Source organism: Oceanospirillum sediminis, assembly GCF_014164585.1.
GTDB classification, from domain to species: domain Bacteria; phylum Pseudomonadota; class Gammaproteobacteria; order Pseudomonadales; family Halomonadaceae; genus Oceanospirillum; species Oceanospirillum sediminis.
This window is the reverse complement of the sequence record NZ_JACJFM010000035.1, coordinates 1-50314: the sequence shown is the minus strand read 5'-3', so window position 1 is coordinate 50314 and position 50314 is coordinate 1. Positions and strand designations below refer to the sequence as shown.

Annotated in this window: 43 protein-coding genes; 16 read left to right on the top strand and 27 right to left on the bottom strand. The window is 49.3% G+C overall.

Annotated elements, in window-relative coordinates; all coding sequences use genetic code 11:
- Together H4O21_RS19550 and H4O21_RS19545 are read left to right on the top strand one after the other, a co-directional pair.
- A partial coding sequence (locus tag H4O21_RS19550) for a hypothetical protein (RefSeq protein WP_220495754.1) occupies positions 1-638 on the top strand: 638 nt, incomplete at its 5' end.
- Between the two features lie 216 nt (positions 639-854).
- On the top strand, positions 855-1145 hold the full coding sequence (locus H4O21_RS19545; RefSeq protein WP_182810576.1) for a hypothetical protein: 291 nt from the start codon (positions 855-857) through the stop codon (positions 1143-1145).
- 28 nt (positions 1146-1173) lie between these two features.
- Here the strand turns inward: H4O21_RS19545 and rimI are convergent, their stop codons facing one another.
- The 4 genes from rimI to H4O21_RS19525 all read right to left on the bottom strand — a co-directional run bounded on the left by rimI (position 1174) and on the right by H4O21_RS19525 (position 4544).
- Complete coding sequence (gene rimI, locus H4O21_RS19540) at positions 1174-1617, bottom strand: ribosomal protein S18-alanine N-acetyltransferase (protein ID WP_182810575.1); 444 nt, start codon at positions 1615-1617, stop codon at positions 1174-1176.
- Entirely contained in the window at positions 1617-2345 is a 729-nt protein-coding gene (locus H4O21_RS19535) for a hypothetical protein (protein ID WP_182810574.1), read from the bottom strand. Before H4O21_RS19535 ends, rimI begins: the two co-directional genes overlap by 1 nt.
- A 126-nt stretch (positions 2346-2471) precedes the next feature.
- Positions 2472-4019 carry a 2-isopropylmalate synthase gene (locus tag H4O21_RS19530; protein ID WP_182810573.1) on the bottom strand — a complete coding sequence of 516 codons (1548 nt, stop codon included), beginning with the start codon at positions 4017-4019 and terminating at the stop codon, positions 2472-2474.
- 324 nt (positions 4020-4343) lie between these two features.
- Positions 4344-4544 carry a hypothetical protein gene (locus tag H4O21_RS19525; protein WP_182810572.1) on the bottom strand — a complete coding sequence of 67 codons (201 nt, stop codon included), beginning with the start codon at positions 4542-4544 and terminating at the stop codon, positions 4344-4346.
- Between the two features lie 227 nt (positions 4545-4771).
- On the opposite strand from H4O21_RS19525, the gene dsbG reads away from it, so the two are divergent.
- Positions 4772-5689 (top strand): thiol:disulfide interchange protein DsbG, encoded by a 918-nt coding sequence (gene dsbG, locus H4O21_RS19520; RefSeq protein WP_182810571.1) that lies wholly within the window; start codon positions 4772-4774, stop codon positions 5687-5689.
- A gap of 24 nt (positions 5690-5713) precedes the next feature.
- A complete protein-coding gene (locus H4O21_RS19515) occupies positions 5714-6526 on the top strand; it encodes a redoxin family protein (RefSeq protein ID WP_182810570.1) in 813 nt (270 codons plus the stop codon).
- A 104-nt stretch (positions 6527-6630) separates the two neighbouring features.
- Here H4O21_RS19515 and H4O21_RS19510 read toward each other — a convergent pair whose 3' ends face one another.
- Positions 6631-7395 (bottom strand): hypothetical protein, encoded by a 765-nt coding sequence (locus tag H4O21_RS19510; protein ID WP_182810569.1) that lies wholly within the window; start codon positions 7393-7395, stop codon positions 6631-6633.
- A 231-nt stretch (positions 7396-7626) separates the two neighbouring features.
- Between H4O21_RS19510 and rapA the strand changes: the two genes are divergently transcribed.
- Positions 7627-10485, top strand: a complete 2859-nt coding sequence (rapA, locus tag H4O21_RS19505; RefSeq protein WP_182810568.1) for an RNA polymerase-associated protein RapA — start codon at positions 7627-7629, stop codon at positions 10483-10485.
- 79 nt (positions 10486-10564) lie between these two features.
- On the opposite strand, the gene H4O21_RS19500 is transcribed toward rapA, so the two are convergent.
- Together H4O21_RS19500 and H4O21_RS19495 are read right to left on the bottom strand one after the other, a co-directional pair.
- Positions 10565-11947 carry an HD-GYP domain-containing protein gene (locus H4O21_RS19500; RefSeq protein WP_182810567.1) on the bottom strand — a complete coding sequence of 461 codons (1383 nt, stop codon included), beginning with the start codon at positions 11945-11947 and terminating at the stop codon, positions 10565-10567.
- Positions 11948-12080: 133 nt separating this feature from the next.
- Positions 12081-12971, bottom strand: coding sequence for a TIGR01777 family oxidoreductase (locus H4O21_RS19495; RefSeq protein ID WP_182810566.1), 891 nt, complete (start codon positions 12969-12971; stop codon positions 12081-12083).
- A 191-nt stretch (positions 12972-13162) separates the two neighbouring features.
- On the opposite strand from H4O21_RS19495, the gene H4O21_RS19490 reads away from it, so the two are divergent.
- From H4O21_RS19490 to fabB, 6 genes are all read left to right on the top strand, one after another.
- On the top strand, positions 13163-13549 hold the full coding sequence (locus H4O21_RS19490) for a sirohydrochlorin chelatase (RefSeq protein ID WP_182810565.1): 387 nt from the start codon (positions 13163-13165) through the stop codon (positions 13547-13549).
- A gap of 107 nt (positions 13550-13656) precedes the next feature.
- Positions 13657-14640, top strand: a complete 984-nt coding sequence (locus tag H4O21_RS19485) for a YbgA family protein (RefSeq protein ID WP_182810564.1) — start codon at positions 13657-13659, stop codon at positions 14638-14640.
- A 30-nt stretch (positions 14641-14670) separates the two neighbouring features.
- Complete coding sequence (locus H4O21_RS26140) at positions 14671-15591, top strand: MerR family transcriptional regulator (RefSeq protein WP_305082236.1); 921 nt, start codon at positions 14671-14673, stop codon at positions 15589-15591.
- Positions 15592-15601: 10 nt separating this feature from the next.
- A complete protein-coding gene (locus H4O21_RS19475) occupies positions 15602-17065 on the top strand; it encodes a cryptochrome/photolyase family protein (RefSeq protein WP_182810563.1) in 1464 nt (487 codons plus the stop codon).
- A 207-nt stretch (positions 17066-17272) separates the two neighbouring features.
- Complete coding sequence (fabA, locus tag H4O21_RS19470; protein WP_182810562.1) at positions 17273-17788, top strand: 3-hydroxyacyl-[acyl-carrier-protein] dehydratase FabA; 516 nt, start codon at positions 17273-17275, stop codon at positions 17786-17788.
- Positions 17789-17804: 16 nt separating this feature from the next.
- Positions 17805-19022 (top strand): beta-ketoacyl-ACP synthase I, encoded by a 1218-nt coding sequence (fabB, locus tag H4O21_RS19465; protein ID WP_182810561.1) that lies wholly within the window; start codon positions 17805-17807, stop codon positions 19020-19022.
- A 152-nt stretch (positions 19023-19174) separates the two neighbouring features.
- On the opposite strand, the gene H4O21_RS19460 is transcribed toward fabB, so the two are convergent.
- From H4O21_RS19460 to H4O21_RS19410, 11 genes are all read right to left on the bottom strand, one after another.
- Positions 19175-20710, bottom strand: a complete 1536-nt coding sequence (locus H4O21_RS19460; RefSeq protein WP_182810560.1) for a DUF3369 domain-containing protein — start codon at positions 20708-20710, stop codon at positions 19175-19177.
- Positions 20711-20903: 193 nt separating this feature from the next.
- Positions 20904-21779 (bottom strand): AEC family transporter, encoded by an 876-nt coding sequence (locus H4O21_RS19455; RefSeq protein WP_368737575.1) that lies wholly within the window; start codon positions 21777-21779, stop codon positions 20904-20906.
- Between the two features lie 197 nt (positions 21780-21976).
- A complete protein-coding gene (locus tag H4O21_RS19450) occupies positions 21977-22471 on the bottom strand; it encodes a universal stress protein (protein WP_182810559.1) in 495 nt (164 codons plus the stop codon).
- Between the two features lie 48 nt (positions 22472-22519).
- Positions 22520-24406, bottom strand: a complete 1887-nt coding sequence (locus H4O21_RS19445; RefSeq protein ID WP_182810558.1) for a methyl-accepting chemotaxis protein — start codon at positions 24404-24406, stop codon at positions 22520-22522.
- A gap of 146 nt (positions 24407-24552) precedes the next feature.
- On the bottom strand, positions 24553-27387 hold the full coding sequence (locus H4O21_RS19440; protein ID WP_182810557.1) for an FAD-binding and (Fe-S)-binding domain-containing protein: 2835 nt from the start codon (positions 27385-27387) through the stop codon (positions 24553-24555).
- A 190-nt stretch (positions 27388-27577) separates the two neighbouring features.
- Complete coding sequence (locus H4O21_RS19435) at positions 27578-28234, bottom strand: LutC/YkgG family protein (RefSeq protein WP_182810556.1); 657 nt, start codon at positions 28232-28234, stop codon at positions 27578-27580.
- The gene (locus tag H4O21_RS19430; protein ID WP_182810555.1) at positions 28234-29688 is read right to left on the bottom strand and encodes a LutB/LldF family L-lactate oxidation iron-sulfur protein; all 1455 of its coding nucleotides are present in this window, start codon (positions 29686-29688) and stop codon (positions 28234-28236) included. Before H4O21_RS19430 ends, H4O21_RS19435 begins: the two co-directional genes overlap by 1 nt.
- A complete protein-coding gene (locus tag H4O21_RS19425; protein WP_182810554.1) occupies positions 29678-30439 on the bottom strand; it encodes a (Fe-S)-binding protein in 762 nt (253 codons plus the stop codon). Before H4O21_RS19425 ends, H4O21_RS19430 begins: the two co-directional genes overlap by 11 nt.
- Before the next feature lie 276 nt (positions 30440-30715).
- Positions 30716-32101: a TRAP transporter large permease gene (locus H4O21_RS19420; RefSeq protein WP_182810553.1), complete on the bottom strand. Its 1386-nt coding sequence runs from the start codon at positions 32099-32101 to the stop codon at positions 30716-30718.
- An 11-nt stretch (positions 32102-32112) separates the two neighbouring features.
- On the bottom strand, positions 32113-32643 hold the full coding sequence (locus tag H4O21_RS19415) for a TRAP transporter small permease subunit (RefSeq protein WP_368737574.1): 531 nt from the start codon (positions 32641-32643) through the stop codon (positions 32113-32115).
- A gap of 202 nt (positions 32644-32845) precedes the next feature.
- Entirely contained in the window at positions 32846-33916 is a 1071-nt protein-coding gene (locus tag H4O21_RS19410; protein WP_220495753.1) for a TRAP transporter substrate-binding protein, read from the bottom strand.
- Positions 33917-34398: 482 nt separating this feature from the next.
- Here H4O21_RS19410 and H4O21_RS19405 point away from each other — a divergent pair, with 482 nt between their 5' ends.
- The 3 genes from H4O21_RS19405 to H4O21_RS19395 all read left to right on the top strand — a co-directional run bounded on the left by H4O21_RS19405 (position 34399) and on the right by H4O21_RS19395 (position 38951).
- Positions 34399-35121: a GntR family transcriptional regulator gene (locus tag H4O21_RS19405; RefSeq protein ID WP_182810552.1), complete on the top strand. Its 723-nt coding sequence runs from the start codon at positions 34399-34401 to the stop codon at positions 35119-35121.
- 128 nt (positions 35122-35249) lie between these two features.
- Entirely contained in the window at positions 35250-37565 is a 2316-nt protein-coding gene (locus tag H4O21_RS19400; RefSeq protein WP_182810551.1) for an ATP-binding protein, read from the top strand.
- 30 nt (positions 37566-37595) lie between these two features.
- The gene (locus H4O21_RS19395; protein WP_182810550.1) at positions 37596-38951 is read left to right on the top strand and encodes a sigma-54-dependent transcriptional regulator; all 1356 of its coding nucleotides are present in this window, start codon (positions 37596-37598) and stop codon (positions 38949-38951) included.
- Positions 38952-38954: 3 nt separating this feature from the next.
- Here the strand turns inward: H4O21_RS19395 and H4O21_RS19390 are convergent, their stop codons facing one another.
- Positions 38955-39254 carry a DUF2442 domain-containing protein gene (locus H4O21_RS19390; RefSeq protein WP_182810549.1) on the bottom strand — a complete coding sequence of 100 codons (300 nt, stop codon included), beginning with the start codon at positions 39252-39254 and terminating at the stop codon, positions 38955-38957.
- Positions 39255-39503: 249 nt separating this feature from the next.
- Here H4O21_RS19390 and H4O21_RS19385 point away from each other — a divergent pair, with 249 nt between their 5' ends.
- The gene (locus H4O21_RS19385; RefSeq protein WP_182810548.1) at positions 39504-40502 is read left to right on the top strand and encodes an NAD(P)/FAD-dependent oxidoreductase; all 999 of its coding nucleotides are present in this window, start codon (positions 39504-39506) and stop codon (positions 40500-40502) included.
- A gap of 146 nt (positions 40503-40648) precedes the next feature.
- Here H4O21_RS19385 and H4O21_RS19380 read toward each other — a convergent pair whose 3' ends face one another.
- Both H4O21_RS19380 and H4O21_RS19375 read right to left on the bottom strand, forming a co-directional pair.
- Positions 40649-41338 carry a metal-dependent hydrolase gene (locus H4O21_RS19380; protein WP_182810547.1) on the bottom strand — a complete coding sequence of 230 codons (690 nt, stop codon included), beginning with the start codon at positions 41336-41338 and terminating at the stop codon, positions 40649-40651.
- A gap of 236 nt (positions 41339-41574) precedes the next feature.
- Positions 41575-42942, bottom strand: coding sequence for a hypothetical protein (locus tag H4O21_RS19375; RefSeq protein ID WP_182810546.1), 1368 nt, complete (start codon positions 42940-42942; stop codon positions 41575-41577).
- A 265-nt stretch (positions 42943-43207) separates the two neighbouring features.
- Between H4O21_RS19375 and H4O21_RS19370 the strand changes: the two genes are divergently transcribed.
- Complete coding sequence (locus tag H4O21_RS19370; protein ID WP_182810545.1) at positions 43208-43834, top strand: trimeric intracellular cation channel family protein; 627 nt, start codon at positions 43208-43210, stop codon at positions 43832-43834.
- A gap of 60 nt (positions 43835-43894) precedes the next feature.
- Here the strand turns inward: H4O21_RS19370 and H4O21_RS19365 are convergent, their stop codons facing one another.
- From H4O21_RS19365 to H4O21_RS19340, 6 genes are all read right to left on the bottom strand, one after another.
- Complete coding sequence (locus H4O21_RS19365) at positions 43895-44419, bottom strand: acyl-CoA thioesterase (RefSeq protein WP_368737573.1); 525 nt, start codon at positions 44417-44419, stop codon at positions 43895-43897.
- Positions 44420-44451: 32 nt separating this feature from the next.
- Positions 44452-45648, bottom strand: coding sequence for a class I SAM-dependent rRNA methyltransferase (locus tag H4O21_RS19360; protein ID WP_182810544.1), 1197 nt, complete (start codon positions 45646-45648; stop codon positions 44452-44454).
- A 296-nt stretch (positions 45649-45944) separates the two neighbouring features.
- Entirely contained in the window at positions 45945-46466 is a 522-nt protein-coding gene (locus H4O21_RS19355) for a YcxB family protein (protein WP_182810543.1), read from the bottom strand.
- Between the two features lie 344 nt (positions 46467-46810).
- Positions 46811-47950, bottom strand: coding sequence for an adenylate/guanylate cyclase domain-containing protein (locus tag H4O21_RS19350; RefSeq protein ID WP_182810542.1), 1140 nt, complete (start codon positions 47948-47950; stop codon positions 46811-46813).
- A gap of 293 nt (positions 47951-48243) precedes the next feature.
- On the bottom strand, positions 48244-48867 hold the full coding sequence (locus H4O21_RS26210; protein ID WP_182810541.1) for a cell division protein ZapB: 624 nt from the start codon (positions 48865-48867) through the stop codon (positions 48244-48246).
- A 213-nt stretch (positions 48868-49080) separates the two neighbouring features.
- Positions 49081-50214, bottom strand: coding sequence for a methyl-accepting chemotaxis protein (locus H4O21_RS19340; protein WP_182810540.1), 1134 nt, complete (start codon positions 50212-50214; stop codon positions 49081-49083).
- Positions 50215-50314 lie beyond the last annotated feature (100 nt).

The following is a 50314-nucleotide window of genomic DNA, read 5'->3' as shown; positions in this document are numbered from 1 at the left end:
ATACCGACGATTCGGATGACACCGACGATTCGGATGACACCGACGATTCGGATGACACCGACGATTCGGATGACACCGACGATTCGGATGATACCGACGATTCGGATGATACCGACGATTCGGATGACACCGACGATTCAGATGACACCGACGATTCGGATGATACCGACGATTCAGATGACACCGACGATTCGGATGATACCGATGATTCAGATGACACCGACGATTCGGATGATACCGACGATTCAGATGACACCGACGATTCGGATGATACCGATGATTCGGATGATACCGATGATTCGGACGATACCGAACATACTCCAAGCGATGAAACAACAGATACTCTGGATAATCTGGGTATCAGCGTAGATGATGCTAAAGACTTTATTCTGGATAACCTGGATGACCCTGCCAGCATTTATGGCCTGACTCAGGAATACAATCTGGACTTTGAAACTCTGGCTGATATTTTTGGCACCATCACTGCAGATGACGTCAGTGACTTCTTTGAAAGCCATGGCTTAATCGACGAAGACAACACAGGCGATAGCCCGGATGACACGGACAATGGCGATTCAGAAGTTGAAGTAACAGGAGTCAATGACTCACCTTCTGATGACGGAGGGATGATCGCTTAACAGCCTTCTCTTAGTACAGAAACACTCCAGAACTCTGTATCACCTATGATATCAACAACAGGTGATGCAGAGTTCTTTTCCTATTCAGATAGCCTTCACTCCAATTATCCAGAACCCACCCTGAAGGTTTACTGTAATAGACAGTAATACCTGTACCCTGAAACCGGGTCTATGCTGACAAGCAGAAACAGATACTCGGAAAGGGGACAAAAAGCCATGAATACAGCAAGAGTAATACCTGGCTATGAAGATCAACCCGATCCTTTACGCCATGATGCCGTTCGCGTAATTGCTTTCCATGATCAGATATTTCAGGTTGAACAGATTCTGTTTCAGGTCCGGGAGTTCAGAGTATTTGAACTGAAAGACAAAGCCTGCTTATCCAGTCGCAGTATGAAATACCTAGCCGTGACAAAAGATAATCAGTTATACAGCATTGATATACTGAACGGGCCAAAAAACCTGTTGGCAGAACACCTCGGCAAAGCCAGAGTGATGTGGTTCTGATCTCCTCCTATTCCAGCATTACAACTCCTCAGAGGATACAGGACATCATTACCGCATCTTCGCGACCTTCGCCTGGAATGGCATAATAATTCGGACGAACGCCGTCTGTTTTAAAACCACTTTTTTCATAAAGATGACGGGCTGCAACATTACTTTCCCGGACTTCCAGCAGAATAACGGACAGTTGCTGTTCTCTGGCCTGCTGTATAATCGCATCCAGCAGATAGCGGCCAATACCCTGCCCCTGAAGCACCGGGTTGACCGCAATATTATGCAGATGCCATTCATCCGCGATCTTTTGCAACATGGCATATCCACACAGGCGTTGCTCTATATATACACCCAGCAACGTATCTTCCCGTTGCAAGCTCAGCTCGAACATCAGGCGGGTCCAGGGCGTCAAATGGGCCTGACGCTCAATAGTCATCACATCATCCAGTTCAAGGATGCCTGTTTCACGGATCATTTTCATCAGGATGGACTCTGTTGGCTCTGCCAGTGCAGCAGATAACGCAGTAAATGGACTTTTTTTCCAGGTTGAGTCAGTAATGCTGTCAGGCTATCAGGATAATGCAGACTGATTTCAAGCAACTCAGACTCTGCCAGTAGCTCTGGTAACTCCCCGAACCACCAGCAAGCTTGCCCTGGTGGACACTGTAAACGAGCCCCGGATAACAGCGCTTTCAGCACTTTGAGAAACTCTTCCGGTGTCGCTTCAGCCGTCGTTCCGGGAAAAGGCCAGTCAAACGCCATACCAATGGATGGCAAAGGCTGTCTGAGGTAGCCCATAATCTGATTAACCATCGGCAGCACCTGATGATCAGGCCAGCTCTGATCTGTGATATTACAGATAATAAGCGGCCCCTGAAGGTGGGTCTGTATCAATCCCAGACGAAGTTTGTCCGGAACCTGAACAGCCGTGTTATCGCCCCCTGTATCAGATGGAACCTGAGCCATTTCGGACTCAACCCTGCCCGAAATAGCAGACTGTCCTCTGACTTCACTAGCAACAGAGCTATTCGGAGAAGGTACAGAGTCAGACGGCAGAGTATCAACAGACAAAGGTTCAGCAGGCAAGGCTTCAGTAGCAGGCTCTGGCTGGTAGTATGTTGAAGGTAATGCACCGGGTAACGGCATGCGGGGCATCCAGCTGACCACCCCCATTTGTTGCAGATAATCGACTCTTAAGGCTTCATTCATCGTTGTCTGGCCTGAACCCGGTGTAGATAAAGAAAAAACGGCGCCGGGATTATACCCGGCGCCGTTACTGATGAGTATGCCTGTTGTATATTAAATGAGTATATTAAATTACGGCAGATCGCAGCTTCAGACTGCAGCACCCTGTGGATGTGTTCTATCAGCATTTGCACTCAGAGCATTCAGGGCATGGATATAGGCCTTCGCGGAAGCGATCACGATATCGGTATCAGCCCCCAGACCGGTGACCAGACGGCCCCCTTTATCCAGACGAACCGTCACTTCACCCTGAGAGTCTGTGCCACTGGTAATGGCATTAACAGAATATAGTTCCAGTACGGTTCCACTGTTTGCCACCTTCTCAATGGCCTTAAAGGTCGCATCTACAGGACCACTGCCTTCTGATTCAGCTGAAACTTCCTGTCCATCAACCGTCAGTACCAGTTTTGCCAGCGGAGTTTCACCGGTTTTGGACTGCACTTCCAACGTCTCCAGCTTGAAGCGTTCAACCGTATCCGTCACACGGGAATCCGTCACCAGAGCCTGCAGATCCTCATCGTAGATCTCGTGCTTTTTATCCGCCAGCTGCTTGAACAGGGCAAAAGCATGATTCAGTTCTGATTCAGAATCAAAACTGATACCCAGTTCTTCCAGACGGGTACGGAACGCATTACGGCCAGAATGTTTACCCAGAACAATGGCATTAGTATTCCAGCCTACATCCTGGGCTTTCATGATTTCATAAGTTTCACGGTGCTTCAGAACACCATCCTGGTGAATGCCGGATTCATGAGCAAAAGCATTTTTACCAACGATAGCTTTGTTTGGCTGAACCGGGAAACCGGTTACAGTCGACACCAGACGGGAGGTCGGTACGATATGCACCGGATCAATGCGGGTTTCCACATCAAAAATATCCGGGCGGGTACGAATACCCATAACAACCTCTTCAAGGGATGCGTTACCGGCACGCTCTCCCAGACCATTGATGGTACATTCCACCTGACGGGCACCAGACTGCACGGCCGCCAGAGAATTCGCTACTGCCAGCCCCAGATCATTATGGCAATGCACTGAGAAAATCGCTTTATCGGCATTAGGAATACGGTTCAGCAGCTGACTGATAGTCTCTGCAAACTGTCCCGGAATCGCATAACCCACAGTATCCGGGATATTAATCGTCGTTGCACCGGCATCAATAGCCGCTTCAATGATGCGGCACAGGAAATCAATTTCAGAGCGCCCGGCATCTTCACAGGAGAACTCAACGTCAGAAATCAGATTACGAGCTTTGCTGACAGCACGGACGGCCTGCTCAATCACCTGATCCGGCTGCATCTGCAGTTTATACTGCATATGAATTGGCGATGTTGCGATAAAGGTGTGGATACGGCCTGAATTAGCACCAGCCAGAGCCTGGGCAGCACGCTCAATATCGGCATCCAACGCACGGGACAGGCTGCACACCGTACTGTCCTTTACGGTGTCAGCAACGGCCTTAACCGCTTCAAAGTCCCCCGGACTTGCAATGGCAAAGCCCGCTTCAATAACGTCAACACGCATTTTTTCCAGATGACGGGCAATACGCACCTTTTCATCTTTGGTCATGGATGCGCCGGGGCTTTGTTCACCATCTCGCAGTGTCGTATCAAAAATCACCAGATGGTCTTTACTCATGGTTAACTCCTGCAGGCTTTTCAGCCGGATAAAACTCAGATTCTTTATTATATGAACCGGTAATCCTGTGGATTTCAGACCGGAAGAAAACAGGTTCAGCGATCAAGGGCAAAGCAACGAAATAAAGCCTTCCAGAGCATGATAAGCTGCTGAACAAAGGTTTTTCTGTAGTAACGATTGCCGTATTCTCCTGCCAGCAGCTGAATATCGAAATGCTTTTGCTCAGGTATATACTGTTACCGGCTTTATCACCAGGCTCTGACCGGATCTGTTTGTTCTGATTCTACCAACCCGACAGACACGCACAAACAACTCTTTTTATCTTTAGCTTTGAGAGTATTTTGATTTAACCGTTTTATTTTTTCGATAGCGACGTACCAGCCATATCGTCAGAGCACTGGCCAGCATCAGCACCAGCACAACACCTTGCCAGAAAGCGTCGACATTATAGGTGCGCATCAGAAATATCAGTATAAACCCAGCCAACTGGCTGAAGACGGCGACTAAACGCAGATTATCATTCATCAGACATTCTTTATTTGTTGGTAGACATGATTGATTACGGTCAATTCTTCACAGAATACCCTGCTATGGATTCAGATACTGAACTTTTCATTGCTTTCTGCACTCAGAACCGGAATGCATTACAATGCAGAATCACTCACTCCTAAGCCAGTAATATCCTGCCTGGCACACAGCCAGACGGAGGGCTTTGGTTATCCCTGAATTATAAATAAAATGATGACTATCACATGCGCCGGTTTTCTTTTTTAACCGCTCTGGGCTTCGGCCTGAGCCTGATTAGCAGTTCTGTACTGGCCAATATTAATACACAGACCAGTAATCCAGTTGCCGCAACATCTGTTGCCGACCAAAATATTACTCCGCTACCGGATAACATCACTTCTGGCCCGAATGATGAGCGCATCCCTGAGCTGCCTGCTGCCATCGTACGTCTGCTGGAACAGGGCATGACCCTGGAAAGCCGGTTTGATGCCGGAGCCGGTCTGACAGGCTGGCTATTATCCGTCGATGATCGTTTTACCCTGCTTTATTCCACAGCGGATCACAGTACCCTGATCTCAGGGACCTTATTAGATCAGAACGGACAGAATCTGTCTGAGCAGCATATGCAACAATATTTACCACGCCCGGATATCCAGGTACTGGAAAAAGCCTGGTCAGTTCAGCAACACTCAGCAGATACAGAGGCAGCGGCTCACACTGTTTATGTATTTTTCGATCCGGCCTGCCCTTTCTGTCGGCTGAGCTGGCAAGCTTTTAAACCTTATGTGCAGAAGGGGGCAGATATCCGCTGGGTCCCTGTCGCTTTTCTGCAGCCAGCCAGTCGCATTGCCGCAGATAGGCTCATGCAGTCTGATAACCCGCTCAATACCTTACAGAATATGATGGAACATCCTAAGCAGGCATCTGAAATTCAGGCTACAGCCTCCGGCAAAGAAGTATCAGACCAGCGCTGGCAATCCCTGCAACATAATATGGAGCTGATGCAACGCTTCGGTTTACAGGGCACCCCCGCAATGGTCTGGCAGGATGCTGATGGTCAGATTAAAACCTTCAGCGGTATGCCGGAGCTGAAGGACTTTGCCAGTATAACCGGTTTACCGGAACAACCGCAGACAGCCCCGGAGCTGTCCCGATTCCGTTAAAAGGGCTAAGACAAAGGAAAACATATGGATGCGGTAAGTTTTGGCCCTCTGATGCTATCCACAGAACGACTCTGGCTTATTGTGGCTGTCGCCGTATTTTTCTTCGGTGCCGAACTGATGCACAGAAAGTGGCCGGATGCAGGGTTATCATCCTGGTCTCAGCAAACGTTCTGGTACAGCCTGATTTCAGGGCGGCTGGCTTATGTCGCACTGAACCCGGAAAGCTACCAGCACGACTGGCTGACTGTTCTGTATTTCTGGCAACCCGGATACAACCTCACAGCGGCTATAATCACAGCCCTGACCGTTACACTCTGGCATCTGAATCGTCGGCGTAAATTACTGGTATATTCACTGCTCTGGCTCATAATATGTGTTGCAGGCTGGCAAGGGCTGACGTTCTGGCAACCTCTGTCTTCTCCCGTTGCGCGTACTTTACCGGCTATTCAGCTACCGGGGCTAAATGCGACAGCAACCGACCTATCGGCACTGAAAGAACCAGTGATTGTTAATTTATGGGCCAGCTGGTGTGGCCCCTGTCGGCGGGAAATGCCCGCTCTGGTGGCATTTGCGCAGGATACTCCGGACGTTCGGATATTGCTGGTCAATGCCGGTGAGTCCACCATTACCGTAGAAGCCTTTCTGCGAGAAAATGATACAGAGATACCTGAAAGCCTGATTCTGCTGGACCCGACACAGCAGTTAATGCGTCATTTTGAAGCTCCGGGCCTGCCGGTAACTCTGGCTTTTAATAACGGACAGCTGGTTGACAGCCATATCGGTGAGCTCAGTCATGGTCGGTTAACCGATATGGCTCGTATGATTACGGCCCGATAAACCCTCATAATTACATGCCCAATAGCTGATCCATTCGGTGATACAACAGACCGGCGATATCTGCCGGTCTTGCCCGCTCCATCCAGAACAGCCAATAATTAATATCACGGTAATACGCTGCATTCGCTCCAGATGCAGCGGATCAGAAATTGCCGGAACTCACCACAGTCCGCATTGTAGACTTCCCGTGGCCACTGACGTATTACTGAAGTCAGGTTTGCCTTACGGCATAATTTCTTCTGTGCCAGCTTCTCAGCAATACGCAACGAACGATCTTCGCTCTGAAGTAAAGGACTCACATCGTGCTGAATCAGAGGAAAATAATCTGCAGACAATTCTGCAAGCCTATGCCGATACTCCGGCCAGCCCGGTAATTGCTGAATATCCCGGTCACCTTCGGCATAACGATTCAATAGCTGGTCACACCCTTCTGATCCGGGGAACCGGGTCAGAAGCTGATCTCTCTGCCGCTCTGCCTGATCAGAAATACTCAGAGCAAGACTTAACCCGGAAAGATTCGGTTCTGGTATCAATTCACTTTCTGTCTCTGAGCGCCTGCGTGCTGCTGAAGCCTGAATAATCTTGCTCAGAGCCTGATCTGCCTGCTGTATCCGGATATGATTTCGTTGCCACCATTGTCGTTTCACCTCATACACATCCGCCATAGATTCAGGATACAGACGCATGCATTCTGTGCTGAGCTGACGAAACAGCTGGTCTGTCAGTAAAACCTGATAAATCAGCTTCGCATCGCGCGTATAACTGTCGGCAGGATTATCAGGGTTATCCTTTGTCGACTGACACCCGGTTAACGCCATCGCAACAGCCAGCACAGGGATAAAAATTAAGGCCGGATAAAGCCTTTTCATCAAAATATACCTTTTTCAGACATAAAATCAGCTGGAGAGACTAAACTGTTTTAGGGCTTCTGGCTCTGTTTTTTTGCAGGGAATTATTGTCTGTTGACACCAGTCTGTTGAGACATAAAAAACCAGATATTTTTATCTGCTAAAAGCGCTGGGGTCGGAACCGTAAATCCGCTAAGATAGCGCCCTTTTTTGCCCTGACATATTTACCCGATACATTTTTCAGAGGTGTACATGCTGCCGTATATTCCCGGACAACGCTGGATCAGTGATGCTGAAACCGATTTAGGATTAGGGACTATTCTGACCTGTGACGAAAGAAGTGTCACTGTGCTGTTTCCGGCTTCCGGAGAGACCAGAGTTTATTCCGTACGAACAGCGCCTCTGACCCGGGTAGCGTTTGCAGAAGGCGACCAGATCGAGCATCACGAAGGCTGGCTGATGACCGTCGACAGTGTGGAAGATGATAACGGGCTGCTGATCTATCTGGGGCGCAGAGCCGATGGTAGTGAAACAGAGATGGGAGAATCTCTGTTAAGCAACCATATTCGCTTTCAGAAAGCGAAGGATCGCCTGCTGACCGGCCAGATTGATCGTAATGACTGGTTTAATCTGCGTTATCGCACCCTGCAGAAAAAAGATCAGCAAAGCCGCTCCGCTATTCAGGGACTCAGTGGCGCCCGTATGGCGCTGATTCCTCATCAGTTGTACATCGCTAATACTGTTGCCAGTCGCTATGCGCCGCGGGTATTACTGGCTGACGAAGTGGGCCTGGGTAAAACCGTTGAAGCCGGTCTGATCCTGCACCAGCAACTGCTGACAGGCCGGGCTGATCGTATCTTAATCATTGTGCCTGAGTCGTTACAGAATCAGTGGCTGGTTGAAATGCTGCGCCGTTTCAATCTGCAGTTCAGCCTGTATGACTATGAGCGTTGCGCCCAGTATCCGGGCAAAAACGCCTTCGAACAGGCCCAGCTGGTCATCTGTAGCCTGGAGCTGTTAACAGATCACCCGGAATTGCATCAGCAGGCTGTCAGTGCAGAGTGGGATATGCTGGTGGTGGATGAAGCCCATCACCTGGAATGGAATGAAGAAGCACCAGGCGCAGCTTATAGCTGTGTTGAAAGCCTGGCTCAGGACACACCGGGGCTGCTGTTGCTGACAGCCACACCAGAACAGCTGGGAAAAAGCAGTCACTTTGCCCGCCTGCGCTTGCTGGACCCGGAGCGTTACAACAGCTTTGCCGAGTTTGAGCAGGAAGAAGCACAGTACCAGCCGATTGCTGAAGCACTGGATAAACTGGAGCAGGACTCACTGTCTGCTGGTGATATCAGCGCATTACGTGATCTGCTGCCGGAGAGTGATGCTCAGGCGCTACTGGACCTGCTGACCCAGACAGAATCCGATGAAGAGCAGAAGACATCAGCCCGTCAGCAGCTGCAGAATCAGTTACTGGACCGCCATGGTACCGGGCGTGTTCTGTTCCGTAATACACGGGATACCGTCACTGGTTTTAAGCAGCGTGAATTGCATACTCATGCACTGGAGCTGCCATCACAGTACCGGGCACCTATGAATCAGGGTGGCTTAAAGGCGCACCTGTCTCCTGAAAGCACCCTGCCAGGCATTCTGCAAGATACCTGGTGCGAATTTGATCCTCGTTTTAACTGGCTACTGGATCATATCCGTGATTATGGCGATGAAAAAACCCTGCTGATCTGCCACAGTGCAGGGTCTGCCATGACACTATCCAACGCCCTGAAGGAAGCAACAGGTATTCACGCCCCCGCTTTCCATGAAGGCCTGAGTATTCTGGAACGTGATCGTGCCGCAGCCTGGTTCGCCGATCACGACGCAGGCCCTCCGGTACTGATCTGTTCTGAAATTGGTAGTGAAGGCCGTAATTTCCAGTTTGCCCGCCACCTGGTGTTGTTTGACCTGCCAGCCAACCCGGACCTGCTGGAACAACGTATCGGGCGTCTGGATCGTATCGGTCAGCAACACGATATCCAGATTCATGTGCCTTACTTCACCGATACCGGTCAGGAAAGCATGCTGCAGTGGTACGATCAGGGACTCAATGCATTTGCAGCACCCTGCCCGGCTGCTTCAGCACTGTTTGCAGAATTCGGTGAAACGCTGGAGAAAGCCATTGTCTCCGGTAAAGATGATCTGTTGAAACAGACACTGAATGAAACAACAGAACGTAAAACAATCCTGAATGCCGCGATGCAGGCAGGCAGAGACAAGCTGCTGGAGCGTAATGCCTGTCGACCTGATATTGCTGCCAGTCTGGTAGACGATATTGAACAGCAGGATGATCCTGACGCTCTGTTTAAATGGCTGGAAGATGCCATGAATGTATTTGGCGTCAACAGTGAAGAGACCAGTGCGGTCAGCTGGCATCTGACGCCTGGTGAACATATGCTGAACGGTGATCTGCCAGGCTTAGACAGCGAAGAAGGCTTCTCTATGACCACCTATCGCGACGTTGCTCTGGTCAGAGAAGAACTACAATTCTTCAGCCATGAACACCCTTTTGTTCTGGCTTTACAGGATCAGATTATCAACAGCGAGCTGGGTAACAGCGCAGTCAGCCTGTTTAAAACCAAAGCCTTACCGGAAGGTACTCTGCTACTGGAAGTGATTGCCAGTGTAAATTGCTCCGCACCGAAACATCTGCATATTGGCCGCTACCTGCCACCTGGTACACTGCGCTTCCTGCTGGATGAACGAGGCAATAACCTGGCGGCTAAAGTTGGTTTTGACGGCCTGGCACCTAAACTGAGCAAACTGAAAAAAGCAACGGCCAGAGAAGTCGTCAAACTGCGCCAGGAACAGATTCGTACCCTGGCAGATAAAGCGGAAGAGCTGGCTAACGATCATCTGCCAACACTGATTGAAGACGCGCAACTGAAGATGCAGTCACTGCTATATCCCGAATTACAACGTATTAAAGCCCTGAAGGAAGTGAATCCGTCGGTACGTGATATTGAGGTAAAAGCACTGGAAATGGAGTATCTGGCCGCGGCCGATGCCATTGAAAATGCACGTATCACTATTGAAGGAATCCGGGTGATCGTCACGGCGTAATCACAACGGCTGAATGGAAATAAAAATGCCTGCTCTGATGCAGGCATTTTCCATTTCAGACAGATCTGGTTTCAAATCATCAGGATGTTGCTTCTTCTTCATCTTCCATTGGTGCATCCAGATCAAAACGCCCCGGACAAGGCAGAAGAGGGGTCATACCATCAAATATCTGTTTCAGTTCAGGTTTATGACTGGCCTGGGTTTTATCGCTCCAGAACAGTTCCACAGCCAGTCGCCACAATCTTCGGAAACGCCAGCGCAGATCACCTAACAGTTCAGATATCTCAACCAGCTCCTGCTGGCTGCCATCTGTCGGGTTTTTCTCACACCATTCCAGCCATTCCTGTAAATGATCAGAGCCTAACCCCGCAGAATCCTGTAACCAGCGCAGCTGAACCTGCATTTCCATAATTCCACGGGCAACCTTAGAACGCGGGTACTGACTGGCAATATCATTCAGTTGATAAGCCAGTTTATAAAATTCAGAGATCTGGCCATTCTGCTTAATCAGTTGCCCGGTATCAGCCTCTGGCAACTCCCGCTCATGCAGATGCTGCGTTATTTCAGACTTTTTCAGTAGCCCCAGCACCAGCTCGGTGTTTTCAGCACCGAACGTCCCCAGATTGACTTCCAGAAAAGGAATCCAGGCTCGTATAGTCTTCCTGCCATGCTCAGCATCAAAGTAAAGCTCATACAATTTATCAGCCATACCTACCAGCTGACTCAGCTGATTCAGCTGATGCGATGCTTTCATCGCAGGATAGCCTGAACGATCATAACGTTCATGATGATCACTGACGGCATCCAGCGCATCCGCATCATAGATTTTTCGGCCATCCAGAATCATACGCGCAACAATAGGATGCGTCTTCAGCGCCCGCCATTGCTGAAAGTTCAGACTGTGCCTGGCTGTCGCGGCTTCAACCGGAATATGCATCAGACCAATATCATGTGCCAGCCCGGCAGAAAAAGCGGAAAAATACACTCGTTGCGGGACATCCTGATGTTTGCACAACAGAGGTACCAGCCAGGCCGAAAACAGGCTGCGCTGGTAAACATCAGGCATGACTTCTTTCATTACCGTCAGACGTTGCAACACCTGAGAGGGAATTGGTTTATCAAACAGCTGTTGTCGCAAAGTGACTTCAAAGCTGAGATGCTCATGCAACAACTTCAGCTCCTGCTCGCCTTCTACCAGCTCCAGAATCTGATTCAGCAGATCAAACACCGTCAGAGTATCAGACACATGAATCGACTGATCCAGATCCTTCTTCAGTTGATGATGAATCAGCAGGTTCGCCACGCGCTTAGTAATGACCGAACCCTTGCTCAGCAGCAGAACCCCCTGGTCATTATAGATATCTTCTACTGCCGTTGTCGGGTGGGATTCTTCCACCGTGGCCAGATGATTAACATACTCATCTGTCTGATTTGTCTGATATTCGACCGTCTCTTGAGACATTCAGAAACCCTTAATTCACTGAATCCGTGATCAGCGTGCTGTTTTTTTATCTTTTATCACCGATTGCATGATAACAAAAACCGTATGTTTTCAAATAAAGAGTTAGCCCTTCAGGGGCAGGAATTACAATGTTTTACAGAATTTCCTGTAAAGCAGGCCGCAGCGTTGAATACTCAAACTCAAATCCATTTTCCTGAAGGCGCCAGGGGATAACTTTTGCGCCTCTGAGCATAAGTTGTGACATTTCCCCCAGAGCCAGTCTGAGAACAATACCTGGCACAGGTAACAGGACAGGGCGTTTCAATTCTGCTCCCAGTATCCGGCTGAAAGTGTTATTGCGAACAGGCACCGGTGCAGTGCCATTAAAAGCGCCACTCAGATCTTTTCTATCGATCAGGAAAGTAATAATGCGCAGCAGGTCCTGTCTGTGAATCCACGGCATATACTGTAGTCCGCTTCCGATATGTCCCCCTAACCCTAATCGGAAAGGTGTTAACAATCGGGATAGCATACCGCCATCTCTCCCAAGAACCAGGCCAGTTCTGAGTATGCAGACCCTGACGCCATATGTCTCGGCCGCCATAGCTTCGGCCTCCCATAACTGACATAAGCGGTGTGCAAAATCATCGTTGCAGTGACTGTCCTCCCTGACATCATCATCCCCATGAGCACCATAAATGCCTATTGCTGAGCCACTGATCAGTACCTCTGGTTTATGGCTACACTGCTCAATGTAGCTGATCAGCTGACGGGTGGGACCAATACGGCTATTTATCAGCAATTCTTTCCGATGTTCACTCCATCGGGCATCGGCAATCGGTGCACCAGCCAGATTGATCACAGCATCCATAGGAATATCCAGCCAGCAAAACGGATCGGCCGAGGCTATAACAGTACAACCCAGTATCCGGTTAACCTGATCCGGTTTCCGGCTGATCACGTATAAATTGTGTCCCTGTTCAATAAGAGCATGGCATAAGGCTTTACCGATAAAGCCTGTTGCTCCGGTAATCAGAATATTCATAACTCACCACCTTGTCCTGTATCAGAGAGTATAGTTCTGCGTAACGGAACGTCGCTGAGGTTTTTGGGTACTGAATAACGTCGGCATAGCAGGACAGCAACAAAGTTGCACCAGAATAATGTGTCAGTTTTCAGTATTATTCATAAATCTTAATTTGTATAACTTTTACGTAGTGTTTTATTAAGTCGATTATGTCTGTTGAAAAAGCTTTTCTGATACTGCTGGCTCATGGCAGCAGTGACCCTGAATGGCAAAAGCCATTTGAACAACTTACCCGAAACATCGCGGGAGCCCAGTCACACCCGGTTGCTCTGGCATACATGGAGCTGTGTCAGCCGTCACTGGAGAGTGTCATAGGGTCAATAGCACCTGGCACCTATGAAAATGTCGAGATTGTGCCACTGTTTTTTGCTGCCGGAAGACACCTGAGAACAGATGTCCCAGCGCAGATCGAACAGCTGAATAAAGTCAGGCCAGATCTGACAATCACATTACATGATCCCGTCGGTCTGCACCCTGTTATGCAATCCGCACTGGTTAATATTATTGCGAATCTGGACTTTTCAGACAAAAAATAATTGTACAAATTGTTTTTTTTGTACAATTATTAAGACATATTTTACACCTAAACATGACCAGAAATCGTTACATATACTGATTCTGGTTGACAGGCAGGAGGTGCTGTATGTCTGATCTGAGTTCATTGCTATTCCCGGAAAATGAGATTCGTATAGGTATCAGTCAGTGCCTTCTGGGCAGCGAGGTTCGTTTTGATGGGGGGCACAAGAAGTCCCGTTTCTGCACAGACACTCTGGGAAAATACGTCAAGTACGTCCCTGTATGCCCAGAAGCCGGAGCAGGCCTGGGGATTCCAAGAGAACCCATCAGACTGGTTGACAGAGAAGCTGAAGGCATCCGGGTGAGGGGCACTCGCAGTGATGATGATTACACCGAAGTTCTGGAATCTTTTACACAGGAAACCGTTCCAAAGCTGGATCATCTCTGTGGCTATATTTTTCTCGGCAAATCACCCAGCTGCGGTATGGAAAGAGTCAAAGTGTATCGGCTTAATGGTCATCTGGCGGATGTTCGGAAAAGTGGTGTCTTTGCAGAAGCGATCATGGAAACCTATCCGGCTTTGCCAACCGAAGAAAGTGGTCGCCTGAATGATCCGGTATTACGGGAAAGTTTTCTCACCCGGGTTTTCGCCTATAGCAGCTGGCAGGTTATGAAAAGAGAGGGTATCACTCCGGGTAAACTGATTGAGTTCCATACCCAGTACAAGCCTTTATTAATGGCCCATAACCAGCAGGCTTACCGTGATATCGGAGCCTGGCTGGCTGGCGTCAACAAAGAGAATATCGCTGAAAAAGCAGAAGAATATCTGCCCAGAATGATGGCCATACTGAAGCAGCCAGCCAGCCGTAAAAATCACACTAACGCCCTGATGCACCTGCAGGGGTATCTTAAAAAATCACTGAGCAGTAAAGAGCGTCAGCACCTCAGGGATACGATTGATCAGTATCGCACCGGACAGATTCCTCTGATCGCACCTCTGGTACTGATGCGGCATCTTTTTGAAGTTCATGGCTGTGACTATGCCGGTAACTATCGTTATCTGTTTCCATACCCGGAAGCCCTGGCGATGACAGGTGAAGAACAGCGATAGATAGAAAAAAGTAGAGACAGGCAGGCTTTTATGGCGACATTGATGCATACATCCGGGAATCAGAGCACATCCCCGGAAACACAGGAAAAACGGCTATTTCCAATACGGCTGATTGCTGAACAGACAGGTATCAACCCTGTTACTCTGCGGGCATGGGAACGCCGTTATGGACTGATTCAGCCGGAACGAACCGCCAAGGGGCACAGAATGTACAGGGAAGACGATCTCAGGCGTATATTCAGGATCAAAGAGTGGCTGGAAAGGGGAGTCGCTGTCAGCCAGGTCAAAGCTCTGCTGGACAATCAGACAACATCATCCGGTACAGACTTTGCTGTGACCGATACAGAAATGCCGGAATGGTCAGGATTAGTCAGCCAGTCAGCAGATTGGCTCAGTCAGGGACTGATCACCCGCTTTGACCAGCAACTGAATCAGTTAACAGCGATCTATCCCGTACAGATGCTGAATCAGTTTTTCTGGCCTCCCTTACTCGATTTCATCTATCGCGCCGGAGAGTATCAGCAACTGATCCGGATACAATTTTATGCCTGGCTAAGAAACCGTACAGGAATCCGTCTGAGCCATAGAAACATGCCCTCAGCAACACGCCCGGTCTGGTTACTGGCGCCGGTCCCCGGACAAACTATGGACCCGGAGTTATGTCTGACCGCTCTGACCTGTGCCGACCTGAATATTCCGGTACTTATGCTCGATAGCCTGCCGGAATGGTCATTCCTGCATCTGCTGGAAGAGCAAAAAAATCTGACGGGCATCGTATTGTTCACCCGGGAGAAGCTTCCTGAATTCAGTAAAAGTGAGCATCAGATGCTGAACAGTCTCAAAAGCCCTCTGTATCTTTCCGGCGCAGCCTGTGTATTGCATCAGGGGGATTCAATGCCATGGCAGGCATGTACGTCATGGTCTGAACTGAATTTTATATCTCAGGAATAAGCAGCCAACTATGAATACGGATCAGATAATTCAGCCGGAAAGACGCCTGGTATGGTTTCGTTCTGACCTTCGGATACATGATAATCCCGCCCTGTTCTCGGCCTGCCAGCCATCCGATAACGGGCAGCCTGCAGAAGTTATCGCCTGCTTCATGCGGCCGGAAAAACAATGGCAGCAGCATGACTGGGGAAGCAACAAGCAACGTTATACTGAACGCTGTGTACTGGATCTGCAACAAACCCTGAAGTCTCGTAACATCCCTCTGCTGACGCTGGATGTATCTGATTTTGCCGGACAGATCCATTATTTGCTAAAACTGTGTCAGGTATTATCGATCTCTCAGATACTGGCCTGTGAAGAACCAGAGTTAAATGAAAGGCACCGTGATGCACAGCTTATTGCCAGCGCCGGAGCAATAGGAATTAAGTGCCACTTTTTTAACGACCAGAGCCTGATCCCGATGGGCCAGCTACTGAAGAAAGATGGTACTCCTTATCGGGTTTACTCTGCCTTCAGAAAACAATGCCTGAACTGGCTGGAATCTCACCCGGTCACAACCTGGCCTGATGCCACAGTAAATTTATCCCAACAACAGCCTTTCATTGAACTGAATGCCAGCGAATGGCCACTCTGGCAACCGGAAAGTCATTCAGCGGATCAGATTCAACAGCAATGGCCTGCATCAGAACAACAACTTCTGCAAACACTGGACCGCTTTTGTACTGAAGGTATTCAGCAATATGACACGGCACGGGATTATCCGGCAGATCAAACAGGCACCAGTAAGCTATCCGCAGCGCTGGCCTGTGGCAAACTGTCTGTCAGAAGCTGCTGGCTGGCTGCCCGTCAGGTGCAAGCAGTAGATCCTCAATATCAGCAGGCCGCAAGCTGCTGGTGTGATGAACTACTCTGGCGGGAGTTTTACCGTCATTTACTGGTGCTCTATCCTGATCTGTGCAAAAGACAGCCTTTCAAGCCTGAAACCCGCGCCATTCGCTGGCGTCATGCTCCGAATGATCTCAAGCGCTGGCAACAAGGCAAGACCGGTTTTCCACTGGTTGATGCCGCTATGCGACAACTTATACAGACCGGCTGGATGCATAACCGTCTGAGAATGCTGGTCGCTGTATTTCTGAGTAAGTATTTACTGATCGACTGGAGAGAAGGCGAATACTGGTTTATGCAGCACCTGATTGATGCCGATCTGGCATCTAACAATGGAGGCTGGCAATGGGCTGCGTCAACAGGAACTGATGCTGTACCGTATTTTCGTTTACTCAGTCCGTATCGTCAGGCTGAACGCTTTGATGCTGAAGGTAAATTTATCGCAACTTTCCTGCCAGAGCTGGCTGATTTACCCGCCAAAAAACGTATAAAGCCTGATATTGGCGCTATTTTATATCCTGAACCTATGACCGATCTGAAAAAAAGTCGCCAGCTTGCTATGGAAGAATTCAAACGTTTGAGTAACTGATTATTCACTGCCCAAACAGGCATTAATACTGGCTTTTTACATTTCTTACTGACAGGAAAATAGCTCCCGAAAACCACCGGGACAGGCGTAGAATCAGGCTATTGGCCTTTTTATTGACCTGGCAAACGTGCAATCCGGGCTGACAAGATTTAGACTATGCCGGATTATTCATGACAGAAAACGTATAACAACCACTGGATTTTTTCTGTGACCAAGCAAAATTCGTACAACCGTGAAGAGTTGCTGCAATGCAGCCAGGGGGAGCTGTTTGGCCCGGGTAATGCTCAGTTACCTGCTCCGAATATGCTCATGCTAGATCGCATCGTCAGTATTACTGATGATGGCGGTGAACATGGCAAAGGTGAAATTATTGCAGAGCTGGATATTACACCGGATCTGTGGTTCTTTGACTGCCATTTCCCTGGAGACCCTGTCATGCCCGGTTGTCTGGGCCTGGACGCTATGTGGCAGCTGGTTGGCTTTTTCCTTGGCTGGATTGGTAATCCGGGCAAAGGGCGTGCGCTGGGCAGTGGTGAAGTGAAATTCACCGGCCAGATTCTGCCAACCGCGAAGAAAGTTACTTATAAGATCACCATGAAACGTGTCATTTCCCGTAAGCTGTGCCTGGGCATTGCTGATGGTAGTGTTTCCGTTGATGGTCGGGAGATCTATACCGCTAAAGATCTGCGTGTAGGTCTGTTTACCTCAACAGACAGTTTCTAATTTCAGAGGACATATCATGAGACGTGTAGTAGTAACCGGTATGGGCATTGTGTCCTGCCTGGGTAATGACATTGCCTCAGTTCTGGACTCACTGCGCCAGGGTCGCTCTGGTATTAAGTTCAATGAAGAGTACAAAGAACGTGGGTTTCGTAGCCATGTTTCTGGCTCTGTTGATATTAACCTGGATGAGCTGATTGATCGTAAGCTGAAACGCTTTATGGGCGATGCAGCCGGTTATGCCTACCTGTCTATGCAACAGGCGATTGAAGATTCCGGTCTGACAGAAGAGCAGGTGTCTAATGTCCGTACTGGCCTGATTGCCGGTTCTGGTGGCGCATCTTCAGCTGACCAGGTTGAGGCTGCCGACATCCTGCGCGAGAAAGGCCTGCGCCGTGTAGGCCCATACCGTGTTACCCGTACTATGGGCAGTACGGTATCTGCCTGTCTGGCCACACCCTTTAAAATTAAGGGTGTGAACTACTCCATCTCTTCTGCCTGTGCCACCAGTGCTCACTGTATTGGTGCCGGTGTAGAACAGATTCAGCTGGGTAAACAGGACATCATCTTTGCCGGTGGCGGTGAAGAAGAGCACTGGACCCTGAGCTGCCTGTTTGATGCTATGGGTGCACTGTCAACGAAGTACAATGAAACACCGGATCAGGCCTCTCGTGCGTATGATGCAAACCGTGATGGTTTTGTTATCGCAGGCGGTGGCGGCATGCTGGTTCTGGAAGAGCTGGAACACGCTAAAGCCCGTGGTGCCAAGATCTACGCCGAAGTCGTAGGCTATGGTGCAACGTCTGACGGTTATGATATGGTCGCTCCTTCCGGTGAAGGCGCACAGCGCTGCATGGAACAGGCCCTGTCTACCGTTGAAGGCAGTGTTGACTATATCAACACTCATGGTACTTCCACCCCTGTCGGTGACGTTGCCGAGCTGAAAGCAGTCCGTGAAGTGTTTGGTGACAACAGCCCTGCAATGAGCTCTACCAAATCTCTGACGGGCCACTCTCTGGGTGCAACCGGTGTACAGGAAGCGATCTATAGCCTGCTGATGATGCAGAATGATTTCATCACGGCATCTGCCAACGTTGAAGAGCTGGATGAACAGGCCGCAGGTCTGGATATTGTGACGGAACTGCGTGAAGGTGTGAAACTGAACCGCGTGATGTCTAACAGCTTTGGTTTCGGTGGTACTAACGCCACTCTGATCATGCAGCGTTACGAAGACTAAGAGAACCCGCTTCTCTTCTGGTTTTCTGAAAAACGCACTTCATCTGAAGTGCGTTTTTTTATGCTTTTCTGATGATCAGGACCACAGATGTTATACTGGATCCCGATACCTGACCTTCCTGATTCAGCACAAACTCTCAGGATCTGAGCATCTTAGTGCAAATCAGGATAGCGCTTACTGATTTCCAGCATCTCATCCAGATTCGCCAGAAACAGCTCGACCAGCTCTGGATCAAAGTGCTTACCCTTTTCATCTTCCAGCAACTGTAACACCTTCTCCATCGGCCAGGGCTCTTTATAGCAACGTTTATGTATCAGAGCATCAAACACATCCGCGATAGCAACAATACGAGCATATAAATGAATATCGCTGCCAGACAGGCCTTTCGGGTAACCGGAGCCATCAAAACGTTCATGATGCTGCTCAGCAATAATAGCTGCAGCGTGCAGTAAGGGGCGTTCAGACCCGGCCAGCATCTCAGCACCCAGCCTGGCATGGGATTGCATCACCTGCCATTCATCCGCATCCAGCTTACCCGGCTTCAGTAGCACAGAATCCGGTATACCGATTTTACCCAGGTCATGCATTGGAGAGGCTTTACGCAGTAATTCTGCATCACCATCTGAAAGCCCCGCTTTTTTACCTAACACATAACTGAATTCAGCCATGCGCACCACATGATTAGCAGCTTCTTTAGAGCGGTTTTCGACCACATCTCCCAGACGGTGAATCAACTCAGCCTGAGTATCTTCAATCTCTTTATCCAGCAGTAAGTTTTCAAAGGCGATGCTGACATTGGTAGAAAAGATATCCATCAACTGCTGATCCAGTTCATCAATATTTTTCACACCTTTAATATACAACAAAGTTACCTTGTCCTGCTTACTGGGGAAATAGCCAATAAAGCTGTCATTAATCAGCTGGCTACGCTGACTGTTCATTGCCGCCTGAATACCCTCAACAACGTCTTCAGGCATCTCACTGATCCCTTGCAGAGAACCACTGGCTGCCAGAATATGCAGTTCATTATCCGCCAGATTTTTAAGACCGGACAAACCATCACACTGCAAAAGGACACTGTCTTCACTGACGTGAAGTAATGAAGCAATCTGCAGAAGCAAGCCGCTGGCAAACTCTTTCAGAGAGCGTTGTTCAAATAAACTGGCTGAAGCGTGCAAAACATGCTCCAGACCTTTTCGACTGCGTTCCTGATAACGCCGAGCCTCATCAACCAGCTCAATATCCCGGTAAGCTCTCAGAGCGGCATAAGTGGTAGTAAATAGTTTATTGTTATCAAGTTCGGTTTTTTCTTTATAATCGTTGATGTCATATTCAACAATCACCCGGCTCTCCGGAGCCTGACCTGGCTGCCCTGTTCTGAGAACAATTCGACTGAACTGATTATCCAGCTCTTCTCTTATATAGCGCGCCACCTGCAGCCCGGCATCATCACTTTCCATGACTACATCAAGAAAGATCACAGCAATATCTGAGTGTTGCGCCATAATCTGGCGTGCTTCTTCTCCTGAATAAGCATGCAGAAAACTCAGCCCTCGCTCATTCAGCCGGAACTTGCGCAGCGCCATTTTAGTCACAGAGTGAATATCCGGCTCGTCATCAACAATCAGCACTTTCCAGGGAGGCAGGGAATCTTCTACCGCCGCTGTATCATCCTGTTTAAACAGCATAGCGATGTCCTCGGACAGGTTTTGACACTATATAAACGTATAACCTGGAATAGCCTGTTATGCCAGCATCCGGCCACCAGATTAATATAAAATAAAGCGTTATCCCACAGGGCTTTTCAGAACTACGCGGCATTCTGAATGCCCTGCTTACCGGACAGATCACCGATCTCAGCGCATAGATAAAGCAGGCCTTCTACAGTACCCAGGCCAGCACCACAGGCAAGGTCAGTATGCTGGCAAAATTGCCCAACAAAACGATTGAAGCAACTCGGGCCGGTTCCTGATTATATTGCTCAGCAACCATATAATTCAGAACAGCGGGAGGCAAAGCACTGAATACCAGCAGGATCGCCCATTGCTGACTATCAAATGACCAGATGAAACCAGCCAGCCAGGCAACCAGCAAGCCGGATAAAGGGCAGAGAATGGCTCCGGCCAGCCCGATACGCCAGTCAGACAAATCCACGGACAACAAACGAACGCCAAGCGTAAACAGCATCAGGGGAATCGATATCTGCCCCAGCATATCCATAGGAATAGCCAGAGCTTCAGGCAGACTCCAGTTCATAAAGCTGAAAGCAAAACCCAGTATTGTTGCCTGAACGACGGGCATCTTCAGCATGGCACTTAACCGGGTTCTGTGATCAAGAATATATAACCCGACACTGAAATGCAGCAGCATCTCAACAATAAACACAATCACAGCAGCAGGCAGAGCTTCCTCACCGAATGCCAGAACAATCAGTGGAATGCCCATATTCCCCGTATTATTGAACATCATAGGAGGAATAAAGGTTTTAAGACTCCAGCCTGTCAGGCTGATCAGAGGCAGAAGAACAAGACCTGACCCCAGTACAATCAAACCTGCTGCCAATGCCAGATCCTGATAAGCCAGCAGATCGAAGGATTTATCGGCCAGTACTGAAAAGACCAGAGCCGGGACAAACACATCCATGTTCATTCGATTGGCGATTGATATATCCGTCTGCTTCCAGCGCCCGTATAGTGCGCCCGCTGCGACAACAGCAAACAGAGGAAAAACCGTCAATAATAACTTTTCTGCTAACACGGACACCTCCAGAACATATCCTTTTGATAGCGGAGCTGGCAGGTCTTTACCCGAAAGCACGACATAAGCCAGAAAGAAAAACGGGGAGCAATCGCCCCCCTAATGCACAGTAACCATCATATACTGCTTAATTTCAGTCAGAATCCCAGGAGATCGGACTTTTTTCACACGAAAAGCCAGGGACTCACGCACCATTATCAGCTATGATCATTCGGTACAAGCAATACAGGTACCTTACTATGAAGACTGATTTGCTGAGCTGTATCTCCCAGAAGTTTCTGGCCAAACATACCGTGATGACTATGTGAACCAATCACCACCAGGTCAGCCTGCTCAGCCTTTGCTGTTCTGAGTACCAGCTCAACCGGATTATCCTCTTCAACCACCAGATCCACCGTCAGCTGATCAGTATCCGGCAGGTCTTTCAGCTCTTCATCTCTGAAAGACTGCACACGCTGCTGCATGGTTTCCCGGACACGGGTCATGCCCTGCTCGTGAATCTCCTCCAGAGCTTCTTTTGGCAGATAGTGCTCAATAATTGCGTGTCCAAATTCACTTACAGGCTCCAGAGCATGCACCATAATAATGCGGGCATTATAGGTACGGGCCAGCTTCACTGCATGACGGAAAACCGGACGGGTGTTTTTGCCTAATGTAGTGGCGTAAACGATAGTATTAATTTCCGGAAGCATAGTTCACCTTTTTCCTGCTGTTGTGCTCCGAAGCCCTCTGGCTCCGGGCTATATTCTGAATCGTGTGGTCAGCCCTTCCAGCTGTTCAGCGCGCTCATGAACCGCCCGACTGGCAGCAACAATCTGTGCTGTCGCCTGATGATTCTGATCAATTTCACTGGAGATCTGATCCATATCCTGAGCCATCTGACGAGTGGTCATAGCCACTTCTCTGACCGCATTCATAATCTCTTCTGTCTGATCCGCCGCTTCACGGGTCTGGCGCTCAATATCCTGCACAGCAGAGACCGCCTGATCCCCCAGAGCCCGGCCCTGATCCACTCTCTGCTTACTACGCTGCATGGATTCAATGACCTTGTGGGTGTCCTGTTGGATGGCTTCAACCTTAGCTGTGATATCACTGGTGGCTTTTACTGTCTGTTCAGCCAGAGTACGGACCTCATCGGCCACCACAGCAAAACCACGCCCGGCTTCACCGGCTCTGGCAGCCTCAATCGCCGCATTCAGCGCCAACAGATTGGTCTGTTCAGCCACGCCAACGATCAGATCAATTACCACATCAATCTCTTTAGAGCGTGCTCCAAGTGCTTCAACAGAATGACTGGTCTCCTCGACCACTTCAGCCACATCGGCCAGCGCCTGGATCGCTTCACTGATCACCTGAGCGCCCCGGTGTGCAGTATCAAAAGCATTCTGAGCAGATTCACTGACATGCTGTGTGGTTTCAGCTACCTGATCTGCTGTCGCACTGATTTGCTCTGTAGCCGCCACCAGAGAGCTACTGCGATCACTGATCATCTGACTGCCCTGAACAATCTGCTGAACAGAACCATCCATACTGTCCGCGGTTTGTTTCAGATCCTGATTACTCTGCACCAGATGCCCGACCACATCATGCAAACCTGATGTCATCGTATTTGTCGCTCTGGCCAGCTGGTTAAACTCATCCTGCTGATTACCATTTTCGCGACAGGAAGAGGTCAGGTTACCATGAGCGACTTCATTCAGTGCTGCCAGTGCCTGCTTCATATTCCGGGCAATGGACATCGCCACAGAGGTAACGATCAGTCCGATGACGCTGGCCAGCACCAGACTGCCAATCAACACGGACCAGCGGGTTGAAGCCGATTCTTCGGCAGCATGCTGCTGAGCTGACTTCAGCAAATTATTCTGCAGGTAATCTGTCGCAGACTGCATATTACCAGATACCTGCTGACGAGCACTGGCCAGATTCTGATCCAGCCCAGCCAGCTGCTGGCGTAACTGAATCACACTATTCAGCGTCGCTTCGTACTTATCCACAAAAGGAAAGAAAATATCGTCAAATGCCATAGCCCGGATATCGGTACGCAACTGTTCCAGTGTTTTAATGACTTCAGCTTTCTGTTCATCATTGGGATAGATCAGAAAATCTTTTTCCTTCGCCCGGACTTCCCTTAAACGGGCTGCAAACGAACCAAAAACCTCAATTTCGCTTAACAGCTCAGCAGCATCTTTTTCAATCTGACCCAGATTACCGCTGTCAGGGCTCAGCCCCAGTGCTTTGCGGGTTTCAATCCACTGGCCCAGCTGATTCAGATAAGGACCTAAAACCGCTTTATTTTCTCTGATCAGGGCACTGGCCCTCTGATCATCGATAGCCTGCTCTACCGCCGTCAGCTGAGCAATGCCATCACTTTGTAAAGCTTTCAGTGTCTGCTCTATCGCAGTAATCGTTTCCGGGCTGGCGCTATCTCTTTGTTTTTCAAATTGCAGTAAACGTACCTGAAGGTTACCAACAGATTGCGAAGCTTCTCCCAGACGGGAAACATGCTCAGATGCCTCGGTCAGGCCATTCAGACTCTGGATTGTATAAAGACCCATCGCACCAAACCCGAGAATAACCACGAGAACGATAGCGATCAGTTTTTGACGTAATGAGAGATTCAGACTCATTGTCAGGGCTCCTGGGAAACCTGCAGTGCAGACTCCATTGTTGTTGTTATCAGAAGGTCCGGATTACCTGACAAGAAGGTAAACCAGACCGAGCCGTGATCTGTCCATAACCATGCAGTATCCTGAATCTGCCCTGTGACTGGAAATCAGTCTGCCGTGCTGCTTTCGGTCAGACGATCGACCAGGTAGATAATAGACTGGTAAGGAATACCACTGTGTTCACTCAGTCCTATCTCACAGGTCCGGCTGTTGGAATACCCCTCCTCACAGCCAGCTACCGCTTCTGGCAGATCTTTCAATGCAGAAGCGTTCAGTTCAGGTTGAGAAAATCCTTTATCGCCTGCAAATCCGCAACAGGTGATATCTGGCGGGATAACGACCTCTCTGGCACAAGCCTGCGCCAGAGCGATAAACTTATCAGCCAGTCCCATTTTTGTGGTGCTACAGGTGACATGCAGAGCAATACGCTCTTTTTTCGAGGTGAACGTCAAACGCGGCAGAACAAAGTCATGAATAAACTCAACCTGTTCATACAGTCGTAAACGGCTATCCAGCTTGTCACGCATTTGCATCAGGCAGGGACTGGTGTCGCAGAACACCGGATATCGCCCGTTATCGGTGGCTTTTAATAAAGCCTGGTTCAGTTCAGTGATTCTGGCATCCGCCGCATCGAACTGACCTTTACTTCGGAATGGCATGCCGCAGCACTGCGCACCCAGATTCTCCGGGAAGGTCACACTGAAACCGGCCTTATTCAGCAGACTCATTGCGACTTCCGGTGTGGAACGATCTTCCCCCTGATTACGGGCAGCCCCCATAATCCGGGTTGCACAACTGGGCAGATAAACCACCTTGTCCCCCTGCTGACGTGGTGGGTATTGCTTCAGTATAGTGTCCATTTTCGGAGTTGCTTTCGGCATGGATGGTGTCCACTGCTGAACCCGATTACCCGATAATTTCCGGGCTGCTCCGGTAACGGTGGACATCGCTTTACTGCCAATGGCAGCATGCACACCATCCGCGAGCTTAAGCATGGTGCGGGATGTACTGGCAACGCCTTCAAAGTGATCACTCAGCCAGGATGCCACACCGGCATAACCTTTATTTCGTTCATGACGCAGGTTACGGGTGAGATCACCGGTATTAATACTGACCGGACATTTGGTTTCGCACAAACCACAAGCGGCACAGGTATCGATACCCTGGTAATCATACTCTGATTCCATGGTTCTGAGACGTTCTGCGTCTTCACCGGCTGTTTCCAGCCGATTGATTTCCCGCCAGATCACAATACGCTGACGCGGTGTCAGACTCAGGTTACGGGAAGGACAGGACGACTCACAAAAACCACATTCGATACATTTATCCACTAATTCACTGGCCGGTGGTAGTGGTTTTAAGTTTTCCAGGTGTAAATTTTCGTTACGGGTCAGAATAACATCCGGGTTCAGCAGGTGCTCAGGATCAAACGCCGCTTTCAGTTTCCACATCAGCTCATAGGCATCCTTACCCCACTCCAGCTCAACAAACGGTGCCATATTACGGCCAGTCCCATGTTCAGCCTTAAGCGAGCCTTTATATTTTACTGCGACAAGATCTGCCACCTCGTCCATCAGCAGTTTATAGCGTTCAACCTCTTTATCGTCATCAAACCCCTGGGTGAAAACAAAATGCAGATTGCCCTCCAGGGCATGACCGAACAGCAGGGCTTCATCATAGCCGTATTTACGGAACACCTGTTGCAGTTCAAGCACCCCTTCAGCCAGCTGCTCAATAGGAAAAGCAACATCTTCAATAATCACTGTCGTACCGGTCAGACGCACAGCACCGACCGCCGGAAACAGCCCTTTACGAATTTTCCAGTACAGAGCATAGGTCTCTGCATCTTCGGTAAATTCAATCGGTGCAACGGTTTCAATACCTTCAATCGCTGCCGTCACTTCGGCCAGTTTCTGATCCAGTTCTTCACGGGTGCTGGCACGCACATCGACCAGAAGTGCTGCAGCCTCATCTCCCAGGGTTCTCAGAATATCCGGCATACCGGCCTGATCTTCTACTGCTTTAAGGCCTGCCCGGTCTATCAGCTCAACCGCAGCAACCGGCGTGGGCTTCATTGATGTCACTGCCCGACAGGTAGACTCCATCTCCGGGAAGAAAATCAGAGCAGCAGCCTTTAGCGGATGCTCTTCGACCGTGCGATAGGTCACCTCACTGATAAATCCCAGAGTGCCTTCAGAACCTATCATCAGGTGCATCAGAATATCGAATGGATCAGCATAATCTACCAGGCTGTTCAGGCTATAACCCGTGGTGTTTTTCAGCCGGTATTTATGGCGAATAAGTTCAGCCAGCTCATTGTTTGCCCGGGTTTCTTCACCCAGCTGCTTCAGACTGGCCAGCAGATCGCCATGACTCTGCTCAAAGGCTTTCCGGCTATCCGGATCAGCCGTATTCAGCAAGGTACCATCCGCCATAATCAAGCGCATGCTATCAACGGTGTTATAGCTGTTCTGGGCGGTACCACAACACATACCACTGGCATTATTGGCGGCAATACCACCGATCATAGCAGCATTAATCGATGCCGGATCCGGGCCGATTTTACGCTGATAAGGTGCGAGTAGCGCGTTGGCCTTACCACCGATCACTCCCGGCTGAAGGGACACCCTGTCTCCCAGATCATGAATTTGATAGTTGCGCCAGTTACTGCTCAGTTGCACCAGTACAGAGTCCGTCACCGCCTGACCGGATAAGCTGGTCCCTCCGGCACGGAAAGTGACTGGCAACTTGCGAGCCCGCGTCAGCTTCAACACCCGGGATACTTCTTCCTCGTTATCAACCCGTACCACCAGTTGTGGAATCAAACGATAGAAACTGGCATCTGTGCCATAAGCCAGAGTACGCAGGTCATCATGGATCAGACGCTCCTCTGGCATAAACTGACGCAGTTCCTGATAAAGCTCCTGGTATTGCTGCTTCATTACTTATCCCCACCCTGTTCAGGCTGTTTGCCCTTCGAGCCTGGCCCGAAACGCGGTCATCTGTGGATGATTCATATATCCACAGATAGCAAGTTGTCTGTCAAAGTTCCACTGTTCTATGCAACAGCTGGAGAACACAGGCACTGGCCATACCAGTACCCGCTTCAGTACCCTTTCCGGGCTTATCTGTTTATTGCCGAATCAGTACAATCAGCTCTTTCGGTCCATGAACCCCATATGCTAGCGTCTGTTCAATATCGGCTGTTTTAGAGGGCCCGGAAATCAGCAATGCATTGGTCGGCATGCCCTGATTCACCCAGCCTTCAGAACGGATCACCTCATGAAATGTATTTTTCAGCTGATCTGCATCGACAATGGCAAAATGAACAGGGGGGACCAGACTCATCAGACGAGGCTGATCATTATCCGGCCATAACACCAGAGAGCCGGTTTCAGCAATGGCACTGCGTACATCAGTCACAGCACCATCCACACCAGAAAACAGCTCTGCCTTCCAGCCTTCAATGGGCTGGCCATAACTCAGTAATTCCGGCAGGTCATCAGACCATTGCTGACGGATATCCACACCCACCTGAGCTTTTTGCGGCACCAGCAGATTATTCAGGCCTTTAGCCTGGACCAGCGCCTTCAGCTTATCCAGCCAGTCTGTCTGACTAACCCGATGTACTTCCGCATGCACGGATTCTATTTTTTGCTGAAACAGATCAACTCTGTCACTGACTGACCACTGCTTAGCTTCAACAACAGAGAAATCGCTCACCGGAGCAGTGAGCTCACCATCCCGGCGATTGCGCAAACGATTAAGAATGGCATCACGAGCACTCATTATGACTCTCCTCCGTTTTTGCCTCGGGCTTTAACCTGCTGATGCAAGGTGCTGGCGGCCAGTTTCGGCGCCGTCCGGCATTTGGTCCAGGCACCGATTTTATTGGGCATCAGCGCACGAAAAACGGTCGCAGCACCCGTCCCGGCCCGATAAAGACCACCGCTTTTATGCATACCGGCCCAGCTTTTCCAGATCAGGCTTTCAGAGGTTGAGCGTTTGCTACCCCGTCCTTTTACACCAGAGTCGTTATGCTGACTGTCACCGGCCACGGCCTCTTCACGCAGACGAACCAGGAGTTTAGGAATCGGAATTCTGACCGGGCAGACTTCGCCACAGGCACCGCACAGAGAGGAGGCACTCGGCAGATCTTTGGCATCATCCAGCCCGGCCAGGTGAGGCATCAGAATCTTGCCAATAGGCCCCGGATAGGTGTAACCATAAGCATGGCCACCAATACGGGTATAAACAGGGCAGTGGTTCATACAAGCGCCACAACGGATACAACGCAGTGTATCCAGTAACTCATCATCCTGATAGATATTGGAACGCCCACTGTCGACCAGTACCAGATGCACTTCTTCCGGCCCATCCAGTTCACCCTCTTTACGGGGACTGGAGATCATATTGAAATAGGTTGTGATGTGCTGGCCGGTCGCGGAGCGGGTCAGAAGAGATAGCAGTGGTGTGACATCTTCCAGGTTTTCCACCACTTTTTCGATACCGGTCACGGCAATATGCACCGGAGGCACCGTTGTGGTCAGACGACCATTACCTTCATTTTCTACCAGACACAGAGTGCCGGTTTCCGCCACAGCAAAATTCACTCCGGACACACCGATATCGGCCTTCTCAAAGCGCTCACGTAGCTGCTGACGCGCCTCAGCCGTCAGATATTCCACATCACGGGATCTTTTCGTACCCGTTTTATCGTGCATCAGGTCCGAGATCTGATCGGTGTTTTTGTGAATCGCTGGCATGATAATGTGCGATGGCGTTTCTTCTGCCAGCTGCACGATGTATTCGCCCAGATCAGATTCCAGCGCTTCAATATTGTGTTTTTCCAGGTAATGGTTCAGCTCCATCTCTTCACTGACCATGGATTTACCTTTAATCACACTTTTTGCATTTTTCTGCTGACAGATATCCAGAATGATCTGACAGGCCTGATCACCATTTTCAGCCCAGTGCACTTTCACACCATTGGCAGTGAGATTCGCTTCCAGACGCTCCAGCAATTCTGGCAGCTTTGATAAAGCACGCAGACGAATGGCTGCCGCCAGATCACGCAGCTGCTGTAACTCATCATCCTGTGGAAAAGCCGCCAGCCGCTTATCCATCAGACCATCCATCGCCTTACGGAAATTAGCCCGAATCTGAGGGTTATTAATGGCTTCCTGTACACGGGGGTGAAACGCTTTTACCGCTCCCTGGGCAGCGGATTGATTATGACTCATGACAGCGTCTCCACAGGAAGCTGGCGATATGCTCGCCTTTAAAGTCTTTCTTCATATGTTCAGCAGCGCCTGTGATATTCATCATGCAACCACAATCACTGGTAATCATAGAGTCAGCACCCGTGGCATCAATGGCTTCCACTTTATCGGTGACCATCGCTTCTGAAATCTCGGGGTGGCGGACAGAAAAAGCCCCTCCAAAACCACAGCATTCTTTAATCCGGGCCTGCTCCACCAGCTCAACATTATCCAGCTGTCCCAACAAAGCAGGACCTACGTCGCCCAACCCCATTTCACGGCGGGCGCTGCAGGAAGTATGCATGGCAACCTTCACAGGCTCGCCTTTGTCTTCCAGCCTGATATGACAGACATGCATCAGAAATTCCGTCAGCTCATATACCCGGTTAGCGACATTTTTCGCCAGCGCTTCTTCCGGTTGACCGGTAAACAGCTCCGGGTAGTGCTCTCTCATCATGCCGGCACAGGAGCCAGAAGGCAGTACCACAGGGTAATCCTGAGGAAACAGTGTCAACTGAGCCGCCGCCACTTCTCTGGCCTGATCATGGAAGCCGGAGGTATAAGCCGGCTGACCACAACAGGTCTGGTCCTGAGGAAAAATCACTTCAATGCCTTCTCGTTCCAGAAGCTGGATACCAGCCATACCTGCATCCGGGTAGAACATGTCCACCAGACAGGTTCCGAAGAAATACACCTTCTCCGGCTTAGGGGGATAAAGTTTTATACTGCTCATCGCTAACACGCTCGTAAGTTTTCAGGACTATCCTGCACGAAGTCGGCGCCGACAGAGATCTTTCCCCTGCAGCACTGCGTCCTTTGTTTCTTATTTTTTATAATGGCAGACCGGCTTATGTTTATGGTGTAACAGCCAGAATCGGAGCTGGCGGGAGATGATCTGCTTATAGTAGTTATAGATTAGTCGTGACAGATTCGATCAGATGAATCGTCGGAAGCAAACTGAAGACACAACCCTCATCCTGTTGCATCTTCAGCTGCCAGAGCTGACAGATCAGCCGTATGCCATTGCAGGCAACCAGAGTACCAGTTCAGGCCAGGCAACCAGGATAGCCAGAGCCATTAACTGCAGGGCAATGAAAGGCACAACACCTTTATAGATATCAGTCAGTTTCACATCCGGCGGGCATACTCCCTTCAGATAGAAAATAGAGAAACCAACCGGAGGTGTCAGGAAGGATGTCTGCAAGGCCATCGCCACCAACATCACAAACCACACCAGTTCAGGATTATCCACCACACCATAACCATCAATCTCCAGACCCAGCGCGGAAATAACCGGTGCCAACAGAGGCAGAGCAATCAGAGTGATCTCAATCCAGTCCAGGAAGAAACCCAGCAGGAAGATAATCGCCAGCACACAGATAATAATACCGTAGTCACCAAACGGCAGGCCGGTCAGCCAGTGCTCAATCAGCTCATCACCGCCCAGCTCACGCAGCACCAGTGCAAAACAGGTCGCCCCCAGGAACACCGCGAAGATATACGCTGTGGTGTTATAGGTTCCATGAGCCACTTCCTTGAAGACTTTAAAACTCAGCTTCTTGTTGTACCAGGCCAGCAGAGTCGCACCCAGTGCACCTACACCGGATGCTTCTGTTGCGGTAGCAATACCGGCAAAAATAGATCCGAGAACAGCAATGATCAGTGCAACCGGGGGCAGAATACTTTTCAGTACCGCAATAATCATCTGCCATTCAACGGGTTTAGCATCAGCGGGAATAGGTGCTGCACTGGGCTTGAATAAGCCAACAGCCAGGATAAAGACGACATACAGCGTACCCAGCAAAATCCCCGGAAATACCGCCCCCATAAAGAGATCACCGACAGACAGTGCTAACTGATCCGCCATAATAACCAGCATAATAGAAGGTGGAATCAGAATACCCAGAGTACCTGCACTGGCAATGGTACCCAGTGCCAGCGGCTTGGAGTAGTTCTGATCCAGCATAGGTTTCAGCGACATCAGTCCCAGCAGCACCACTGAAGCACCTACGATACCGGTCGATGCTGCCAGGATAATACCGATCAGAGTAACCGTGATCGCCAGACCACCGCGCACACGACCAAACAGCTGCTGAATGGACTGCATCAGACGCTCGGCCACACCAGAACGATCAAGCATGATGCCCATAAAGATAAACATGGGCAGGGCCACCATGACCCAGTTATCCATAATCTTATAGATACGGTTAACCACCAGCCCCAGCGTCAGCATATCCAGGCCGGTAAAAGTATCCAGATACATATCGGACAGATAACCGATGAAGCCAAAGGCTACACCGATACCACCCAGAACAAACGCTACCGGGAAACCGGTAAACAACAGCACGATGAAACTGAGGAACATCGCGATAACAAGAATCTCATTTACTTCCATCACAATGCCCCTTATTCACCCTTAACCAGGCCTTTAACATCCCGGATCAGACGGGATAGGCCAGCAATAAATAACAAACCAAAACTCAGAGGAATAACCGCTTTGATCAGCCAGCGGAAAGGCAGACCTGTCGGGGAAGCTGAACTTTCGTTGATGCGCCAGGAGTCATACACAAACGGCAGACTGGCGTCCAGTACCACATAGATGAAAGGGAACATCAGAAACAGAATGCCGAAGATTTCCCATAAGTGCTGAGCCCGGCGGCTCAGACGCATGTGAATCAGATCCACCCGGATATGGGAGTTGGTCACCTGAGCGTATGACACACCAAACATCACACCGATGGCATAGAGATGCCATTGCAGCTCTTCAAGCACTACCATTCCCTGGTTGAAGCCATAACGCAGTACCACCTGGACAATAATGACCAGCATAAGCACCACATATGACCATGCAAAAATTTTACCGGCAGTCAGTACGATGTTGTCGAGCTTGTCGGCAATCGCAGAGTCTACCTTATGGGAGGACGTTGTGTGAGACACAGCCACTCTCCTGAATCATGGTTGGGGGATTTAAGAAAGCCTTCTCAGGCCAGACCAGTACCTGTATTCTCAGGCTTAATCATTCAAACAAAGGGAGAAGAGCAGAGCACTCCCCCCTTTCGGGGACAGGCTGCATCACTTTTCATCAGAGAGAAGCGGCATCAGCAACCCATCCTGTTATAGAACCGAGAGATATCAGCCCTTACTTACGAGGCAGGAAGGCGTTCTGGCCCCACAGCTTGTAGTCTTCACGGAATGCGCTCATGTCATCCCAGATTTTCTTGAACATAGGATCAGCAGCAGACTGTTCTGCAACCACTTCATCCCACGCGCCCTGGAATGCATTCAGCATGGTGTCGTTCCACTGCATGATTTTCACGCCGCGCTTCTCTACGTTCTCTTTCATTGCAGAGAACTGTTTTGCTTCACCTTCCGCGAAGGAATCAGCCATAGATGCTTTACACACCTGATTCAGAGCAGCCTGCTGGCTTGCAGACATCTTGTTCCATACGTCTTTGTTGATCAGCAGCTCAAAGATGGTGGACTGCTGGTGCCAGCCAGGGAAGTAGTTGTATTTCACAATTTTGTGGAAGCCTACGCGGGTATCTACAGAAGGCGTAGAGAATTCGGTTGCGTCAATCGCACCTTTTTCCAGAGCAGGGAAGATCTCAGAACCAGGCAGCAGAGAGGTGGATACGCCCAGTTTCTCCATTACTTTTGCGCCCAGACCGAAGAAACGCATACGCAGCCCCTGAAGATCTTCAGGCTTCTCGATTGGCTTCGCGAACCAACCGGAAGTCTCTGGCGGGTTGATTGCACATGGCATCACTTTCACATTATAGCCAGCCGTATCATACATTTCCTGATACAGCTTCATGCCGTTACCGTAGTACATCCACGCCATGTATTCACCGGCATCAGGACCGAAAGGCACAGCAGAGAACAGAGGAGAAGCCGGGATTTTACCTGCCCAGTAACCCGCAGTCGTATAACCGGCATTGATCTTACCGGCGGATACCGCACCCAGAATCTCAAACGGTGCAACCAGTTTACCCGGCTCATACACTTTCATACGGATGGATTTATTTGTGACCAGTTCGATCTGTTCTGCTACCTTAGGGATTGGGGTACCCAGTCCGGGCAGACTGGTTGCGAATGCCACTGGCACCTTCAGCAGGATCTTCTTATCTTCAGCAGATGCATCAAACGCCACACCTGCCAGCGCAACAGAGACAGAGGTAGCGGCCAGAGTGGCTTTCATCATTTTTTTCATGATCGATTCCCGTGCTTTGGATTTGTTTATTGTTATCAATCACCGACCGAACCAGGCCGATATATCCGTTCAGAACCGGAATTGGTAAAACCAATTTACAAGATTCAGATGTCAAAGATAGTGACCTTCCCTGTGTCTTGTCAAACATCTTTGCACCAATCTAAAACTTAAGTCTTAATTTTCGCACTATAAATGTGCCAAAGTGACACGGAATGACCTAACTTTTCTCTGAAAAATGTGTATACCCAGGCGTTTTGACCTTTTTTTATCTTTCAGAACAAAATTTATTGCCGTTTAAAACACAGAAAGAAAGTCAGTGCTATATTTGACAGCCCGAACAACTACACTTAGCATTGGTAATACCAATTAACACAAATAAAATAATCCCTGCCCCTGGGGTACTCTTTATATCGCCTGAGTTGAATATAGTGGAAAGCAAGAATTATCAACGGGTAAAACAACCCAAAATTTCCGATATCATCATGCAACAGTTAGAAAGCATGATTCTGGAAGGTACACTGAAGCCCGGGCAGAAGCTGCCGCCTGAGCGTGAGCTGGCAGCCCAGTTCGAAGTGTCCCGTCCCTCTCTGCGTGAGGCGATACAGAAACTGACGGCAAGAGGCCTTTTGTTCAGTCGTCATGGCGGCGGCACTTTTGTATCAGAAGAGCTGGGAAGCTCTTTTACTGATCCTCTGCATGAACTACTGAGTTCACATGATGAGTTTCTTTACGATCAGCTGGAATTCCGGGACGCTCTGGAAGGTATTTCTGCTTACTATGCCGCTTTGCGCAGTACCGATGCAGATAAACAGGTGCTGACAACACGCTTCAATAAGCTGATGGAGGTCTATGAAAAAAATGATCCTGTGCTGGAAGCTAAAATAGATGCTGAGTTCCATATGGCTATTGCGGAAGCTGCGCATAATGTCGTACTGCTACACACCTTGCGTGGCCTGTTTGCCATGCTGGAAAAGAGTATTGTATCCAACCTGAAAAACCTGTTTGAAAAGAATGAATCCCGTCCTGTCCTGCTGGCTCAGCACAAGGCGATGTATGATGCCATTATGGAAGGCAACCCGGATAAAGCCAGGGCGATGGCCCATGAGCATCTGGTCTTTGTAGAAGACAGTCTGCTGGAAATGAGCCGCCAGGAAACTCGCGTTGAACGCTCTTTACGCAGGGCTCAGTCGGTTACGGGTTCATAACCGGCACAGCTCTCTGTGACAGAAAGCGACTCTATCAGCGCCAACAGCCGGCATGGCCTGTCCAGCCGCTGTCTATCAGGCCATCGCTAATGTGATGGCTTTTGTTTTAACAGACGATGGGCATTATTTTGAAACATCTGTTACCAGCCTCATCCATGACAGACTATCACCAGGGATACCCCGACGCTCAACCCGTCAGAAACCCTCCGGTCTTATCAGCCCTGGGACTGGTTCTGATGTTCATTTTTCTGGTCTGGCAGGCCGCGGTCTGGACAGAGCGCTATGAACTACAACAACTACACAATCAGGCTAGCCACGAGCTGACACTCAATATCGCCAACCTCAGAGGCAAACTGGATAAATATGAATATCTTCCGGAACTGCTGGCAACCAAGCAGGAACTGGCAGCCTATCTGCTGAATATCACACCGCTAAGCACTCTTCGCCTGAACAGCACACTGAAAACCTATCAGCAAATTACCCGGGTATCAGATATCTACCTGCTGAATACTGACGGCACAACGGTCGCTGCCAGTAACTGGCAGAGCCCACGTAGCTTTATCGGCAAAAATTTCAGTTTCCGCCCCTACTACCGGGATGCGATTCAGGGCCAGAAAGGCCGGTTTTATGGTCTGGGCACCACCTCAGGAGAAAGAGGTTACTACTATTCCTATCCGGTTTTTGCCGGACAGAGCGTCATCGGAATACTGGTGGTCAAAATAGTCATTGATGATCTTGAAATCCCCTGGCAGGACCCGGATACCGAGTTTGTTGTTTCTGATCCGGACAGTGTTATTTTTATCAGCAGCAACCAGCATTGGCTACTGCGCAGCCTGCACCCTCTGCCAGAAAAAGATCGGGTACGCATCAATAGCTCACGACGTTACGGAGACCGGCAGATAGAAACCCTGCCTTATCAGACAATAGATGAACTGAATCCGGACACCTGGCTGGTGCGCATTGCACCGGATAACCCGGATAATGCCGCACGGATCAACCGCTATCTGCAAACCAGTTTACCTATGCCAGATGCAGGATGGCGGGTACATATCCTGAAAAATACCCGAAAAGTACGCACGGAAATTCTGAAAAACTGCTTACTGACCGCGGGTATCTACCTGGTTGTGGTTTTACTGTCTATGTACAGCGTACAACGTCAGCGTATTCAACGGGAACGTATCCGTCATGACCGGGAAACCCAGAAAGCACTGGAAGTAAACGAAGCGCGTATCCGGGCTATTCTGGATAACACCCAGGCAGGCATCATGACGATGGACCGACTGGGGAAAATTGATTATATCAACCCTTCTGCAGAGCGCCTGTTCGGTTATCAGTTGCATGAACTGCACGGGCAGAATTTTAATGAGCTGATTCTGGAGCAGGACAGAAATATTGGTGTCCAGGCATTGGAAAAAGCAAACTCGGTTGCAGTGGAAATCCGCGGAGTACGTAAAGATTACCTTCCTGTTCCGGTCGAAATGGTCGTCAGTATGATGAGTCGTGGCCAGCAAACAGATTATATGGTGACCCTGCACGACATCACTGAACGTAAACAGCATGAAGAAGCCCTGCAGGCCGCCTATGATCAGATGGAGAGCCGGGTGGTTGAACGCACCCAGGATCTGACAGAGGCTAACACCCGCTTAACCGAAGAGATCAATCAGCACCGGCATACCACAGAAACCTTGCAGAAAACTCAGGATGAACTGATTCAGGCCGCTAAGCTGGCCGTACTCGGACAGATGAGTGCCAGCATCAATCATGAACTGAATCAGCCTATCGCAGCTATCCGCGCTTATGCTGAAAATGGCGTCACTTTCCTGACGCGGGATAACCAGGAGATGGCTCAGGTTAATCTGGAACAGATTGTTGAATTGACGGACCGTATGGCCTCGATCAGTGCCCAGCTGAAGTTGTTTGCCCGTAAAAGTGGAGGAGAGCTGACACTGATATCACCCAAAGCCACCATAGATTATGCTCTGCGCTTGTTTAAACCTCAGCTGGAAAAAGATGCTATTGAGTTTAATCTGCAACTAACGGATCAGGAGTGTTATGTCAGAGCCGATGCAGTCCGGCTGGAACAGGTCATCGTAAACCTGATCAGCAACGCCTTACACGCCATTTCACATCGAAGCACCCGACAAGTTCAGATTGCCATGAGCCTGCATACAGCCGAAGTAGCATCGCCCCACGATACCATTATCAGAGATGAACTATGGATTGAGGTCAGCGACAGTGGTCCAGGTATTGCTGAACAACATATCGGGCAGATATTTAACCCCTTCTTCAGTACCCGTGACGAAGGCAAAGGGCTGGGGCTGGGACTTTCAATCTCCTACCGGATCATCAGTGATTTTGGTGGTACTATAAAAGCCTTCAACAGACCGGAAGGGGGTGCAACATTGCGCGTCATCCTGCCTCTGGCAGCCGGGGAACAGGACTGATCGGATAAAACTGCAAGATGGGGAAAACCAATGAGTGAGTGTATTGAAGTGTTTGTGATTGATGATGAAAAGCATCTGCGTATCACCGTCGCTCAGACACTGGCTCTGGCAGGCTATCAGCCGAAAAGTTTTGAACAGGCCGAACATGCCTTGCACCAGCTTAACCCGGACTGGGAGGGTGTGATTGTCTGTGATATGCGCATGCCAGGTATGGATGGCCTGGAATTTATGCGAGCAGCACTGAAAGTTGACCGGGATATCCCGATTATTCTGATTTCGGGCCATGGGGATATATCTATGGCGGTAGGGGCAATCAGAGAAGGCGCTTATGATTTTCTGGAAAAACCTTTCAGTAATGATCTGCTGCTGGATGTGGTCAAACGTGCCTGGGAAAAACGCCGTTTAACTCTGGAAAACCGTCAACTGAAACAGGAACTGGAACTGCACAGTGCTCCGGGTCCCAGAATTATTGGTAAAACCCGCGCCATGCAGCAGCTACTGCGTATGATTACCCAGATTGCCAGCCTGGATGCTGATGTACTCCTGTTCGGGGAAACAGGAGCGGGTAAAGATCAGATTGCCCGCTATATCCATGAGCACAGTAACCGACAGGGCAAAAACTATGTTGCTATCAACTGCGGCGCAGTACCGGAAAGTATCATCGAGTCCGAGCTGTTCGGCCATGAACCCGGTGCATTTACCGGAGCCCAGAAACGGCGCATTGGTAAATTTGAACATGCCAATGGCGGCACTTTATTTCTGGATGAAATTGAAAGCATGCCCCTGTCACTGCAGGTCAAATTATTACGTGTTTTACAGGAACGTTGTGTAGAGCGTCTGGGCAGCAATGAACTGATTCCTCTGAATATCAGAGTCATTGCTGCAACCAAAACAGATCTGAAACAGGCAGCAGAAGCAGGGCAGTTCCGGGAGGATCTCTACTATAGACTCAATGTGGTGACGCTCGATATCCCACCTCTGCGGGAACGTATGGAAGATATTCCTCTGTTATTCCAGCACTTTGCACTGATCGCTTCCAATCGCGTCGAGCGGGAAGCACCACCTCTGGATGGTGCGCATATCTCTGTACTGATGAGCCATAACTGGCCAGGTAATGTGCGGGAGCTTAAAAATCTGGCTGAACGTTATGTTCTGTTAGGGGAAACCTGTGACTATAACCTGGAACAACTGATGTTCGGAGAAGAAGCCAGTAAACCTCTGACCTTGCCTCAACAAGTCGAAATGTTTGAACGCAGCCTGATTGAACAGGAACTATCCCGCCAGAAAGGCTCAATTAAACTGACTATGGAAGCCCTCGGTCTGCCACGGAAAACCCTGTACGATAAACTGAAAAAGTACGGTTTGCGTCGTGATGATTTCACCTGAAAATCAGGTCTGACTTTCTGTAGTCGGAGGCTCGCACATCTCTTCCAGCAGTTCCAGGCCATCCTGAATATAACTGCCCAGAATCAGACCTTTCACCGAGAGCGTCAGTTCCAGTTGTGGCCAGTATACACAGGTACCATCCAGTTGCAGCTCATAGTCTTCCAACTGACTTCTGGGAGTGTCTTCCAGCGCCTTAATCCAGGACAAAGGGACAGAGTGCCTGGACTGATCTGATTCAACAATCAGTTCCTTATCAGTGAATGCAATTCCCTGCGCCTTAATCTGAGACTGTGCAGGCATCATACAGCTCCTTTAATGACAACGATGTTCTCATCTTAGCCTTTGCAAGTTACAGACTCAATTATTAATAAAAGCCGTAAAATACCGGCTTGTTTACCGAAATTACCTTTATTTTTCGCCGTTTAGAATCCAGATTAAAAATATTTTATAAATCATGCAGATAGACCATTGGTAGCCTGAACTCTTATGATCTGCCTGCCTGCGATATTCGTAAAATCAGAATCAGAAAAGAAACGTCAGAAAGGAAGACCAATGTCCGTCACACATGTTGCTGTTATCGGAGCCGGGCTTGCCGGCTGCATACTTGCCAGAAAGCTGGCAGAGTCCGGAATCAATATCTCTGTATTTGAGAAAAGCCGGGGCACCGGAGGACGTCTGGCCAGTACCCGGCTGGGCAGTGATACTGCGGATCTGGGCAGCGTGGCATTAACCCCCGATACAACAGAGTTCTCTGACTGGCTCGAAGCACAGCAGAACCAGGGACAATTGCATCTCTGGCCAGCTAAAAAAGCGGACTTTGAACTGAACGCTTTACCCGATGCTTTGCTCTATACTGGCAATAATCGCCTGAGTGCACTAACACGGGAACTGCTGAATCATGACAACATCCAGCTTAACAATCAGATCCGTATTACTCAGATTGAACCGGCCATGTCCGGAAAGTTACTCCGAGATGAGCAGAATAATCCACAAGGAGAGTTCGATCATGTGGTTATTGCCACACCTGCACCACAGGCAACACCTCTGCTGGAGACAATTCCGGCTTATCAGGCTCTCAGCCGCCAGGTTACACCCGAAGTACGCTGGGTTAATGTCATAGCTCTGCCTGAACCAGCAGATATACCCTACGACTGGCTGGAAGGTCATCATACTATTCTGGAAAAAGCGGTCAGAGAAAGCCATAAACCAGAGCGGTCATCCCATAGTGAAATATGGGTGCTGCACGCTACGCCAGAATGGAGTCAGCGCCATATGGACTCCGATCAGGCATGGGTTGCTGACCAGCTACAGGAGGCATTTTCCAGTGTTACAGGACAACCCGCCGGACCTGAACTGAATCGTTGTCATCGCTGGCTGTACAGTACCAATCAGAGCCTGAACCTGGATCAATACAGCCTGTATGCCCCTGATCAGGGAATTTCGGTATGCGGTGATTGGCTAAAGGGTCACGGTTTCAGTGCCAGCTGGCATAGTGCGATGGAGCTCAGCCAACAGCTGATCAAAGATATACCTGCGGAAGACATCACGTGAAGCAAGGTATAAGACTTTTAGCAGGCCCTGATTTAGTTTGATTATCAGAAAAAGTACGAAAAGAAAGTAATAGCTAGTATATGACAGACAATACCCGGTCTGGCCCGGCGTATTGTCTGCTGTTATATCGGTCAGGTTAAAGCAAGTCACCAGAGGTGACGCTCCAGGCTCGCCAGAAGATCAGTGCTCAACAATAAAGATTCCAGAACCTGCAGAGGGGGTGCCAGGTACATCAGCCCAATAACCAATACCAGCAGCATCAGGCTATTACCGATATTGTTATAATCAAACAGCTTCATTGCTGTACCAAAGGATTTTTTCAGGCGTACGCTGACCAGATCCACGCTGTAACATTCATCAAGCACCAGATGAATAATAAACCCAATAAACAAACAGATAGCCATCAACCAGCTTTGTTTCTCGGATAATCCTATTAACTGCCAGCATACCGCAGCTACAAGCACTGCGAAGAACACTCCGGCCAGTAATGAGTGATAAATTCCCCGATGTGCCGTAAATCGAGAAAAAACATACCTGCCCCCATAACGCACCGAAATAAAACTGATAGCTCCGCTCAGCCAGAGCACAGCAATACCAATCCTGTCTTCAAGGGCCAGCACAGTAGCAATAGCCGCCGCACCACCTAAAACAGTAAATAACCCCCGCACTATATTAGAGTGGTCAGAATCAATATCTGGTAACAGCCCACCAAGCATGACCAGCAACCAGCCAGCAACAGATTGCTGTAAAGTCATCATCCCTGTTACCAGCACACTGGTTGCCACCAGACCGCCTCCCAGAGCGGCCCCACCCAGATGAGTCTGAAAATTTGCCATAGCCCGGCACTCCTGTATCAATATCCACTGTATTTTCTAACAGTAAATATTAAAAGTCAGCATAAAAATACAGCTTTTCAATGTTTCGGCTATAAGAACTAACCAGGCAGCCTTGTTCTGTAATAAAAGATAAGAAAAGCCAGCATGGAAAGAAAATGACAGTCAGAGATCAAAGCGGTAAAACAGCAGGGATCAGCATCTGACAAACAGACAAAACTGATCCCACGGCAAATCCATTACTGCGCTGGTTTCTTTTTACCAGGGCGAATCACCGCCATTTCAGGACTTCTGGCAGCCGCACTCAGTTTTTTGTCTGGTACTTTAAGCTCTCCACCAACCAATTGCTTAGCCAGCTCTGTCACCACCTTTTTATCATCCGGGACAGTTTTTTTAACCGGCTCAGGTGCTGTCGATGCAGCTATTTTCTGTGGTCGCGCTTTTTGCTGTCCTGGTGTCGTTTTTTGTACTGGCACCTTTTTCTGAGTCGGTGCTTTTTGCTGCGCCAGTGCCCGGCTTTTATCGGGTTGAGGCTTTTTCGCCTCAGGAGATGAGGCTGTACCGGGTTTCATTGTCTCTGCTTTTTTTACCGGCGGCGATGACTGAATCACATCCGGCCCTGTTTTAGCTCCTGAAACTGGCTTTTTTTTAGCCAGGGCAGGTTTAACAGCAGGCGGCGTTTTCCTTGCCTGATGTTCTGTCTTTCTGACAGCAGACTCCAGCTTATCCGCTGCGGCTGCTTTAAGAGGCTTTTTACTGGCAACCGGGGCTTTTTTCTGTACAGGCTTGCTGTGCAGAGTAAACAGATCAGAGTCCAGCCAGAGATTTTCCACAGGGGTTTTCTTATAACGCAGATCAGCGCTGAACAGCTGCAGCAATGCCTTTCTATCTTCATCATTGGCATTACAGCCGATAATCACTCGTGATATCAGTGACGGCGGGAAGTTATAAAAAAAGAACTCTCTGCCATTCAGATCGGTACTCTGATCACAGACCTCCTTCGGGCGAACCAGGCGATATTCCTGCTCAGACTCAAACGGTTGCGGACGATAAAACAGAGCCGGAAAGGGCTGAATTCTGGCTTTAACAGAAGGGCGATCACTGCTGTAGCTGACCGGCTTCAGCACCTGAGGCTGCGCTTTATAGCGGTTGTCGGAGAAATAGGGATGCCGGACATCCAGTTCAACCACAAACCCTTTGTACTGATCACCATAACGCTCCCAGATCACGGGATTCAGAGCTGATTTAAACAGACGGCATAGTGCCAGGGATTCCAGCTTTTTCGGATCTGGCAGCTGCTTTTTTCCACTTCCGGGACGCTGGCGATCACGCATCTGTTTCTCAATAGCCGGGCGCTTCTGACGCAGCTGATTACAGAAGTAATCCTCATCGACCAGCGCCTGCATATGTTCTGGCAGCGCCGTATACTGGCGGCGTAGTTCAGCTGTAAAGTCTTCTTCGCTGATCGGCACATGTTCTGGTGTTTTACTCATGGCCGGGCGGTTATTTTCAAACGGATCGGCCCGCTCTGTTACACCGCTGAAGTGCAGACGATTATTGCGCAGAACATCCAGGTGACGAAAAGAGAGATACAGATAAAGCTTCATGCAAGTTTTCCCGAACCCCGAAGGTGGCTATTCACAACTGAACATATGGAGTTAACCATAAAGCAGGTTTAGTCCGCAGTTTTTAAGCCAGCAGAACACTACCATAAAAATGTCTGATACAGGTAAAACAAAGCAACGACATTGTCCTATCTTGTAAAAAAAGCGCAATAACCCAACAATATCACCCGCGCGGCTAAAGGCAGCAAAACCCTGAGGCCAGTCGCCTGGTACAACAATCATTACTAATGATTAAAAGGACTGAATAATGACATTCGATATTACCGCGGCGGTTAACATCATGGGACTGGCCGCTGTGGCGGTATTTGCAGTTTCGGGGGCACTGGATGCCGCACGACAAAAAATGGATATCCTGGGGTTTATGCTGATAGGCACAGCAACCGGTGTCGGGGGCGGAACCTTGCGTGATGTTCTGTTGGGCAAGATGCCGGTATTCTGGATTCGGGAACCGATCTGGATTGTGATATGCCTGACGGCGTCCGCCATCACCTATTTTATCGCTCCCAGACTGGCTTCCCGTACAAGAGCGCTGATCTGGATGGATGCGGTCGGTCTGGCGCTATTTTCGGTTGTAGGCACCAAGGTCGCCCTCGATTTTGGCGTTTCTCCTCTGATTGCGATCTGTATGGGGGTGATGAGTGCGAGCTTTGGCGGTATCGCTCGTGATGTACTTTGCGGCAGTAATCTGACACTGATGAATGAAGAACTCTATATCACCACAACCCTGGCCGGTGCCATCGTTTATCTGGTGCTCAGACAGCTGGATGTGGGCAGTAATTATGATTTGATCGGTGGTTTCTTAGTGGCCTTTATTCTTCGGGCACTGGCGATTCTGTTTAATATCAAACTGCCGAATGCTTATCGTAATAGCTAAAGGAATGAGGAATGAGGGACTGCAGTGAATAATCAAAGCCAGCAACCAAAACAGTCCGCATCATACCTGGGATGAAGGCTGGCTGGTCTGGCGATAAGCAGTCAGAAACTCTTGCGGTAGACGACACGCCTTACCATTGCTCATACGGGCGCAGACATAGTGGCTATAGGCCCGAAACAGCGTCTTACGATCACTTAAGCGTTGCAGCTGAAAACAGCGAAATACGCTTAAGCGATCAAATCGAACCAACCAGGTGGCCATCGCCAGTGCATCGTCTTTGTAAGCCGGAGCCAGATAATCCAGCTCATGGCGATGCACCACCAGGGCACGATCCAACTGCTGATACAGCTCCAGGCTTAAACCCAGCTGGCGTACATGAGCCCAGCCGGTTTGCTGTAACCAATCCAGATAGACCCCGTTATTCACATGATCGTAGTGATCGATCTCATTGTCCTGCACCTGAATCGGCAGGACAAATGGCTGTTGTTGCACGGCCTCTGAGAACCGCTCTGGCAAAGACCAGAGCAGATCATCGGGCAGTTCAATGGTACTGACGGGATCAGAGGTTAACCAGCTGGCGGTCACTGTCGTGTTTCTCTGGTACTGAATTAAACAGATCAGTCGCGATACACACGCACAATCAGTGACTTCAGATAAGCCGTTTCAACAATGGTCGGATGAACCGGGTGATCCGCACCCTGGTGGCCCTGTTCCAGAATCTGAGCCTGACGGTCGATATGACGGGCAGAACCGCGCACGATATCGATCAGACGATCATAGGCCAGGTGCATCGAGCAGGATGCAGAGATCAGAATGGCATCCTTTTCCAGCAGACGCATCGCCAGCTGGTTAATCCGTTTATAAGCCTGTTCGCCGTTTTTGATATCCTTGCGGCGTTTAATAAAGGCCGGTGGGTCCAGCACGATCACATCAAACTTCTCACCTTCCTGCACCAGCTGTTTCAGAGCCTCAAACGCATCGCCCTGCATGGTGCCCACTTTATCGGCTACACCGTTCAGCTCAGCATTCTTCTCCACTTCATCCAGCGCAACAGCAGACGCATCAACACACAGTACAGACTCAGCTCCTGCCGCCGCAGCCTGAACGCCCCAGCCACCGACATAACTGAACAGATCCAGCACCTTTTTACCCTTGCAGTATTGCTGCATACGGGCACGGTTCATACGGTGATCGTAGAACCAACCGGTTTTCTGGCCGGTCAGAACAGGCACGTGGAACTTAACACCGTTCTCTTCCAGAAAAACACCCTCTTCCGGCAGCTCACCACGGGCGACACGGGTTTCCTCTTCCAGACCTTCCAGCTTGCGCATACCGCCGTCGTTACGCAGTACAATCGCCTGTGGCTTCAGTACCTTCTCCAGCGCATCCAGAATATCCTCTTCCAGCGCCTGCATACCGGCCGTATTCAGCTGTACCGACAGCACATCGCCAAAGCGATCCACTACCAGACCCGGCAGTTGATCACTTTCACCATATACCAGACGGTAGTGAGGCGTTGGGAACACACGCTCACGCAGACCCAGAGCAATCTTAATACGGTGCACCAGCAACGATTTATCCAGCAGCTGATCTGGATTCTGGCTGATTATACGGCCACAGATCAGGGTATTCGGGTTGAGATAAGCGGTGCCCAGAACCTTGCCGTTAGAAGCCTCGACCCGCACCTGCTGACCGACACTGTACTGCTTCAGCGGAGAGATTTTCGTATCTACCTCATTACTGTAAATCCACAGGTGACCGGCTTTGATACGGCGGTCGGCATTTTTATTCAGACGAAGGCTGGCCAGTGTCATGGATACTCTCTCAGCTAAAGTTATCGGGATCTGCAGGAAATGCTGTCAGTATAGTGGCAGCAGGCTCTATTCGCGTATTGCGCGTCACCTGGCTCTGACAGAAAAGGCAGGCATTATAGCGACTGCCGGGAATAACAGAAACCTGGTTAAGCAAAATACGAGAGGAAGGTGACCAGAGGAAAGGCAGAGTATTCAGTTATAACAGGCGTCAGATAAAGCCTGAAACAATACAGAAGTAAGCCAGAGATCGGGCTTACTTCTGCCAGGATGCCCGGCTAACCCGAGCATCTAAGATATTAACCGGCGGTTTTATCAACAAATAGCGCCGCTTTACGCTCAGACATAGCCCCAAAGCGCTTTGCATCTTCTTCGGAGCTGAAGCCCACATTCGGCAGCCATAGATAATTAACCCCACGGTACATCAGATAGCCCTGCGCAGTCTGGACCACTTTAGTCACAGTGCTCCAGTCAAAGCTGCCTTCGGTCTGATCTTCAGTCTGAGCCTGGATCTCTTCATCGGTAATGCTCAGAGAGATCAGCTTACCCTGCTGGGTGCTTTTCCGGAATCGGCTTCTCAGCATTCGGGTATGGATACGACTGCGGAAAAAGAACCAGTAGATAGCCAGAATAAACGCCATGCTGTCTGCAGGCTGAAAACCTCGTTCCATCATCATAAACAGGCTCAGCACAATCAGGCCACCTACGACAGCTGCAACGATTTTATCTTTCGAATTGCCACCGCCAAAGCGAGTGTGCTGATCAGCTGCCTGCAGATATTCTTCTTCAGTCCAACGATAGTTTACTTCAATAGCTGACATCAGGTTCTCCCGGTCTGTCCTGGTTCTGATCAGTTGCAGCAAGGTTTTCATGAAAAGATGACACAGACTGAAGACCGTGAAAGTCTGCTCATTCTCTCATAAGCATTTTTTGATTGCTTACCTGCCTGATAATAACGCTATCAGAGACAGGCCCGGAGGGCATAAGTTCACCTGTCGATGCGACATCCGACAACCGATCCAGAAAGTTGATTATTGTGTTACAAAAGACTGGCCAGTCAATAAATAACCAGCCAGCGCGTAGTGTATGTCAGGCAAAGGTATCAGGCCATATAAAGCTTCCGACAAAAAAAGAATAAAGGTCACTGTAATAAAACCATAGCCATTCAAAGACTGAAGACAGTAAAAGCTTGCTGCTTACCTTTCATAAGAATCTGGCGAACACTGAATACTTTTTCCATCCGCAGGCTGTCAAGGACCGGTTGCGAGATCAGAATCTCACCACCAGAAGCAGCATCACATAATCGCTTAGCTGTATTAACGGTATCCCCTACCACATCATAGCTGCGTACACTGTGACTGCCGATCAGCCCCTCGACCAGTTCACCGTAATGAATACCGCACCCTGCATTCAGATCATAAGGCAAGAGGATTTTTTTCAGTTCAGAACGTAATAATTGCGCTGCACACACAGCTTGTTCAGGCCCTGCAAATACAGCCATAATTTCGTCGCCAGTATGCTTTGTGCGAATAGACCGATAATGTTCAAGTACAGGCTCAGACATCGCAAAACAGGCATTTAACATTTCAACCACTTGTTCAGGTGTCTGATGTTCACTCCAGGCTGTAAACCCACGAATATCCATAAAAAGCACCGCTCTTTGCCTCCGGCTCAGGCTGAGAGCATCAGCGTCATTAACCGCTTTTTCCAGCAACTCACGCCCCAGAAACCATTCGGAATAACACTTTAACTGATCAGCCATCGATCGGAGTTGCAACAAGTATCCCTGAGCCAGCCAGAAACCATAGCCAACCACCAGTCCCAATAGCAGCACAGTCATAACAACAAACTGATGCCCACTCTCGGACAGAAAGGTTTCGAGAGAAAATGAATCCGATGACATATGCCATTCAAAAATAGCATACATAACCAGTAGAATACTTGTTCTGACAGAATGCTCTGCCAGCAACAGATACAAACGCGCTTTGCCAACCCTCATCAGCTGAATATGCTGAAGCGTACCGATCAACAGGGCAAAGAACCAGAATGCCTGATGATGAGGAGCGGACCAGAACTCTTGCCCTTCAACGACCCACTCAATCACACTATATATAGCCGGAGCAATCAGATTACCCGGTAATGGAGCAGGGCATCCTCTGTAATGACAACCACCCAGCCACCAGGCCTGGATAATACAGGCCAGAAGCATTGCATAGAAATCAATTTCTCGCAGGTAGTCGGTAAATCCTTCCAGCAACAGTTCCAGCATAATATTAGCTATTGGAAAATGTATGCTGTTATACAAAAGTTCCTGATAAAAAGACTGAAACCTGTTTCCTTTAATACAGCGGTCTAACCGATTACCAACTGGTGTATTCACAATATATCCTTCATGACAGAGTCGCTTACACCAGGCTAACGCAAAAGACTTAAGGCTGTATTAAGAACTATCAGAGTAAGAAAACAAAAGATGATCAATCAACCAATACGCCGTATTCCCTCCTGAAATAAAACAGGCTTCGTATATACGAAGCCTGTGGAGATACACGAATGATCTGATCCGGCTTAACCGGCTTCAGCTAACCTCATCAATCAGAATCAGAAGCCGCGCTGTTCAGAAGACTCCTGATCATCTTCCATTTCCAGCTCAGCAAGATCACTCAGCTCTTCGCTGAATGCTTCATCTGTTGCTACATCCTGGGCCAGCAGTTCATCACTGGTTTCCGACTCTTCATCAATCTCAATCTCTTCCAGACCATCAAGATCTTCAAGATCCGCATCATCAGCAATTGCGTCAAAATCCATCTCTTCAACGGCTGCCAGTTCAGCTTCAGTGCTATCATCAACACTGGCTTCAGATTCCATATCCAGACCGGCCAGCTCATCATCTGCAGCATCACTGATCTCAGAATCATCAGCGCTTACAATATCGGTATCAGTTTCCAGTGACGCATCATCATCGTCCTGAATATCTTCTTCCAGACTGTTTTCTTCTTCTGCGACAGCATCCTGACTTACTTCTGCATCCAGCAGATCAAATTTACCTAATAAGCCACTCAGGCGATCTTCCCAGGCTGACTGTTCCCCTTTCAGCTGCGAGCTTTCTTCTTTCAGCTGAGAGTTTTCTTCTTTCAGCACTTCAATTTCCAGCTTCAGTGTTTCAATGGTTTCAACAGCGGATTGGACTCGTTTTTCCAATTCGTTCAGCAGATCCAGGCTCATATTCAAACTCTCCTAAACGCCATAGCGGCGGGGCTGATAATGCAGTTAAGCAAGTTCACTTTATTTTGATGATTTCATTATAGGACTATACAGGTTGCGAAAAAAAGCAGGATTTACGTTGATATTGATGATCTCTTATACAGACATCTTTCGATTAGTCATCAGGAACACAGAGTAACCTCAGTGCCCCTGATCGATTTGAGAAAGGAATAATCAGACTCTGAACTGACGCACCGTATCCGACAACTCTCCGGACAGAGAGGATAACTCTTCACTCACTGTCGCAGTCTGGGCCGCTGCCGCTGATGATTCACGGGAGGCTTCAGCAATATTAATAATACTCTGATTCATCTCATCAGCCGTTGCACTTTGTTGTTCAACCGCCGCAGCAATCTGGCTATTCATATCACTGATCATCGTTACATGATGGGTCACCTGAGCCAGAGCTTCACTTGTTCTGGCACTCTGTGCCAGCCCCTGCTGCGCACGTTCCTTGCTTTGATTCATCACCCTTGCAGCATCACGGCTACCCTGCTGAACTCTCTGGATCACATCCTCAATTTCCTGAGTCGAGTTCTGCGTCTGTTGTGCCAGGCTGCGTACTTCATCGGCCACAACGGCAAAACCACGCCCCTGCTCTCCGGCACGAGCCGCCTCAATAGCCGCGTTCAGTGCCAGCAGGTTAGTCTGCTCCGCAATACCTTTAATCACGTCAATCACCAGGGCGATATTCTGTGCTTCCTGTTCCAGAGAAGCGACTACTTCAGCAGCATTGTCCACTTCATTGGCCAGAGTTTCGATAATCCGATTATTTTCCTGCAGAATCTGATCACCGGATTCCGATTCAGAGCGTGTGGTCTGAGCAGCAGTTTCAGCTTCTGAAGCATTACGCGCTACTTCCTGGATGGTAGCGACCATCTCATTCATCGCAGTTGCCACATGATCTGTTTCTGCTTGCTGTCGGCTCATGCCATCACTGGTATGCTGGCTGGCCAGAGACATATTCTCAGCCTCACGGGATAAGTGATCCACCGATGATGACACACGGGTAACCAGTTTCTGAAACTGATCCAGCATATTATTGAAGGCCGCTCCGATAGCCGACACTTCATCATTTCCAGACACATCCAGGCGACTGGTCAGATCGTGGTTCTGCTCGATATGACTGATGGTATCACGCATTTTATTCAGAGGTCCGGTAATCGCTCTGGCTACAATCAGACTGCTGGCAATAACAATAGCCAGAATCACCAGGATACCCGCAATCAGAAACATTGTGGTGCTCTGATAAGAACTTTCCAGCTCCTGACGGACGTCTCCGGCAACATCAAGCTGCAACTCTAACAATTGTGCAATCGTAACTATTCAGCCCGCTCTCAACTATTTGCTACCTTGACGAATAGTTGAGATCTGTCAGTTTATGCATAGCAACAGACATTGAAGAGCA

Bases quoted from the DNA above. Each gene is read 5' to 3' on its own strand.
- H4O21_RS19410 (WP_220495753.1), bottom strand. From the start codon at position 33,916: ATGAAAAAAATGATGAAAGCCACTCTGGCCGCTACCTCTGTCTCTGTT.
- H4O21_RS19530 (WP_182810573.1), bottom strand. From the start codon at position 4,019: ATGAGTAAAGACCATCTGGTGATTTTTGATACGACACTGCGAGATGGT.
- H4O21_RS19430 (WP_182810555.1), bottom strand. From the start codon at position 29,688: ATGAGTCATAATCAATCCGCTGCCCAGGGAGCGGTAAAAGCGTTTCAC.
- H4O21_RS26140 (WP_305082236.1), top strand. From the start codon at position 14,671: ATGGCGACATTGATGCATACATCCGGGAATCAGAGCACATCCCCGGAA.
- fabB (WP_182810561.1), top strand. From the start codon at position 17,805: ATGAGACGTGTAGTAGTAACCGGTATGGGCATTGTGTCCTGCCTGGGT.
- H4O21_RS19440 (WP_182810557.1), bottom strand. From the start codon at position 27,387: ATGAAGCAGCAATACCAGGAGCTTTATCAGGAACTGCGTCAGTTTATG.
- dsbG (WP_182810571.1), top strand. From the start codon at position 4,772: ATGCGCCGGTTTTCTTTTTTAACCGCTCTGGGCTTCGGCCTGAGCCTG.
- H4O21_RS19490 (WP_182810565.1), top strand. From the start codon at position 13,163: ATGTCTGTTGAAAAAGCTTTTCTGATACTGCTGGCTCATGGCAGCAGT.
- H4O21_RS19360 (WP_182810544.1), bottom strand. From the start codon at position 45,648: ATGACACTGGCCAGCCTTCGTCTGAATAAAAATGCCGACCGCCGTATC.
- H4O21_RS19525 (WP_182810572.1), bottom strand. From the start codon at position 4,544: ATGAATGATAATCTGCGTTTAGTCGCCGTCTTCAGCCAGTTGGCTGGG.
- H4O21_RS19510 (WP_182810569.1), bottom strand. From the start codon at position 7,395: ATGAAAAGGCTTTATCCGGCCTTAATTTTTATCCCTGTGCTGGCTGTT.
- H4O21_RS19435 (WP_182810556.1), bottom strand. From the start codon at position 28,234: ATGAGTGCTCGTGATGCCATTCTTAATCGTTTGCGCAATCGCCGGGAT.
- H4O21_RS19535 (WP_182810574.1), bottom strand. From the start codon at position 2,345: ATGAATGAAGCCTTAAGAGTCGATTATCTGCAACAAATGGGGGTGGTC.
- H4O21_RS19545 (WP_182810576.1), top strand. From the start codon at position 855: ATGAATACAGCAAGAGTAATACCTGGCTATGAAGATCAACCCGATCCT.
- H4O21_RS19355 (WP_182810543.1), bottom strand. From the start codon at position 46,466: ATGTCAGCTATTGAAGTAAACTATCGTTGGACTGAAGAAGAATATCTG.
- H4O21_RS19405 (WP_182810552.1), top strand. From the start codon at position 34,399: ATGCAACAGTTAGAAAGCATGATTCTGGAAGGTACACTGAAGCCCGGG.
- H4O21_RS19495 (WP_182810566.1), bottom strand. From the start codon at position 12,971: ATGAATATTCTGATTACCGGAGCAACAGGCTTTATCGGTAAAGCCTTA.
- H4O21_RS19475 (WP_182810563.1), top strand. From the start codon at position 15,602: ATGAATACGGATCAGATAATTCAGCCGGAAAGACGCCTGGTATGGTTT.
- H4O21_RS19380 (WP_182810547.1), bottom strand. From the start codon at position 41,338: ATGGCAAATTTTCAGACTCATCTGGGTGGGGCCGCTCTGGGAGGCGGT.
- H4O21_RS19385 (WP_182810548.1), top strand. From the start codon at position 39,504: ATGTCCGTCACACATGTTGCTGTTATCGGAGCCGGGCTTGCCGGCTGC.
- H4O21_RS19425 (WP_182810554.1), bottom strand. From the start codon at position 30,439: ATGAGCAGTATAAAACTTTATCCCCCTAAGCCGGAGAAGGTGTATTTC.
- H4O21_RS19485 (WP_182810564.1), top strand. From the start codon at position 13,657: ATGTCTGATCTGAGTTCATTGCTATTCCCGGAAAATGAGATTCGTATA.
- H4O21_RS19370 (WP_182810545.1), top strand. From the start codon at position 43,208: ATGACATTCGATATTACCGCGGCGGTTAACATCATGGGACTGGCCGCT.
- H4O21_RS19500 (WP_182810567.1), bottom strand. From the start codon at position 11,947: ATGTCTCAAGAGACGGTCGAATATCAGACAAATCAGACAGATGAGTAT.
- H4O21_RS19420 (WP_182810553.1), bottom strand. From the start codon at position 32,101: ATGGAAGTAAATGAGATTCTTGTTATCGCGATGTTCCTCAGTTTCATC.
- H4O21_RS19515 (WP_182810570.1), top strand. From the start codon at position 5,714: ATGGATGCGGTAAGTTTTGGCCCTCTGATGCTATCCACAGAACGACTC.
- H4O21_RS19450 (WP_182810559.1), bottom strand. From the start codon at position 22,471: ATGCTTCCGGAAATTAATACTATCGTTTACGCCACTACATTAGGCAAA.
- H4O21_RS19395 (WP_182810550.1), top strand. From the start codon at position 37,596: ATGAGTGAGTGTATTGAAGTGTTTGTGATTGATGATGAAAAGCATCTG.
- rapA (WP_182810568.1), top strand. From the start codon at position 7,627: ATGCTGCCGTATATTCCCGGACAACGCTGGATCAGTGATGCTGAAACC.
- H4O21_RS19460 (WP_182810560.1), bottom strand. From the start codon at position 20,710: ATGCTGTTTAAACAGGATGATACAGCGGCGGTAGAAGATTCCCTGCCT.
- H4O21_RS26210 (WP_182810541.1), bottom strand. From the start codon at position 48,867: ATGAGCCTGGATCTGCTGAACGAATTGGAAAAACGAGTCCAATCCGCT.
- H4O21_RS19390 (WP_182810549.1), bottom strand. From the start codon at position 39,254: ATGATGCCTGCACAGTCTCAGATTAAGGCGCAGGGAATTGCATTCACT.
- H4O21_RS19375 (WP_182810546.1), bottom strand. From the start codon at position 42,942: ATGAAGCTTTATCTGTATCTCTCTTTTCGTCACCTGGATGTTCTGCGC.
- H4O21_RS19445 (WP_182810558.1), bottom strand. From the start codon at position 24,406: ATGAGTCTGAATCTCTCATTACGTCAAAAACTGATCGCTATCGTTCTC.
- rimI (WP_182810575.1), bottom strand. From the start codon at position 1,617: ATGAAAATGATCCGTGAAACAGGCATCCTTGAACTGGATGATGTGATG.